The organism is Pseudoduganella sp. R-34, assembly GCF_049904655.1.
Taxonomy (GTDB): domain Bacteria; phylum Pseudomonadota; class Gammaproteobacteria; order Burkholderiales; family Burkholderiaceae_D; genus Rugamonas.
On sequence record NZ_CP184572.1, the window covers coordinates 6,162,141 to 6,218,614 of the forward strand.

The following is a 56,474-nucleotide window of genomic DNA, read 5'->3' on the forward strand; positions in this document are numbered from 1 at the left end:
TGGCGGCTCCTTGAATGGTTGATGGCGCCACTCTAAGTTGTATATACAAGCCAGTCAACTGATTTTTAGCGGCTTGCAGAGTCAATAGTTAGTAAGTACACTACTTTTCTTTCACGTTTACAATTCTCGCCCGGCGCCATGCTTCTCGACCACCCCGACTTCCCTTTGATCGACCTGGCGGGTGAAGCTGCGGCGCAGGCCTACCAGCTGATCCTGGCCGGCCAGCCCGTGCCCTTCACGCTATACCAGCGCGACCACGTTGGCCAGGCGCGCAGCACGCAGCCGCGCGGGGCGCTGGCCGAAGTGCGCGCCCAGCTGCACGGCGCCGGCGCCACCAGCCAGGTGCTGCTGTTCGAGATGAATGCGCGCTTCGACGATTGCCCGTCCGAGCGCGCCCTGTTCGTGGAATTCGGCGCCGCCAGCGGGCTGCTGCACGGCCTGGTGCTGGCCCTGCCCTATACCACCAACCCCCAGCGGCGCTGCATTCCGGGCATGATCCAGCTGCAGCGCTGCCCGCCAGGCCTGCGTCAACTGGCCGACGACCTGCTGCCGCGCTTTACGCGCGCCCTGCGCAAGAGCCCCCACGGCCGCGCATGGGAGCAGGCGCGCGAATACGACCGTCTGGCAGCGCCGTCGCTGGAAGCGTTCGAAGCGACCCGGCGCGCGGTCGATGCCCTCTGCCCTGCGCTGCGCGCCGACGACCCGGCCGCCGACAGCAATGCGCTGGCCAGCCGCCACCTCGACGCGCTGGTGGAACGCTACCCCTTCGAACACGGCATTGCCTATCGCAAGGCGCTGTACCAGCTCGGGCTGGACCTGTCGGCCGCCAGCCTGCTGCGCATCGACAACCTGCTGGAGCAACTGCAGCCCAGGCTGGAGGTCAGCGAAGCGCAATTCCTGGCGCATCCGGCCAACCGCAATTTTCTGCATGTGCTGGCGTTCTACATCGGCACCGTGGTGGCGCAGGAGTCGGGCGCGCGCATCGATTGGTTCACGGCGCGGCAGTTGCAGCAGGCCCACGCGATCGCGGTCGACGCCGTCGGCCAGCCGCGCCTGGCGCTGGCCGGACTGCTCAACAAGAGCGAGGTCTACTTCCCGCTGCACATGCTGCTGGACCGCCTGTTCGGGCCATGCAGCGGGGCCCAGTTCCGCGCCACGGTCAAAGAGCTGGGGCGCATGGCCGCCGCCTCGCGCGCGCCGCGCCTGCAGGACGATATGGAGCATGTGCAGCGCCGCATCGACCTGGCGCGCAGCAGCGATCCCGACTACCTGGTGCCGGAGCGCCCGTCCTGGGTCGACGGCGACAGCATCGAGCTGTGGTTCCAGAACGTCGGCGCCCTGTTCCTCGGCGGCCGCCTGGTATGGGGCCAGATCACCCAGGCCAACAGCCTGATGTGGCGGGAAGGCGACGCCAACTGCCCGGGCGAGGTGCTGTACGACCTGCGCGGCATCCCGACCGGCGCAGAGCTGGGGCCGATTGCCAGCACTATTTACGACTACAAGGGCACGCGCCCGCTGGACCACCGGCTGGCCTTCCTGTCCGACCACCTGATGCACGAGAGGACGCGCAGCTTCGGCCTGCCGCTGCCCTTGCGCCTGTCAAGCTCGGACTTGCGCCTGACCACCATCTTTTTCGACCGCAAGCACCTGCCTGGCGGCTACCTGCAAAGCGGCCTGGTGCCGCTGCTGATCCACGACGCTTATCCCGGCATCGTGACCGTGCTGCCGGAGCGTTTCTGGACGGTCGAAGTCCAAGCCCATGCCCGCCGCAATGGCTGGCCGGTATAAGGCAAGCTCACCATGACCATCTGGCACACCCTCGGCATTGCGCCGACCAGCGACACGCGCGCCATCAAGCTGGCTTACGCGGCCCGCCTCAAGCAGATCGACCCGGAGCAAGACCTGGCCGGCTTCCAGTCCTTGCGCGAAGCGTACGAGCAGGCGCTGGCCACGCCGCAGGAGCAGGCGCCGGCGGCCGGCGATTTTCCGGCACTGCTGGCATTCGATAGCATCGGCGCGGCCCCAGTGCCACTGGTGCCGCCCCTGCCGCCGCCGCGGCCGCGGCGCCAGCCGCCGGCAGCGGCCCGCCCGCCGTTCTCCAGCCTGCCGGCCCTGCCCGAACTGCCGCTGGACGCGCCGCTGGCGCAGCCGCTGGTGCTCGACCTGGAGCCCGAGAGCGAGGCCGCGCTGGCGCAGCAGCACAGCCAGCGCTGGCTGCCCGGCCCGCGTCCCCAATCGTATGCCACCGCGCGCCCGCAACTGCGCCCCGGCCCCCAGCCGCCGGCGCCGGAGGCGGCAGCGGCCATGCTGTGCCAGGCGCTGGAGCACTTGCCGGCGGAGCAGCGCGGGGCCGAACTGGCGCGCCGCTACCGGCAGCCGGGCTGGGGCAACGGCGCCTTCCGCGCGGGTCTGGAAACGGCCATCGTGCGCGCGCTGGAAGAAGATTTCGAACAGCGCTGGCAGCTGGTGCCGGCCTTCTCCGGCGCCCTGGCCTGGACTTCGCGCGGGGGCGAGGACTTGCCGGACCAGGCGGCCATCCAGCGCCTGCTCAATCGCTACGTCGCGCGCAAATGGCGGCGCCAGTTCGACCAGTGGTCGCAGGAAGACCCGATGGTGCGGGCCTTGCTGCTGGTGTCCGGTCCGGTCGACGAGGCGCGCTTCACCACGTTTGCCCGCCACCGCAGCCACGTGGAGGGCATGCAGGAAGTATTGCGGCACCTGGCGAAAACCCCGTTCCTGGCCGACTACGAATTCAACGCCGCTGCCGTCCGGTGGTGGACGGACTACTGCCGCAATGCGCCGCCCGCAGCCGCGCCCGCAACAGCCAAGGCCAGGCCGGCCGCCGCGCGCGATGCCTGGCAGCCGCGCCAACGCTGGTACACCGGCCTGTCGTTCAACAAGGTGCTGCTGGTATTGCTTGTGCTGCTGTTCTGGATCGCCAGGCTCGCCGACTACGTCCGCACGAGCTGAGCGCGGCCGGCGCGCTTACTTGCGGAACACCTGCTTGCCGCCGACCCAGGTTTGCAGCACGCCGATCTTGCCGATTTCTTCGGCCGGCACCTGGAACAGGTCGCGGTCGGTGACGATGAAGTCGGCCCACTTGCCTCGCTCCAGCGAACCGACCGACTGCTCCTGGTGCGCCGCCCAGGCCGCGTCCAGCGTGAAGCAGCGCAAGGCTTCGGTCAGCGTCATGGCTTGCTCCTTGTGCCAGCCGCCGTTCGGCATGCCTTGCATGTCCTGGCGCGTGACGGCAGCGTGGATGCCTTGCAGCGGATTGGGCGACTCGATCGGGAAATCGGAACCGCAGGCAATGCGGCTGCCCTGCTTGAGGAAGGTGCGCCAGGCATAGGCGCCCTTGATGCGCTCAGGGCCGACGCGCTGCTCCGCCATGTTCTGGTCGGAGGTGGCATGGGTCGGCTGCATCGACGGCACGATGGCCAGCTGCTTGAAGCGCGGGATGTCGGCCGGCTGCACCACCTGCGCGTGCTCGATGCGGTGCCGTTTGGCCGCCAGCGGGTACTGCTTGCCCAGTTGCGCGAAGCTGTCGAGGATCTGCTTGTTGCCAGCGTCGCCGATGGCGTGCACATTGACCTGGTAGCCGGCCTTCATGGCCTTTTCCATCTTGGCGCGGATGGCGGCGTCGCTGTTGAACAGCAGGCCGCGCGTGTAAGGTGCGTCGCTGTAGGGGTGGACCAGGGCTGCGCCGCGGCTGCCCAGCGCACCGTCCGAATACAGCTTGACGGCTGCCAGCGCGTAATGGCCGTCGGCGTATGAAGGCAGCGGGCCGTTCTTCGACAATTGCTCGAAGTCGGGGCCCACGTCGCCGATCATGGCGTACACGCGGGTGGTCAGCTTGCCCTGGTCGGCGTACTCGCGGAACAGGCGGTCGGCGCCCGCGTCGATGCCGGCATCGTGCACGCTGGTCAGGCCGACGCTGGAGAGGATGCCCAGCGCGCCATCGAGCATGGCGCGCGCTTCGGCCTCGCTTGGTTTCGGCAGCACCTTGTAGACGAATTCCATCGCCGTGTCGACCAGGATGCCGGTGGCGTTGCCGCTGGCATCGCGTTCGATCTTGCCGCCTTCGGGATCTTTCGTGTCTTTCGTAATGCCGGCCGCTTCCAGCGCTTTGCTGTTGACCCACATGGCGTGGCCGTCGACGCGCTCCATGGCGGCCGGGCGGTCGCTCACCACGGCATCGAGTTCGGCCACGTTCGGGAAACGGCCCAGTTTCCAGGTTTCCTGGTTCCAGCCCTTGCCGATCACCCATTTGCGCTGCGGGTTGGCTTGCGCGAACGTGGCGACCGAGGCTTGCGCCGCCTGCAGCGAGGCCGGGCTGTACAAGTCGACGCTGGTGGCGACTTCACCCAGGCCGAAAACGTGGCCATGGGCGTCGATCAGGCCTGGCAGCACGGTCTTTCCCTGCACGTCGATGCGCTTGAAACCCTTGGCCCGCGCTGCTACTTCGCGCGCGCTGCCGACTGCCACCAGCTTGCCGCTGTCGTCGAAGGCCAGCGCCTGGAACCGCAGCAGCTTGCCTTTTGCGTTGAGCGTGTAGCCGTTGGCATTCTCGATCATGGTGCCGGCGTTGGCGCTTGTGGCGGCGGCCAGCGCGGCGGTCAGCAGGGTGCGGCGGAAGTGCATGGGCATGTCCTTTCGAATTTGAAAGCAAGATTTTTTCCGTAGCAGAGTGTACCCGCAGACTCGCTTGCATTAAAGAGCAAGATTCGGGATGTGGCGGGAGCTGGCTGCTGGTCCAATGTGGCTTTTCCTGTTGGAGTTCCGCCATGCTGACGCTTTACGATTACCTGCCTTCACAAAACGCTTACAAAGTCCGCTTGCTGCTGTCGCATCTTGGCTTGCCTTACCGTACCGAGATGGTCAGCATCTTTGAAGGAGCCGGGCAGGATCCTTCCTACCTTGCAGTTAATCCGACCGGTGCGGTGCCGGCTTTGCGCCTCGATGATGGACGGGTGCTAGCGGAGTCGAATGCCATCCTCACCTATCTGGCTTCCGGCACGCGTTACCTGCCTGCCGATGCTTTTACGGCGGCCAAGGTGCAGCAGTGGATGTCGTTTGAACAGGACTACGTGCTGAGTATCGCTTCCCTGCGCCATTGGACCATGACGGGCAAGCTGGCGCGCCGGCCTGCCGCGCTGGTCGAGATGCGGCGAGCGGGTGGCTTGCGCGCACTGCAAATCCTTGAGCGCGAGCTGGCGCTGCGGCCTTTCATCACTGGCGACACCTATACCATTGCGGATATTTCGCTGTTTGCCTATACCCACCGGGCCGAAGAAGCGGGCCTGCCTTTGCGTCAGTTTCCCCATGTTTGCGCCTGGATAGAGCGCGTGCGGGCGCAGCCGGGTTTCCTCGACGAGCATTACCCGTATTCGATCGATCCGCATTCCTCTGGCGAACTGCCTTGAGCGCATTCGGAAAGGGTTTTCGATGCAGGGGTCAAAACAAATTGTCTGAAACCGTGTCTGAAACTGTCTGAAACCGTTCTGAAATTGTCTGAAATGCCTAATCGTCAGGCAGGATGTCAGTCCGCCGTTCCAACTTGCCTTGGCGGCGGCTGGCTGCCTTCTCGATCAAGGCGAGGGCATTGCGCAGGCTTTGCGCCATGACGGCTGGGGCGGCAACCGCATCGTGAGGCCGGAATGCCGCGACCGGTTCCGGGCCGGGCCCCGCAGTTGCTCACTACGAATAAAGGCCGCATTTTTCCAGTAGCGCTGGCCCGGCAAACGCAACCATAGGTCGCGCCAGGCGTTGCGGGCCGTGCCCGCCACTTCGGCTGCAAATTGGTTCGGACTCATGGACCTGCCATCGCATAACACCGCATCGCCGACAACCTTGGCAAATGCATAGTGACCACGGTATTGCATTTTCAGTTCCGTGCCTTCAGGCAGAAACAGCTGCTTCCATTGGAAACCTGGCGCTGGGCCATCGCCAGCGCTCGTTTCGCCGCGAGCGACCGCAAGCCAGGAAGCCAGAGCGCCCTCGACTACTCCGGCCGGATCGCGCTCGTCACCGAACTCCTGGAGATAGTTCGCCAGTTCGAGGAACAGTTCACTCGAGATTTGAACAGAAACAAGTTTACGGCCCATGATGTCCCCCCGCTTATTCAAGTACGTCTTTGACAAGCGAGAGAAACCCAAGTTCAGACAATTTCAGAACGGTTTCAGACAGTTTCAGACACGGTTTCAGACAATTTGTTTTAGCCCCCAAATCGCGAATCCGTTCCGGATGTCCTCACTCAGCATCATGGAAAATGATCCCGAGCGTATGGCGATGGCCGCTGCGCAGGCGGCTGATGCCATGGCGCATGTTGACGCGATAGATGCCGCGCGCGCCCGCCACCGGCCGATGAAAGACCGGAAAGATCACGCAATCGCCCTGCTGCAAGGGCACCACCTCCACGCGCGACTGCATGCGCGGGCGCTGTTCGGTGAGCACGAACTCACCGCCCTGAAAATCCCGGCCCGGCTGCGACAGCAGGAAGGCCGCCTGAAGCGGAAACACATGCTCGCCATACAAATCCTGGTGCAGGCAGTTGTAATCGCCCGCACCGTACTGCAGCAGCAAGGGCGTCGGCCGGCGCTGCCCCGCCGCATGGCAGCGCGCGACGAAGTCCGCATGTTCAGCAGGAAAGCGCGGTTCCAGCCCCATCGCCGCATACCAGCGATTGGCGATGGATGCCAGCGGCGGATACATGGACGAGCGCAACTCGGCGACCAGATCAGGCAAGGGATAACGGAAATACTGGTATTCCCCCTTGCCAAACCCATGCCGCTGCATGACGACCCGGCTGCGATAGAGCTCCGGCCGGCAATAGCCCGCCACCAGCCCCGCACACTCGCCAGGCGACAAGACACCCCGCACCAGCGCACAGCCGAATTCATCCAGGTCGCCGGCAATACGCGGCCAATCGAAAGCCGCGCTCGCCCCGGCCGCCGCAGCCAGCGGCGGCGCAAACAGGTCGCCCATCATGCCGCAGCCTCGGTGGCCGCCTCCGCCTCGCGTTCCAGCAAGGCCGCCTTGCGCTCCACGCCCCAGCGATAGCCCGAGATCGAACCATCGTTGCGCACCACCCGGTGGCAGGGAATCGCCACCGCAATCGCGTTGGCCGCGCAAGCGCCCGCCACCGCCCGCGCCCCGTTCGGCGCGCCCACGCGCTCGGCCAGTTCGGCATAGCTGACCGTCGCGCCGGCCGGAATTTCGCGCAAGGCTTGCCAGACGCGCTGCTGGAAGGCCGTGCCACGCACATCAAGCGGCAGGTCGAGCCCGATCTGCGGCGCCTCGACGAAGGCAATCACACGCGCCACCACCTGCTCGTAATCTGCCTCCGCGCCGCGCAACTCGGCCTGCGGGAAGCGGTCCTGCAGGTCGTGCGCCAGCGCCTGCGGATCGTCGCCCAGCAGGATGCAGCAGATGCCCCGTTCGGTGCTGGCCACCAGGATCGCCCCCAGCGAGCACTGGGCGATGGCAAAGCGGATCACCGCCCCGCGCCCGCCCGCGCGCCAGGCCGACGGCGTCATGCCCAGCGCACCTGGCGTAGCGGCGTAGAAGCGCCCGCTGGAATTGAAGCCGGCGGCGTAGATGGCATCGGTCACGGAAGCCTGGTCGGCCAGCCCCTGCTGCATGCGCCGCGCGCGCGCCGCCACGGCATAGGCTTTCGGCGTCAGTCCGGTCTGGGCCTTGAACACGCGGTGGAAGTGGAAGCGGCTCATGCCGCCGGCAGCAGCCAGCGCGCCAAGGTCGGGCGCCACTTCCGACGCATCGATCAGGCGGCACACCTCGGCCACCATGGCCGCGTGGCGCTCGGCCAGCGGCGGCTGGTCCGGCTTGCAGCGCTTGCAGGGGCGGAAACCGGCCGCCTCGGCCGCCGCGATGGAGGCATGGAAGGCCACGTTCTCGCGCAGGGCCGGCCGGGCGCCGCAGGAAGGGTGGCAGAACACGCCGGTGGTGCGCACGGAATAGTAGAACTGGCCGTCGGCCGCGCTGTCGCGCGCCTGCACGGCGGCCCAGCGCTCCTTGTCGGTCAGGAAACGGGAAATCGGCTTCATCGGGTTCATCGCAAGCTCCAGTCGGTAGTATGCCACCATGCTAGGCAGCCGTCCGGCCGGCGGCACTCCGCCGCTTGCTATTGAATTCCCGAATGCTACAATCGGCGCACTCATCCGGAGGACGGCTTGGAAGAACACCAACAACACGACACCCCCATCTTTCAACGCATCAAGGACTTCCTGCTGGCGCAAATTGCCGCCGGCGCCTGGAAGGAAGGCGCCGTCATCCCTTCCGAGCAAGCCCTGGTCAAGCAGTTCGGCGTCTCGCGCATGACCGTCAACCGCGCCGTGCGCGAACTGACCGCGGAAGGCGTGCTGACCCGGCGCCAGGGCGCCGGCACCTATGTCGCGCCGCAAAAAGTCCAGGCCACCCTGCTGGAAATCAAGAGCATTGCCGACGAGGTCAGGGCGCGCGGCCACGCCCACCGCAGCGCCTTGCAGCTGCTCGAGCGAGGCAAGGCCGGCGACTTGCTGGGCAAGGCCTTCGACTTGCCGCCGGGCCAAGAGCTGTATCATTCCGTCATCGTGCACTTTGAAAACGGCGTGCCGATCCAGGTGGAAGACCGCTGGGTCAACCCGCTTTGCGCCCCCGACTACATGACGCAGGACTTCAGCCACACCACGCCCAATGAATACCTGATGCGGGCGGCGCCGCTGCAGGCGGCCACTTACAGCATAGAAGCGCTGGTGCCGCCGCGCGAAATCGCCGAGATGCTGGCGATGGATGGGCGCCAGCCCTGCCTGGTGCTCAAGCGCCAGACCCAGTCGGCCGGCCGCGTGGCCTCGCTGGCCACCATGTGGCATCCTGGCCATCGCTACCAATTTGGCGGCAGCGTCCCCGCCTGAGCAATGCTATAGTTGTCCGCACGCCAGCGCCCCCGCGCTGGCCAGAAAGGGAAGCCTTGTCGCCATCGAGCCAGAAAGCCGCCCCGCCTGTCCTTGCCCGCGTGCGCGCCCGCGCGCGCCGCCGCTGCGCGCGCGCCATCGCCGCCCCGCTGTGCGCCGGGCTGCTGGCGCTGGCCGCCCTGCCGCTGGCGCCGGCCGCCAGCGCCGCCGAGGCCGTCACCGTCCAGCTCAAATGGCGCCACCAGTTCGCCTTTGCCGGCTATTACGCGGCCCAGGCCAAGGGCTATTACCGCGACGCCGGGCTGGACGTGACCTTGCGCGAAGCCCAGCCCGGGCAAGACCCGCTGCAAAGCGTGCTCGACGGCGGCGCCCAGTATGGCGTGGGCAATGCCTCGCTGCTGCTGCGGCGCGCCGCCGGCGCCCCGGTGGTGCTGCTGGCCTCTGTGTTCCAGCATTCGGCCACGGTGCTGGCCGTGCGCCTGGACCAGCAGGGCCGGCGCCGCCCCTGGCCCGGCAGCCGCGTCGCGCTCGGCCCCGACACCGAGGAATTGCGGGTCTACCTGCAGCACGCGCAGGTGCCGCTGGCCCAGCTCACCATCGTGCCCGGCAGCCACGGCACGCAAGACTTGCTGGAGGGCCGGGTCGACGCCATTTCCGCCTACCTGAGCTCGGCGCCCTACGCGCTCGAGCGCGCCGGCCTGCGCTATGAGATCCTGCACCCGCGCAGCGCCGGCATCGACTTCTACGGCGACAACCTGTACACCACCGAGAGCGAGCTGCGCGAACACCCGGCACGCGCGCGCGCCCTGCGCGAAGCGACGCTGAAAGGCTGGCGCTATGCGCTCGAGCACCCGAACGAGATTGTCGACCTGATCCGCGCCCGCTATCCCGAGCGCAAGGCGCGCGAAGAGCTGCTGTGGGAAGCGGCCCAGCTGGCGCCGCTGCTGGAACAGCACCTGATCGAACTGGGCTACAGCAACCCGCTGCGCTGGCAGGGCATTGCCGCCAGCTACGCCGGCGCCGGCCTGCTGCCGGCCGACTTCAAGCTGGACGGCTTCCTCTACCACGAGGCCCCCGCCACCCCGGCCTGGCACTACGCGCTGGGAGTGGCGCTGGCCCTCTTGGCCGGGGCCGCCCTGTGGCGCCTGCTGCGCGTGTCGCGCGCCCTGCGCGGCGCCGAAGTGCGGGTCGGCGACGCCGAGCGCATTGCCAGCTTTGCGCTGGAAGGCGCCGGCGAAGGTTCCTGGGACTGGCAGCCGCAGCGCCCGGCGCTGCACCTGTCGCCGCGCTACTGCGAAATCCTCGGCTATGCGCCGGGCGCGCTGCGCCCGGCCAATGTCGCGCAGTGGCTGCAGCTGGTGCACCCCGACGACCGCGCCCGCATCGCCGGCGAGATTGGCGCGCTGGACCAGCCGGACGTCGGGCGCACCCCGTTCACCATGGAATTTCGCATGGCCTGCCGCGACGGCAGCTACACCTGGGTGCTGGCGCGCGGCATGGTGCTGACGCGCGACGCCACCGGCCGGCCCTTGCGCATGTCCGGCACCCTGGGCGACATTTCCGACCGCAGCGCGGCCGAACTGGCGCGCATGGCCGCCATGCTGGACGCCCTGCCCGGCGCCCTGCTGGTGGCCGACCGCGGCGGGCGGGTGCGCCAGGCCAACGAGGCGGCCGATGCGGTGTTTGCCGCCGACGCCGGCACGCTGGCCGGCGCCAGCATGGAACTGCTGATCCCGGACGTGATGCGCGACACCCCGGGCCGCCCGCGCGAACTGTTTGCCCGCCCGCGCATGCCGGGCCGGGTGCTGACCGCGCGCCGCCTGGACGGCAGCCACTTCCCGGCCATGGTGCACCTGGCGCCGATCCAGCTGGCCGGCCAGGGCCTGGTGGTGGTGTCGCTGCGCGACATGACCCAGCGCCAGCGCGCCGAGGAAGCGCTGCAGGCCTCGTCCGAGCGCTACCGCCTGATCGTGCAGACCGCAGCCGAAGGCATCTGGATGTGCGACGCGGCCGACCAGACCAGCTTCGTCAATCCCACCATGGCGCGCATGCTGGGCTACGAAGTCGAGCACATGCTGGGGCGCCCGATGGCCGACTTCATGGACCCCGACTGCCCGGCCCTGCAGGCGCAGCGCCAGCCAGGCGGCGCCGCCGCCACGCCGGCAGAACCGGCCGAAGGGCGCTTCTACCGCCAGGACGGCTCTTCGCTGTGGGCCCTGCTTTCGACCACCACCGTCAACGCCGACAACGGCAGCTACGCCGGCACGCTGACCATGGTCACCGACATCAGCGACCGGCGCCTGGCGGAGCTGGCGCTGCGCCACTCCAACCAGCGCCTGGCCTCGGTGTTCAACGCCGTCACCAACGGCCTGCTGGTGTTCGACGCGGCCGGCAATATCGTCGAATGCAATGCCGCCGCCAGCCGCATGCTGGGGCGCGCGGCCGCGCGCGGCGCCGGCCAGTGGGACGGCGTGCACGAGGACGGCCGCCGCTTTTCCGCCCCCGAGCACCCGGTGGCGCAGGCGCTCTCCAGCGGCCAGCCGGTGCGCGACGTGGTGATGGGGGTGCCGGCCGCCGCCGGCAGCGACACCTGCTGGCTGTCGGTCAACGTCGAGCCGCTGCGCGACGAGCACGGCCCGGGCAGCATGCTGGTGGCCAGCCTGACCGACATCACCTACAGGAAGCGCAGCGAGGACGCGCTGCGCCAGGGCGAGCAGCGGCTGCAGGAAATCATCCAGATGATGCCGATCGGCCTGTTCATCAAGGACAAGGACAGCCGCATGCTGCTGATGAACCGCGCCTGCGAGCAGCAGTTCGGCTACACCTTCGACGAATTGAACAACGGCGACTACAGCGTGTTCCACGCGCCGGAAGAAGCGGCCGCCTTCCGCGCGCGCGACCTGGAAGCGTTTGCCGGGCGCGCCCTGATCGACTTCGAGGAAAACATCTGGAACCCGGCCCTGGGCCAGACGCGCCAGCTGCGCACCTTCAAGAAGCCGGTGTACGACGCCCACGGCGCGCCGGCCTACCTGATCTGCATGTCGATCGACATCTCGGACAGCAAGGCCAACGAGCGCGCCCTGCGCGAACTCAACGAGCACCTGGAAGAGCGGGTGGCGCAGCGCACCGCGCAGCTGGACGAAGCGCGCCAGCAGGCCGAGGAAGCGTCGGCCGCGAAAGGCCAGTTCCTGGCCAAGATGAGCCACGAGATCCGCACCCCGATGAACGGCGTGATCGGCATGGCCTACCTGGCGCTGAAGACCGAACTGGAGCCGCGCCAGCGCGACTACCTGGAAAAGATCCGCTTCGCCGGCGAGCACCTGCTGCGCATCATCGACGACATCCTCGACATCTCCAAGATCGAAGCAGGCAAGCTGGAAATCGAAGACGTCGACTTCTCGCTCGAGCACGTGATCCAGACCCTGACCACGGTGGTGGCGCCGAAGGCGGCCAGCCGCGGCCTGCGCCTGGCGTTTGACATCGACCCGGCGCTGCCGCCGGTGCTGCGTGGCGACCCGCTGCGCCTGGGCCAGGTCCTGATCAACTACGTCAACAACGCCATCAAGTTTTCCGAGCAGGGCAGCATCGAAGTCAGCGTCAAGCAGCTCTTGGCCGACGACATGGCCTGCCTGCTGCGCTTCGAGGTGCGCGACCACGGCATCGGCCTGTCGGACGCCGAGCAGGGCAAGCTGTTCCAGGCCTTCCAGCAAGCCGACAGCGCCATCACGCGCGAATACGGCGGCACCGGCCTGGGGCTGGCCATCTGCAAGCAGCTGGCGCAGCTGATGGGCGGCGAAGTGGGCGTGCACAGCGCGCCCGGCGCCGGCGCCACCTTCTGGTTCACCGCCCGCCTGGGCGTCTCGCCGCGCGGCCTGCCGGACGTGATCAACGAAGTCAACGCCGCCGCCGCCGCCCTGCTCGACAGCGCGCGCAGCACGGCCGCCATGCAGGCGCTGAAGGACGCGCGCATCCTGCTGGTCGAGGACAACACCTTCAACCAGCAGATCGCGCTCGAGATGCTGGAAGAAGCCGGCTCCTCGGTGTGCCTGGCCAACAACGGCGCCGAAGCGCTCGACCTCTTGCACCAGGCCGCCTTCGACTGCGTGCTGATGGACGTGCAGATGCCGCTGATGGACGGGCTGGAAGCGACGCGCCGCATCCGCGCCGACCCGGCCCTGGCCGCCACCCGCGTGCTGGCCATGACCGCCACCGCCACCAAGGACGACCGCGAACGCTGCCTGCAGGCCGGCATGGACGACTTCATTGCCAAGCCGATCCAGCCGGCCCTGATGTACCAGAAGATCGCCAGCTGGCTGCCCGAGCGCGACGCCGGCGCCGCCGCCAGCGAGGCCGCCCTGCCGCGCGGCGCCGGGCGCGCCGCCTTCCGTCCCACGCTGGCTGGCGACCCAGCCATCATCGACCTGTCGGTGCTGGCCCAGCTCCTGGGCTACCAGCCGCACAAGATCCGCAAGTTCGCCTTCAAGTTCCTGCAGACCACCGAAGCCGGCTTTACCGAAATGGAAAACGCGCTGGCCGCCGGCGAGCTGCAGAAAGTGCGCGAGCTGGGCCACCGCATCAAGAGCAGCGCGCGCGCCGTGGGCGCGCTTGGCATGGCCGAGCTGTGCCTGCAGCTGGAACAGCTGGCGCCCGAAGCCGAAGCGGGCACCGCGCGCGCCGTGCTGGACCGCCTGTGGCCGCTGCTGCATGCGGTGAGCGAGCACATCATGACCAACACCACCTTTGCCGACGATGACTGAGACCCCCACCACGCCGCTGCGCATCCTGCTGGTCGACGACGACCCCTTCATGCTGAGCATGTTGTCCGACATGCTCGAAGAGCTCGGCCAGCTCAATGTACGCAGTGAAAGCGACGCCCGCCAGGCCCTGCTGGTGCTGCCGCAATACCGCCCCGACCTCCTGGTGTGCGACCTGTCGATGCCCGAGATGGACGGCATAGAATTCCTGCGCAAGGCCGCCGACAGCCACTTCGGCGGCGCGGTCGCCCTCTTGTCCGGGATGGACGCCGGCATCCGCCAGGCCGCCGAAACGCTGGCGCGCGCCCACGGCCTGGCCCTGCTCGGCACGCTGGCCAAGCCCGCCACCCCCGCCGCCCTGGCCGAGCTCTTGGCCCAGGCCGCCACCCGCCGTGCAGGATGAAAGTCGGGGTCAGGTCTGGCAATCCGCCATTTTGGCGGATTGCCAGACCTGACCCCGACTTTCGCCTTTCAAGCAGCGTACACAGGCTGGAAAAATCGGTTATTATTTGGGCCATTCCCGCCCTGATTCCCGCTTGACTTCCCAGTATTGAATTAGCGCAGTTCGTCGCCAGATGGGCGATAACAGCAAGGGATATTCCCGGGCGAACCAACAACCAAGGAAAAACATGAGCGACCTGATCAAACACATTACCGATGCCTCCTTCGACACCGACGTGCTGAAGGCCGACCGCCCTGTGCTGGTGGACTTCTGGGCCGAATGGTGCGGCCCTTGCAAGAGCATCGCGCCGATCCTGGAAGAAGTGGCCAAGGAATACGACGGCAAGCTGACCATCGCCAAGCTGGACGTGGACAGCAACCAGGCCGTGCCGGGCAAGTTCGGCATCCGCGGCATCCCGACCCTGATCCTGTTCAAGAATGGCGTGCCAGCCGCGCAGAAAGTCGGCGCCATGGCAAAAGGTCAACTGACCTCTTTCATCGACAGCAATATTTGATGTAATATAGGCGGTGCTGCGCCCGCAGCCCGCCTGATTGGCAGGGAAAGCGCCCAAAAACCTTTCCCTTTAATTAAAAGAACCCACGTAGTTCCCTCCCCTACCCTTACTTTCCCGTCACGGGACACTCAAACAGCTATGCACCTTTCTGAACTTAAGGCTATGCACGTTTCAGCTTTGCTGGAAATGGCAATCAGCCTCGATATCGACAATGCGGCCCGCCTGCGCAAGCAGGAACTGATGTTCGCGATCCTGAAAAAACGCGCCAAGGCCGGCGAACAGATTTTCGGCGACGGCGCCCTGGAAGTCCTGCCTGACGGCTTTGGCTTCCTGCGCTCGCCGGACGCCTCCTACATGGCGTCGACCGACGATATTTACATTTCCCCGTCCCAGATCCGCCGCTTCAACTTGCACACCGGCGATTCGATCGAGGGTGAGGTGCGTACCCCGAAGGATGGCGAGCGTTACTTCGCCCTGGTGAAGGTGGACAAGGTCAACGGCGAATCGCCGGAAGCGTCCAAGCACCGCATCCTGTTTGAGAACCTGACCCCGCTGCACCCGAACGTGCCGCTGCGCCTCGAGCGCGACATGACCGGCACCGAGAACATCACCGGCCGTATCATCGACCTGGTGGCGCCGATCGGCAAAGGCCAGCGCGGCCTCTTGGTGGCTTCGCCAAAATCCGGTAAATCGGTGATGCTGCAGCATATCGCGCACGCCATCACCACCAACCACCCGGACGTGACCCTGATCGTGCTGCTGATCGACGAACGTCCTGAAGAGGTTACCGAGATGCAGCGCTCGGTGCGCGGCGAAGTGGTGGCTTCCACCTTCGACGAACCGGCCACCCGCCACGTGCAGGTTGCCGAGATGGTGCTGGAAAAAGCCAAGCGCCTGGTGGAAATGAAGAAGGACGTGGTGATCCTGCTGGACTCGATCACCCGCCTGGCGCGCGCCTACAACACCGTGATCCCGGCGTCGGGCAAGGTGCTGACCGGTGGTGTGGATGCCAATGCGCTGCAGCGTCCGAAGCGCTTCTTCGGCGCCGCCCGTAATGTGGAAGAAGGCGGCTCGCTGACCATCGTCGCCACCGCGCTGATCGAAACCGGTTCGCGCATGGACGATGTGATCTACGAAGAATTCAAGGGCACCGGCAATATGGAGGTGCACCTGGAGCGCCGCCTGGCCGAGAAGCGCGTCTACCCGGCCATCAACCTGAACAAGTCGGGCACCCGCCGCGAAGAGCTGCTGATCAAGGCCGACCAGCTGCAGAAGATCTGGATCCTGCGCAAGCTGTTGTACTCGATGGACGAGATCGAGGCGATGGAGTTCATCCTCGACAAGATGCGCGCCACCAAGAACAATGGCGAGTTCTTCGAGATGATGCGGCGCGGCGGCTAATCCGCCAAAACCGGTAAACCGGGGTCTGACCCGCAGGGTCAGACCCCGTACGGTCTCACGGCCGGGGGCAACCCTAATCCCCGGCTTTTGCACACCTGGGGTCCGACCCTTGGGTCGTACCCCGCCTTACCGGGTTTGATGTATAATCGCGAGTTCCGTTAAACCCTGGCAAGTGATCGGCAATCGGGTCGAGAGGCAGTAAGGACCGACGAAGTGCTGTTTGGCTACCAACATTGAGAGAAAAGCATGAAAGCTGATACCCATCCAGATTACCGCGAAGTCCTGTTCCACGACGTGTCCTGCGACTTCAAGTTCATCACCCGCTCGACCATCCAGACCCGCGACACCGCGACCCACGAAGGTAAAGAGTACCCACTGGTGAAGATCGAGGTTTCCTCCGAATCGCACCCATTCTTCACCGGCCAGCACAAGATCGTCGACACCGCCGGTCGCGTGGAAAAGTTCCGCCAGAAGTTCGGCAAAGTCGGTTCCAAGACCGCAGTTGCAAACGGCTAATCCCCGTCGCAGCGAAAAAAAGGCAGCCGCGGCTGCCTTTTTTCTTTTTACCCGTCATACTCCAGCTTTCCAAAGAATAAGCCCTGACCGATGAAGCCAGTCCGTCTTCCCGCCGCCGCCACCCGCACCCTGCCCCGCTGGGCGTTTTTCGCCCTGGGCTTGCTGTACATCCTGCCGGGCCTGATCGGGCGTGAACCATGGAAGAACGATGACGCGGCCAGCTTCGGCGTGATGTGGACCATGGCGCATGGCGCCTGGCAAGACTGGCTGTGGCCGAACATCGCCGGCCTGTCGGTGACCGATGAAGGGCCGCTGGCGTTCTGGCTCGGGGCGCTGGGCATCAAGCTGTTCGGCTGGGCCATCGGCGACGTGCTGGGCGCGCGCGTGGCCACCCTGGGCGTGTTTTTGCTGGGCGTGATGGCGGTCTGGTATGCCACCTTCAACCTGGGCCGGCGCCCGGAAGCGCAGCCGCTGCGCCTGGCCTTCGGCGGCCAGCCGGAGCCGGACGATTTCGGCCGCACCCTGGCCGATGCCGCCGTGCTGATCTACCTCGGCTGCCTGGGCTTGCTGGTGCACAGCCACGAGACCACGGCCGAACCGCTGCAGGTCTCGCTGCTGGCGCTCACCCTGTACCGCAGCGTGCGCTACATGGAACTGCCTTCGCTGCGCAATGCCGCCCTGGCTGGCCTGGCGCTGGGCCTGCTGACCCTGACGCGCGGCTGGGTGGTGCCGGCCGCCCTGGTGGTCGCCCTGTTTGCCTGCACCCGCTTCCTGGCCATGCCGGCCGCCCGTTCGCTGCGCGACCTGGCCTTTGCCGTGGCGGTGGCTGCCGGCGTGACCGCCGTGTGGGCCGTGCCCGCCCTGCTTGCCCGTCCTTACGGCCAGGCGCCGCTGGCTGCCTGGATGGCCTGGAACGAGGCCCAGTTGACGGTGGGCGGGTTCGAAGGCTTGCGCACCTTCTTGCGCGTCGGGGTCTGGTTCTTCTGGCCGGCCTGGCCGTTTGCCGCCTGGGCCGTGTGGGCCTGGCGGCGCCAGAGCAACCTGCTGCACATCGTGGTGCCGACCACCTTCGTCACGGTAGCCACCCTGCTGGTGCTGATCAACCCGGCTCCCGAACAGGGCCACCTGCTGATGCTGCTGCCGCCCTTGGCCATCATGGCCGCCTTCGGCCTGCTGACCATGAAGCGCGGCGCCATCAACGCCATCGACTGGTTCAGCGTGATGGTGCTGACCCTGTGCGCTGCCGTGCTGTGGATTTTCTATTACGCCCAGCTGACCGGCTGGCCGGCCAAGCCGGCGCATAATGTGCTCAAGCTCTTGCCGGGCTTCACGCCGGAAGTGAGCTGGCTGTCGCTGCTGGTCGGCCTGTGCGCCAGCGCCGGCTGGTTCGTGCTGGTGCACTGGCGCCTGTCGCGCCGCCCGGCCGTGCTGTGGCGGGCCGTGGTGCTGTCGTCCGGCGGCCTGATCCTGATCTGGATCCTGCTGATGACGCTATTCCTGCCGCATGTGAACTACAGCAAGAGCTACGCCAGCGTGGCGCGCGAAGCGGCGGCAGTCCTGCCGCCCGGCACCGATTGCGTGCAGAGCAACGTCACCCCGGCCCAGCGCGCCTCCTTCGCCTTCTTCGGCAAGATGCCGTTCAACGGCGTCGAACAGCGCCGCTGCGAAGTCATGTTGTTGCAAGATAGCATCAAATCTCGTGCCTACCAGCAACAGCCGGGCGCCGAGTGGGAACAGCTCTGGGAAGGGCGCCGCGCCTCGGACCGCAGCGAGCGTTTCCGCCTGTTCAAGCGCCGCACGGTGCACGCCAACTGATTGTCCGCCGGCCCGCCTCCCTGCTATCCTGTGGTTGAGGATAGCAAAGAGGTAGGCATGGTATCAGGGCTGGCGATTCTGACAATGTTGATGGGAACTGCCGCGGCGCTGGCAGCCCCGCCCCTCGTGATCACCGCCGAGCATTCGCCGCCGGCCAGCATGAAGGTCGGCGACCAAGTGGTCGGGCGCGAGGGCGAAAAAATCCGCGAAATGCTGGCCCGCAGCGGCTATGCCTACACCATCGACGTGCTGCCGTGGAAGCGCGCCTTCACCATGGCGCAGCGCGATCCCTACACCTGCGTGTATTCCACTTCGCGCACCCCGGAACGCGAAAAACAGTTCAAATGGGTCGGCCCCACCGATGAAGCGGAATGGGTGCTGATGGGGCGCGCCGGCCGCAAATACGATGTGCACAGCCTGGACGATGCGCGCAAGCTGCGCATCGGCACCTATCACGGCGACGCGCGCGACGAATTCCTGCGCGCCCGCGGCTTCGAAGTCGATGGCGCGCCGGACAACGCTTCCAACCCGAAGAAGCTCATGCTCGACCGCATCGACCTGTGGGCGGTCGGCGTGCGCAACAACGACCTCAGCGCCCTGGCGCAGTTTGCCGCGCCGGAAGCGCTGGTGCCGGTCCTGACTTTCCATCACGTGAAGGTCTACCTGGCTTGCAACCCGAGCGTGCCGGACGCCATGATTGGCCGCATGAATGCAGCGCTGGATGCCATGCGCAAGGACGGCACGTTTGCAAGATTGGAAAAGAAATACGATCAGTGGCAAGCCGGCAAATAACTTGTCGATTATTACTGTTGCGCAACTAAAGTTTTTTTGAGGCGTGGCGAACGCGTGCTTGGATTACGCGCTATAGTCACCATATGTGGAATGTTGCCGTACGGCATTCCTGACAACACTGGGGCCAGCCGAGGCATACGCCGCCGGCCATAGGCCCACCACAAAACCTTGCGTTTGAATGGCCTATGTTCAATATCTACAAGCTCCAACTCGCCCTCAAGAACCCCCTGGTGCGCATCACCCTGGTGCTGCTGGCTACCGCCGCCCTCGCCTTTGCGCTGCTGCGCGGCGACGTGGCGCAGGATGCCGCGCCGGTGCTGCGCTCGCAGAACATCGGTGAAATCACGGCCCTGGTGGCCCAGCGCGACAAGCTGGACTACCTGCTGATCGCCCGCCCGCTGGCCGATTCGCCGCGCTATGTCTACAAGTTCAAGGGCGACGCCACCCTGCACGTGGTGGTGGTGCCCAGCACCTCGCACCAGAGCCTGGAGCGCGAAGTCCTGCTGCGCAATAACATCCCTTACGCCATTGCGAAAGAAGACTACCTGGCCGCCCACAAGGGTGTGCTGCTGGACGACGGCGGCCAGTGGGCCAGCGTGCAAGCTTTCCTCAAGCGCCATGCTTTCGACATCTTCGTGGTGGGCCTGGTGCTGTTCGTGCTGAAGTGGGGCGTGCCGGGCATGGGCATGAACGCGTCGGTGATCACGCCCGACCAGCTCAAGGGGTCGATGGACGACCTGATCGGCATGGAAGACATCAAGCAGGAAGTGCTGCACCTGGAAGACATGATCCGCAACCGCGAAGTCTACAAGCAGCACAATATCGACAAGCCCTTCAACGTGATGCTGACCGGCCCGGCCGGCACCGGCAAGACCAAGCTGGCCGGCTACCTGGCCAAGCGCCTGGGCTATCCGCTGATCCAGGCTTCCGGTTCGGCGCTGGAATCGGGCTACGTCGGCGGCGGCTCGAAAGCCCTGAATGCGCTGTACAAGAAGGCTTGCGCGCGCGGCAACTGCATCATCTTCCTGGACGAGGCGCAGGCGCTGTTCATGCCGCGCGGCCGCGGCGAGAAGAAATGGGAAGACGATACCGCGAATACCCTGCTGGGCTTGCTGGACGGCGTGAAGAGCGAACAGGGCCAGGGCGTGATCTGGATCGTGGCGTCCAACTTCGACGATGCCTCGACCGCGATGGATGAAGCCATGCTGCGCCGCTTCAGCGTGAAGATCAACTTCCGCCTGCCGAACAAGGGCGAGCGCCGCGCGCTGCTGGAATCGTTCCTGAAGCGCAAGCAAGATGGCCTGGTGGACTGGAACGCCATGGACCTGGACCAGGTGGCGGAAATCACCGCCAACCTCAGCCCGGCCCTGCTGGAAACCGTGGTCGACCGCGCCTCCATGATCTCGATCCAGGAAAAATGCGTGATCAATACCGACCTGATGTTCCGCGCCTTCGAACGCGCCACCATCGGCCTGACCGACCGCGCCACCACGGCCGAGAAGACCCGCCAGCGCGAGCGCATCGCCCTGCACGAGCTGGGCCACTTCTTCATGCAGATCGACCCTTACCTGCGCGCCGGCATGCCGCTGGCCGAGGTGAAGGAAAAATCGCACCTGCTGAAGATTTCCACCGAAGCGGTGTCGAAGATGAACGCGCTGGGCTATGTGCTGTCGGCCGGCGACGACATGTCGCTGCGCACGCTGGAAGAGATGGAGCGCGACGTCATGCAGCTGTACGGCGGCGTGGCGGCGGAAGAATTGTTCTACGGCGCGCGCGGCATTTCCGTGGGCAGCCAGAACGATATCGAGAAGGCCACCAAGATGCTCAACATGATGGTCAACCGCCTGTCGATGTATTCGCGCTCCAAGCTCGATTACAGCCAGTTGCGCGGCGAGACCGGCGACGAGCACACCCTGGTGCAGGTGGAAGCCAAGGCGGACGAGTTGTACAGCACCACACTGGCCGCCATGCGCGACTATCGCGCGGTGATGGAATCCATCAAGGATGACCTGATGGAGCGCTATGTGCTGTCGAAGGATGCCATCTTCGCGCTGCTGGAGGAGCGCCTCGATCCGGCGCCCCTGCAGCAGGCAGCGTAAGCCGCGTCAGCGCGAAGCGATGACTGTGATATTGCGTTCGCCCGGGGCGGCAGCCAGCGACAGTTTCTCGAAGTTGCGGATGGCGACATCCGCGCCGTCGCTGCTGAATTCGACGCGCGTCCCGGCAGCGGTCACCAGCGCACCCGGCGCGACCGCGAACATCTCGGTCTTCGGCTGATCGTCCCCCGCCAGGGCGGAAGCGCTGCACAACAAGGCGAGCGACCGACATCGGCAGGCGCGCGTCCCGTGGAATAGAACGCATGCTGCGCGGACGAACTGCAATCATGGCCTGGAGGACTTGCCGTCAGTGCGGCATGGCAGTCCGGGGCGCGCCCTAGCCCGAATCTGGGAGGACGCCCGGGGCCGTGGCGGGTGGGGTGCACCCGCGTCGGCAGTCCAAACCTGGTGCCCTGCGCTGCGGCCGGTAGGCTGGGCGCCGTGGGAGCAAGCTTGCGGCGGCCCCTGTGGCGACCGCCCTGTCTCTTCGACTTGGTCCATCCTACGCCCCGCTGTTTCCCTTGGAAAGCTGGCCGGGCGCTCATTTTTTTCAATTTGGACACCGCAGCCCATAGCTTAAATATTTGCTGCAGGGTTGCCGCGCGGTGGCAAATCGGTAATAATGCGTGTCGCGTTAAGTGGCCCGAGTGGTGAAATTGGTAGACGCAGCGGACTCAAAATCCGCCGCCGCAAGGCGTGCCGGTTCGATTCCGGCCTCGGGCACCATCTCTTCTTACTAACGCCTGCTTCCCTATGCGCTTCGGCGCACGCCGTGGCATCCGCAAGGCTTCCCGGATTCCCGCTGTTCCCTCCCTTTTTTGCTGCAGCACCAGGCGCGCCAGCCAGGCCATCGCCGGGCGGCGGCACCATATCGCGCAAGCGGGACGTATTGCGGCCCGGGCCGGGACCGGCCCAGGGTACTGCCGCGTATCGGCGTTCAGGCGTAGCCGTAGCCACGCGCCATGGCGGCGGCGGCAATCGGCAGCAGGGCGAAGAGATGGATCTCGGTCATCAGGGTTTTGCGGACCGCACGGATTTCCACCTCTTCCGGTGCGAAGCCGGCGTCGGCCGACTGCGCCTTGCGCCAGCGCAGGAAGGCACGGGTCGGCTTGATCGACAGCAGGCCGATGACGGCAAACAGCACCACTTTGGTCCAGAACACGTGGTTGTGGAGGTAGAACGCAGCCCCCTTGGCGCCGAAGAACACGCGCGCAAAGCCGATCGCCACCAGCGACAGCGACATGACGCCGAGCGCGATGTCGTACTTGGCCGCCAGCTGCACGGCCGGCGGCTGCATGCCCGGCCGCACCAGCACCAGCTGGGCCGTGATGGCCGCGGCGATGCCGAAGGCCAGCAGGTGGTGCACTACCGCGAGCAGCAGGTCGACCATCATGGCCGGCCTCCTTAAGCGCGTTCCGACACCGCGTCGACCACGCACAGCGCCGTCATGTTGACGATGCGGCGCACGGTGGCGGACGGGGTCAGGATGTGCACCGGTGCGGCGCAGCCGAGCAGGATCGGGCCGATCGCGATGCCGTTGCCGGCGGTCTTGACCAGGTTATAGGCGATGTTGGCGGCGTCGATGTTCGGCATCACCAGCAGGTTGGCGTCCTGCTTCAGGGTGGTGTTGGGCAAGAGCTTGTGGCGCAGCTTGGAATCGAGCGCGGTGTCGCCGTGCATTTCGCCGTCCACTTCCAGGTCCGGCGCGCGCTGGCGCACCAGGTCCAGCGCGGCGCGCATCTTCTGCGCCGATTCGCTGTTGGAGGAGCCGAAGTTCGAATGCGACAGCAGCGCCGCGCGCGGCACCAGGCCGAAGCGCTTCATCTCTTCCGAGGCCATGATGGTGATGGCGGCCAGTTCGTTGGCGTTCGGGTTTTCGTTGACGTGGGTGTCCACCAGCGCCAGCTGGCGGTCCTGCAGCACCAGGATATTCATCGCCGCGTAGACGCAGGCGCCCGGGCGGCGGCCCAGCACCTGGTCGATGTAGTGCAGGTGCAGCTGGGTGGTGCCGAAGGTGCCGCAGATCATGCCGTCGGCATCGCCCTTCTTGATCATCATGGCGCCGATCAGCGAATGGCGGCGGCGCATTTCCAGCTTGGCGTATTCCTGCGTCACGCCCTTGCGCGCGGTCAGCTCGTAATAAGCCTTCCAGTAGTCGCGGTAACGCTCGTCGAAGTCCGGATTGATCACGTCGTAGTCGACGCCCTGCTTCAGGCGCAGGCCGAATTTCTGCACGCGCGCATCGAGCACGGCGGGACGGCCGACCAGGATCGGGCGCGCCAGTTTCTCGTCGACCACCACCTGCACCGCGCGCAGGATGCGCTCTTCCTCGCCTTCGGCGTAGACGATGCGCTTCATGTCGGCCGGGGTCTGCTTGGCCACCGCGAACACCGGCTTCATGAAGGTGCCGGAACGGTAGACGAACTGCTGCAGGCTGTCGGCGTAGGCTTCCAGGTCCTTGATCGGACGGGTGGCCACGCCGGAATCGGCCGCCGCCTTGGCCACGGCCGGGGCGATCTTGGTCAGCAGGCGCGGGTCGAACGGCATCGGGATCAGGTATTCCGGGCCGAAGGCCAGGTTGGCGATGCCGTAGGTGGTGGCGACGATGTCCGACTGCTCGGCGTGGGCCAGGTCGGCAATCGCGTGCACCACGGCGATCTCCATTTCGCGGGTGATGGTGCTGGCGCCGCTGTCAAGCGCGCCGCGGAAGATGTAAGGGAAGCACAGCACGTTGTTGACCTGGTTCGGGTAGTCCGAACGGCCGGTGCAGATGATGGCGTCGCCGCGCACCGCCTTCACGTCCTCTGGCAGGATTTCCGGATTCGGGTTGGCCAGGGCCAGGATCAGCGGATTCGGCGCCATCTGCTTGACCATGTCCTGCTTCAGCACGCCGCCGGCGGACAGGCCGAGGAAGATGTCGGCGCCTTCGATGCAGTCGGCCAGGGTGCGGTGCGGGGTGTCGCGTGCGAAGCGCTCCTTGTCCGGGTCCATCAGCTCGGTGCGGCCCTTGTAGACCACGCCGGCCAGGTCGGTGACCAGGATGTTTTCGATCGGGAAGCCGAGGTCGACGATCAGGTCCAGGCAGGCCAGGGCCGCCGCGCCGGCGCCGGACACCACCAGCTTGACGTTCCTGATGTCCTTGCCGATGTATTTCAGGCCGTTCAGGATGGCTGCGCCGACGATGATGGCGGTGCCGTGCTGGTCGTCATGGAAGACCGGGATCTTCATCTTCTCGCGCAGCTTGCGCTCGATGTAGAAGCACTCCGGCGCCTTGATGTCTTCCAGGTTGATGCCGCCGAAGGTCGGTTCCAGCGAGGCGATGATGTCGACCAGCTTGTCCGGGTCGGACTCGTTGATTTCGATGTCGAACACGTCGATGCCGGCGAACTTCTTGAACAGCACGCCCTTGCCTTCCATCACCGGCTTGGACGCCAGCGGGCCGATATTGCCCAGGCCCAGCACGGCGGTGCCGTTGGAAATGACGGCCACCAGGTTGCCGCGCGCGGTGTATTTATAGGAGTTGGCCGGGTCGATGACGATTTCTTCGCATGGCGCAGCCACGCCCGGCGAATAGGCCAGCGCCAGGTCGCGCTGGTTGGTCAGTTGCTTGGTGGGGGAGACGCTGATTTTGCCTGGCTTGGGGCACTCGTGGTATTCGAGTGCGGCGGCGCGCAGTTGTTGGCGAAGTTCTTCTTTTTTGTCAGATCCCGAATCCATGCTGTACTGCCCCTTCTATCCTATGTCCGAAAGCTTCCGATTCTAGCAGATAGAGGGATTGCTCTAACGTAGGTATTTTTACCAATCCCGAATTTTCATCGGTTTCCATTGCCTTCCGATTAAGAATCGTCTTGCGGCCCGGGATTTTTCTCCCAATCAAGCTAATAAACTGTCGCCCCGGCGACAATGCTGACTTGCGGCACGAGACCTTAAAATCTAGTTGCGCCAAATCGCATTTGCTTGCAATTTTCGGCGAAAGCAACTTTACATATAGCATTTTCCTGCATAGACTGGATTTACTGGCACTTTACGGAAGGAAAATACCATGCGTGATGCAATCTGGCATTCCTGGTCCCGTCTGTCCGGCGTCCTGTTCCCTGCGACTGCCGTCGCCCTCTTCTTCACCCCGCAAGATTCCAGTTATGTTGCCTTGCTTGCCATGGCGGCACTGGCTTCGGGCGGCACCTGGATTTACCTGCGCGACAAGCCAAACTAAGGACGAAGCCACGCTACCCCGCTAGAATGGCGGGATGCTTTCCGAATTCGACCTGATCAAACAATACTTCGCCCGTCCCTTGCCCGGACGCGCTGCCCTTGGCATCGGCGACGATTGCGCCTTGCTGGCGCCGTCGGCGGGGATGCAGACGGCCATTTCTTCCGACATGCTGGTCGAGGGCCGGCATTTCTTTGCCGGCGAAGATGCACAGCGCCTTGGCCACAAGAGCCTGGCTGTCAACCTGTCCGACCTGGCCGCGATGGGCGCCCGTCCGGTGGCGTTTACCCTGGCCCTGGCCCTGCCGGCCGCCGAACGCGCCTGGCTGGAAGGTTTCTCGCGCGGCCTGTTCGCGCTGGCCGACCTGCACGGCTGTGAACTGATCGGCGGCGACACCACCAAGGGGCCGCTGAATATCTGCATCACCGTGTTTGGCGAAGTGGCGCCGGGACGCGCCCTGCGCCGCAGCGCCGCCCGTCCCGGCGACGATATCTGGGTGTCCGGCACCCTGGGCGATGCGCGCCTGGCCCTGGCCGGCTACCTGGGCGAACTGGCGCTGCCGGCCGAGCAGCTGGCCGCGGCCGGCACGCGCATGCATACGCCGACGCCGCGCGTGGCCCTGGGCGCGCTGCTGGCCGAACGCAGCCTGGCCCATGCCGCCATCGATATCTCGGACGGGCTGGTGGGCGACCTTGGCCATATCCTCGAGAAGTCGCGGGTGGGCGCCACCCTGAATGCCGACGCGCTGCCGGCCGGCCCGGTGCTGGCGACCCAGCCGCAGGCGCTGCGCCGCGCCTTTACCGCAGCCGGTGGCGACGACTACGAGATCTGCTTCACCGCGCCCGCATCGCGGCGCGAGGCGATCCTCGCCGCCGCCGCAGAATGCGGCACCCCGGTCACCCGCATCGGCCGCATCGAGGACGCTGCCGGCCTGCGCTGGACCGATGCATCCGGCGCCCCGTTGGCACTCGAGCTGTCCAGCTTCGACCACTTCTCCACCTGAACAATGACCTTCCGCGAACATTGCCAACGCCTCGATACCGAAGCGCTGCTGGGGCACCTGCGCCTTGACCTGCGCGACGACGCCAAAGCTGTCGTGATGCAGCTTCTGGCCGCGCGCGGCGTCACGCCCGCCACGATCGAACAGGTACTGGCCGACCAGGCGGCCCGTGATGCCGACGCCTTCGCAGAGTCCGAACGCATGGCCAGCTTGGGCGAGCGCATGCTGGCCTTCGGCATCGACTTCGCGGCCTGGCTGCTGGCGGCCGCCTGCCTGCTGGGGACACGCGACGGGGAAACTGCCGCCCTCCCGGCAAGCAGTTTTGAAGTCCTCAGCTGGACCTATTTGCTGCTGCGCGATGCCGGCCCGGGCCTCAGCCCAGGCAAGCGCCTGCTGGGGCTGCGGGTCGTCCGCGCGTCGGACGAAGGCCCGATATCGTTGCCCAGCTCAATACTGCGCAACGCCACGCATCTGATCTTCATTCTCGATGCCCTGTTTATCCTGGGCGAGCGCCGCAGGCGGCTCGGCGATAAGCTGGCCCGGACTATCGTGCTGCGGGCGGCGGCAATTGGCGCAGGTATTCCCCCGGCGGCTTGCCCACCAGCGCAGCAAAATCCTTGATGAAGTGGGCCTGGTCGTAATAGCCCAGGCTGAGCGCGAGCTGGGCCAGCGCCGGGGCGGTGCCGGCCTGCAGCCGGGCCACGGCTTCGTGCATGCGATAGCGCTTGATCACCCATTTCGGACCGACGCCAACGTATTGCTGGAACAGGCGCTGCAGGGCGCGCTTGTTGATGCCCGCCTGTTCGGCCAACGCGTCCACCGTCAGCAGCGCAGGATTGCCTGCCACGGCAGCCACCAGCGCTGCCGCGCGGCCTGCGTCTTCATCCGCCCGGGGCAGGCGTGCCAGGAGAAAAGCTTCCGCCAGGGCAGCCATCGCAGAGGGCGCCGCATCGGCGGACGTTGCGCAGGCGCGCAGCTGCTGCGTCAGCTGTTCGCCGCCGGCGCCGAACAGCTGCGCCAGCGCGACACGCCGGTCGGACAGTTCCGCGACTGCGCGGCCAAAGAAGGGACGAAAACCGCCCGGCCTGAACTTGATGCCGAACGCGAAGCCCTGTCCCGCAAGCAGCTTGGTGTAGCGCGCCGTATGCACGCCGTACACGCCGTCCGTATCATTCTCGATCACCAGGTGCACATTGGGATGCGGCAGCGTTTCCTGCTGCTGCGGTGGATGGCCCTGCATGTCCCAGCCGACGAACCAGTAATGCTCGACCCATTCCGCCAGCGCGGCGCTGGGCGCCATGCGTTCATGGCAGAATGAGCCCACCTTGATATGCGGCACCAGGATGCCGCGCGGCTCAGTTTCGATTTGTCGCGTTTTTCCAATCATCAGGCGATGGAGACTACCATAATGGCGGCCATGAAAACACTGATCCCCCTACTATTCGCATTCGCCGCCGCTGCGGCCAATGCAGGAGACAAGCCCATGCAAATCGAAGGCACGTTCGACGTCAAACTCACGCCGCAGCCGGCGGTGGAAGGCCAGCCCTGGGGCCGGCAAGCCATTGCCAAGACATTCCACGGTCCGCTCGATGGCACCAGCAAGGGCGAGATGCTGGCCGTCATGACTGCCGTGAAAGGCTCGGCCGGCTATGTCGCGCTGGAACAGGTCAGCGCCACGCTGGAGGGCCGCAAAGGCAGCTTCTTCCTGCAGCACTCCGGCCTGATGAACAAGGGCACGCCGACGCTGAACGTCAGCGTCGTCCCCGACTCCGCCACCGGCGAACTGGCCGGCCTGCAAGGCACGATGACCATCGATGTGACCGGCGGCCAGCACCGCTACACTTTCAGCTACCAGCTGCCACCGCGCTGACCGGCCTGTCGCCTCTCCCTGTGCGCAAAGCTGGCAGGTGTCTCAAGCAATGGCAGCAACATGATGTCATGAAGTGGTCACAAGCAGCGACTATTATCCTGCCTGTCTCCACATTCATACCACTCCCGTGAATGTTTTCAGCCGCCCCCATCGTGGGCGGCTTTTTTTTATCCGGTGAGGGCGGTATGGTCTTCGCCCGGTTCCCCGGCGCGGCGGCCGCTGCCGTGCATCAGCCAGTAGTGGTGGAAGGCCAGGCGGATATTGTCGCGCAGCTGGGTGTCGTCCCACGGCTTGGTGTAGAAGCGGTAGATCGCGCCGCGGTTGATCGAGTCGAGCACCGCTTCCAGCCCGGTGTAGCCGGACAGGATGATGCGGATCGTATCCGGGTACATCTCCTTGACCTTGGCCAGGAATTCGGTGCCGCTCAGGATCGGCATGCGCTGGTCGCACACGATCACCTGCACCGGATACAGCGCCAGCAGGTCGAAGCCTTCGGCCGGCGACTCCGCCGTCAGGATGCGGTAGCCGTCGCGGCGGAACAGGCGGTGCAGCGAGGACAGCACGTTGACGTCGTCATCCACCAGCAGCAGGGTTTGCGGCGGCTCGGCCGCCACGTTCGGGTCGGGCGGCAGGCTCTTGCCCGATTCGGCCAGCGCGCCCATCTCCGGCGCGGCCAACGGACGGCTGAAGAAGTAGCCCTGGATTTCGTCGCAGCGGTTGCGGCGCAGGTATTCCAGCTGCGGCCGCGTCTCCACGCCTTCCGCAATCACGCGCAGCTTGAGGCTGTGCGCCATGCTGATGATGGCCAGCGCAATCGCAGCATCGTTGGGATTGGTCGTGATATCGCGCACGAAGGCGATGTCGATCTTCAGCTTGTCGATCGGGAAGCGCTGCAGGTAGGCCAGCGAGGAATAGCCGGTGCCGAAATCGTCGATCGCCACCTTGATGCCCAGTTGCTTGAGCGCCGTCAGCACCTGGATGGTGCGCTCGGCATTGGACATCAAGGCCGTTTCGGTCAATTCCAGCTCCAGCAGTTCGGGCGGCACATTGTGCCGTTCCAGCGCCTGCCGCACGTCGTTTTCCAGGTCGCCCTCGACGAACTGGCGGCTGGCCACGTTCACGGCCACGTGCACGCCGCCAACCGGCGTGCGCAGCCAGGTCGCGATCTGGCGGCAGGCGGCATCGATGATCCAGCTGCCGACGCGCACGATCAGGCCCGTCTCTTCCAGTACGCCGACGAATTCCGCCGGATAGACCAGGCCATAGCCCGGCCGGTTCCAGCGCAGCAGAGCCTCCGCGCCGCTGATGCGGCCCGCGGTCAGGTTGACCTTGGGCTGGTAGTGCAGCTCCAGTTCGTTGTTGTCCAGTGCGCGCCGCAGCGCCATCTCCAGGTCGAGGCGCGCCAGCACCTGCACGTTCATGCCGGCGGTGAAAAAGCGGTAGCCGTCGCCGCCGGCCTCCTTGGCGCGCTCCATGGCGGTGTTGGCATACTTGACCAGCGTCTCCGGATCGTTGGCGTCGTCCGGGTACATGGCGATGCCGATGGAGGCGGTCAGCGTGGCCTGGTGATCGTCCAGCTCGAAGGGCGAGCGCAGGGCATCGCGCACTTCGTTTGCCACCAGGACCGCGTCCTGCTGGTCGCGCGTCATGGTCAGGATCAGCGCGAACTCGTCGCCGCCCAGGCGGCCCACCGTATCGCGCAAGCGCACGCATTGCACCAGGCGGTTGGAAAATTCGTGCAGCAACTGGTCGCCCATGGCGGCGCCCATCGAGTCGTTGACCTTGCGGAAGCGGTCCAGGCCGATGAACAGCACCACGATGCGCCATTCCTTGTCCTGCGCCAGCTCGATCGATTCGCCGAGGGTCTGGAAGAACAGGGTGCGGTTGGGCAGGCCGGTCAGACGATCGTAATGCGCCATGTGGCGCAGGCGCTCTTCGGCCAGGCGCCGTTCGGTGATGTCGCGCGCCACGCAGATCAGGGTGCGGTGTGCCGACTCTCCTTCGCTTTGCAGCAGCCAGTAGACTTCCACGGGCACCGTGGCGCCATCGCCGCGCTGCAGTTCGATTTCCATCAACTCCGGCGCGCGGTGCGGCGCCGCCTTCGCCTGGCCGGCGCGCTCGGCCTGCGCCGACAGCGTATCGCGGCCGCCAAGCCCAAGCCGGGCCGGCTCCAGCGACAGCAGTTGCGCGCGCGGGTGGCCCAGCATGCGGCAGGCGCCTTCGTTGACGTCCACCAGCGCCAGTGTATTGGTGTCGATCAGGAAGATGGCGTCGGCGGTGGCGTCCATGGCGCTGCGAAAGCGCTGCAGGTCGGCGGTGCGGGCGCGCACGGTCTGCTCCAGCACCTCGTTGTAGTCGCGCGCCTGCTGGTGCAGCAGCCGCACTTCCAGCATATTGTTGATGCGCGTGAGCACCTCGACCGGGTCGAAAGGCTTGCTGACGAAGTCGCGCGCGCCGGCATCGAGCGCCGGCAGCTTCTGGTCCGGCTGCGCCGTCACCACCAGCACCGGCAGGTATTCCGGCTCCAGCGGCTTGAGCGCCTCCATCACGTCGAAGCCGCTCATGCCGGGCATGTGCAGGTCGAGGATGATCAGGTCGTAGCGGTGCTCTTCGTGCCAAGGCGCCACCATGCGCGGGTCGGTGGTGGAGCTGACGTTCACGTAGCCGCTGGTCTGCAGCAGGTATTCCAGCAACTGCACATTGACCGGCTGGTCGTCCACTATCAGGACTTTGGCGTTCAGGATATCGTCGCGGCTGATCACTTGGACGTACTCCCTTCTTCCTCCCTGCGTGCCAGGAAGGCCATGGTGCTGTTGATCGCTTCCGTGAACTCGTCGATGTTGATCGGCTTGATCAGGTAGCGGAAGAAGCCTGCCGCCAGGCCTTTTTCCACGTCGCGCGGCATGGCATTGGCGGTCAGGGCGATGACGGGGATGTGCGCGGTGCGGGGATCGCTGGCCAGCAGCTTGACGGCGTCGATGCCGTTCAGGCCCGGCAGGTTGATGTCCATCAGGATGATGTCCGGCTGGTGGGCGCGCGCCAGCTCGATGCCAAGGTGGCCGTCCGGCGCGGAAATCAGTTTCAGGTCGGGGCGGAAGCTGATGATCTCTTCCACCAGCTTGAGGTTGGCCGGGTTGTCTTCCACATACAGGATCATGGCCGGCTCGCCTTCCGCGTGGCGCTGTTGCTGGGGCGGCCGCTCGGCATTGGGGTCGATGCGCGACGGCGTCGGCTCGGTCGATTCCAGCTCGATCCAGAACATGCTGCCCACGCCCTGGCTGCTGGTCACGCCGATGGTTCCGCCCATCAGCTCCACCAGGCGCTTGGTCACCACCAGGCCGATGCCGGTGCCCTCCTCCGCCCCGCTTTCCTGGCCCAGGCGGTTGAAGGGCTGGAACAGCTGCTTGACCTGCTCCGGCCTGAGCCCCATCCCGGTATCCTGCACCGAGACCCGCAGCAGGCTGGTGCCGCTCGGGCTGCAGTCGACCACCACGGCGCCGCCATCGCGGTTGTACTTGATCGCGTTGGACAACAGGTTGAGCACGATCTGCTTCAGGCGGGTGCGGTCGGCCGTGACATGGGAGGTGCAGCCGTCCGGGAACAGCAGGCGGATGCCGCGCGCGCTTGCCAGCGGCGCCACCATGCCTTCGCACTCGTGCAGGATTTCGTTGAGCGCCACCGGTTCCAGCGACAGCGCCACGGCGCCCGACTCGATCTTGGCCAGGTCGAGGATCTCATTGATCAGGGTCAGCAGGTGGCGTCCGGATTTCAGGATGTGGTTGGCAAATTCGCGTTTCTGCACCAGCGTGGAAGGCAGTTTTTCCGAGGTCAGGATTTGCGCGAAGCCGAGGATGGCGTTCAGCGGCGTGCGCAGTTCATGGCTCATGGAGGAGAGGAAGGCCGACTTGGCCTGGTTGGCGCTCTTTGCCTCCTGCATTGCCATGGCCAGCTCGCTGTTGGCCTGCTCCAGCTGCAGGGTGCGTTCGTGCACGCGCTGCTCCAGTTCCTCGTTCAGGCGCATGACTTCCTGCTGCGCCTTGCTGCGCTGTTCCGCCTCGCGCGCGATTTCGCTGTTCGAGGTTTCCAGCTCGCGCGTGCGGCTTTCGATCTCGCCCAGCATCTTGTTGAAGGCATCGGCCAGCTCGGCCACCTCGTCGTTGCTGGTACCCGGCGCACGGCGCGAATAGTCGCCGGTCGCCATCACCTCGCGCGCGACGTCGGCAATCGCCAGCACCGGCTGCGTGACGACCTTGTTCAGGGGCCGCATCAGCAGGTAGGCAATGCCCATCGCCAGGAAGGTGGCGACGATGGCAATCATCATGTAGTCGCCGAAGCGCCCCAGGAGTTCATAGTCCGACTGCAGGTAGACGGTGCCCAGCAATTCGCCGTTGTCGCGGATGCGGCGGAACAGCATCATCTTGCCGTCCTCGAAAGCCACGCCCTCGGCCTGCGGCGCAGCCGGCACGCTGATATCGATGCCCGGCGCCACATAGGTAGCGAACAGCTGGCCGCGCGCGTTGTAGATGGCGCCGGCATTGACCTTGGGCCGCAGGCGCAGCAGGGCCAGGTTCTCCTTGGCCAGCCGCGGATCGTCGAACGTCAGCGCCGGCGCGCTCATATGCCCAAGCAGCTCGGCCTGGGTCGTCATGTCGGAACTGAGGGACTGGTGGTAGGCGCGCAAGTCGTACGCGATGATGGTGCCGAGCGACACCAGCAGGGCCGCCAGCGTGACCAGCATCACCACGCCAAGCAGCTTTTGCGGCAGGGAGCGGCGGCGCGTCATCATCCCGCCACCTGCTGCACGCGAAGGGCGGCCGACAGCATGCGCGCGCTGATCTTCAGGCGCGCTACGGCCGCGTGTTTCAGGGAGACTTCAAAACGCAGCCTTTCGTCGGCGATGACGAAATTGATCATGCTGCCCATGCCGAAAGTCTCGTCGCCATCGGTGACGGTCAGCACCGGCTGGCCGCGGCTGGCGGCCAGCAGCTCCTGCGCCAGCGCCCTCTCCTGCGCCGGGATGAACAGGATGTGGACGCCGGCCAGGCTGTCGCCGCGCTTGATGCGCCTGACCTGCAGCGGCCGGCCGTTGGCCGTATGGCCGGCAACCGTCTGTTCCAGTTGCTCGGCCAGCGGGTCGGCGCCGGCAACGCCGATCACGATTGGCGCATCCGGGCGCGCAAAGCTGCCCTCGGGCCATTCAACGAAGCCGGCAAACTTGTACAGGTAGGCAGCCTTGACCTGGCGCTCCAGGCTGGAGCCGGATTGGGCATGGGCGCACAGGGGCAGCAGCGCAGCCAATAGCAGCGCAACCCAGAAAACGGGACATCTTCCTTGGAGAGTCCTCACCACCGTGCCTCGCGAACAGGGGATTTGGGGCATTCTATCGCTGAGTACCCGACAGCGGCGCAATTATTGGTTTATCGCACCACAAAAGCCTTCCCCGGCTTGCAAGTTAGTCGTGACGCCACATTATTGCGGTGCAGCGTGGTCAATCTGCACAGCAGCGCGCTAGAATGGGTTCAAACGCTTTTGTTTGCTAAAGGAGCCACAAGTGAGTACAGACATCAACGAACTGGCCGCCCAGGTGGGTAAGGCCTTGCAAGACAAAGGCTTGCTGTTGGCAACCGCGGAATCGTGCACCGGTGGCGGCATTTCCACGGCAATCACGGACATTGCCGGCTCCACCGGCTGGTTCGATTGCGGCTTTGTCTGCTATTCGAACGCCTCCAAGACCGAAATGCTGGAAGTACCGGCCGCCATGATGGCGCAATTCGGTTCCGTCAGCGAAGAAGTGGCAGCCGCCATGGCGCAAGGTGCGCTGGGCTCCAGCAATGCGCATGTGGCGGTATCGGTCACCGGCATTGCCGGCCCCACCGGCGCGGTGCCGGGCAAGCCGGTCGGCACGGTCTGTTTTGGCTGGGCCAACGCCGATACCGTGCACACCGAACGGCTGGTGTTCTCCGGCGACCGCCAGGCGGTGCGCGCGCAGACCATCGAGCATTCGCTGAAAGGCCTGCTGCGCTTTATTAACTAGTTGAGCAAGCGGCTGCGGCGCTCCGCTGCAGCCGGTTCGAACAGGGTCAGGCCGGCGATGGCGCGGCTGATCGCCACGTACAGGTAGCGCCGTTCCTCGGCGTATTCATCGCCATTGCGGGTGGCGCGCGGGAACTGGCCTTCTTCCACATACGGCAGCAGCACCTGCTGCCACTCCCTACCCTTTGCCGACTGCACGGTTGCCAGCGCCAGGGCCTTGCTCGCGCCGCCGCGTGCCGTAGGCTTGCCGCGCGTTGCCACCTGGCGGCGGCGCAGTTCTTCGAGGAAGGCCGGCGCCTTGGCATCGCCCTGGCGCTGGGCAAAATCAAGGAAGGCGCGCAGGGTGCGCAGCACGGAGTCGGCGTGGGCGCGCTTGACGAAAGTGCGGCGGGTGGCGGCCGGCAGGTCGAGGCCGGTGCTGGCCAGTTCCAGCAATTGCGCCGCGCTGGCCGTCGGGGCCTGCGCCTTCAACTGCTCCAGCACGGCGGCCAGGCGCTGCTTCCAGCGCCGCGTGGCGCCGCTGTCGTAAGGCTGTTCGGCGCACAGCAGGCCGCTGAACATGAATTCCAGGGTTTCCGGGTCGCGTACCACGGCGTGCTTCTGCTGCTGGTAGGCGTCGCCAGAGCCGTACATGGCGTGGCTGGCCTCGTAGTCGCGGCGATCGCCCGACACGGCGAAATAGGTTTGCAGGCCGTCGACCATCAGCTCGCAGCTTTCCTTGTCCGCCTTCAGCGTGCTGTAGTCGCCGCTGGCCACGTGCAGCAGGGCGCGCAGGGCCATGATTTCCGGGCGCTTGAGGTAGGAGGCAAAGCCGTCGCAGTTGTAGGGCAGGCCGGCATCCAGCAAGGCGTTTTCGATTTCCACGCTCTGGTCCACTTCACGCAGGATGATGGCCAGGTCGGGGCCGAGCGCCAGCTCTTTCGCCTTGGCGACAACTGCCCGGGCGCAGGCTTGCGGATCGGCGTGGTCATATTCGATGTGGCGCACTTCCGAGTAGGTGTCCGGGTGCGATTCAAAGCCGCACTTCGGCAAGGCGCGCTCCAGCAGTTTTTTCAGCGACACGCCGCAGCGGCGCGACTGCGACAGCGGCAGGCGTTCCGCGTCCGGGAAAGCCAGCTCGAAGCCGCCGCCCGAGAAGCGCGGATCGGCGCCGCGTTCGGCGTTGATCACCTGGTGGCGGTCGCCCACCACCACCAGCCGCGCATTGCGGCGGAACAGTTGCAGCAACTCGAACTCGGCGGCATTCACGTCGTGCCATTCGTCGACCAGCAGCAAGTCGGCCTGCGGCATGTCGTGCACGGCTTCGGGGAAGCGGCGCAGGATGGACACCAGGTCGGTCGCGTAATCGACCGGCGCCTGCCACAGGATATGCCCGGCCTGCGGCTGGCGGCGGCGCTCGAACTCGTGGAATATCTCCACAATCTCGCGGTCTTCCAGCTGGAACTCATTGCACAGTTCGTCGAAAGTGAAGTCGTCGAAGACCTCATCCTCGAAGCGCAAGGTGGCCAGGGTCGCCTTCATCTGCGCCAGCAATTGCAGCATCATTTCCACGCGCTGGGTGCTGCGCTCGAAATCGAAATCGAATTCCGTATAGCGGCCCTCGTGGCGCTGCCAGACCGTGTTGGCGGCTGCCACCAGCATGGGGCGCATCTGCTCCAAGCTGGACCAGCGCTCGGGCAGGTCCAGCCAGTTGCCGTGCTCCGCGATGCGCGTGAGCTGCGAGCGCGCCAGCGCTTCCACCGTCAGCACCTGCACCTTGCGCTGCGGGCATTCCAGCGCCAGCTTCTCGTAAAAGCGCTGGCGCGCCCCTTCCGAGAAACACAGGCCCAACACGACGCCCGGTTCCTGTGCCGCCAGCATGGACAGCGTGGTAGTCTTGCCTGTCCCGGCGCGCGCCTCGATCATCAAGGTCTGGGCGCGGGACTTCAGGATCGCTTCCTGCTCGCTGGATGGTGAAACTCGCATGCCTGTTCAAATGACGCCAATGAAAACACGCATTCTACCTTGGCTGGCCGTCGCAGCCGCCTTATCCGTCCCGGCCGCCGGGCATGCCGCGCGCCCCCTGACGGTGTACGCCGCCGGCGACATCGCCGACTGCCGCTACAACCGCGCCGCCGACTCCGGCGCCGCCGGAACCGCCGCCATCATCGCCAGGGGCGACCCCGAGGCCCTGATCCTCACCCTGGGCGACCACACCTACCCGAATGGCGCCCCGGCCGAATTCAGCGACTGCTACGCCCCTACCTGGGGACAGTTCAAGGCGCGCACCCGGCCTACTCCGGGCAACCACGAATACACCAGCGGCAAGGCAGCAGGCTATTTCGACTACTTCGGCGAACTGGCCGGTCCTGTCGGACGCGGTTATTACAGTTTCGACAAGGGCGGCTGGCACTTCATTTCCCTGAACAGCGACCTGAAAACCGCCGAGCACCAGCGCCAGCTCCTGTGGCTCAAAGACGACCTGGCAGCCAGCAAGGCGCGTTGCGCCCTCGCCTACTGGCACGCGCCCATGTATAGTTCTGGCGGGCACACCCCGACCAGGAAGATGCAGGACGTCTGGCGCGCCCTGCATGCGGCAGGCGTCGAACTGGTGCTGTCCGGGCATGACCACGACTACGAGCGCCTGGCGCCGATGGATGCAGACGCGCAGCCCGATCCGGCACGCGGCGTGCGCCAGTTCGTGGTCGGCACCGGCGGCGCCATGCTGACGCCCTTCCTCTGGCTCAATGAGCAGAGCGAAGCGCGCTCCAACTGGCGCACCGGCGTGCTGAAACTGGTATTGAAGGAAAACAGCTACGAATGGGAGTTCCTGCCGGTCCAGCCGAAGACGGCGCCGGAACGCCCGCAGCAGGAAGCCCGTGACAGCGGCACGGCCAACTGCCACTGATAACAGGAGCATCAATGCAAAACACGGTTCACTTCGTCCTGCAGGGCAAGGGCGGTATCGGCAAGACGTATGTATCGACCATCCTCGCGCAATGGCTGAAAGCCAAGAGCGAAGGCCCGCTGCGCTGCTACGACACCGACCAGGAAAACACCACCTTCTCGCGCTACAAGGCGCTGGACGTGAAGCACGTTCCGGTGATGACTGAATCGCGCACCATCGACCCCAAGCGCTTCGACGCCCTGATGATCGACATCCTGGAAGAAGACGGCAATTGCGTGGTCGACAACGGCGCCAACACCTTCTCGCCGCTGATGGCCTACCTGATCGAGAACGACTGCTTCAACTTGCTGGAAGAATCCGGCCGCAAGGTGTACATCCACACCATCGTTGGCGGCGGCGACACGCTGCACGATACCGCGATGGGCTTCGTCACCACGGCCAAGTCGACCCAGGTGCCGCTGGTGCTGTGGGAGAACGAGCATTTCGGCCTGCTGCAATCGGCATCCGGCAAATCCTTCCTCGAATCGCAGACCTACGCCGACAACTCGCAGCGCGTGCGCGGCCGCATTGTGCTGAGCGCGCGCAATGCGGACACCTTCGGCGCCGACGTGAAGAAGATGAACACCGGCCGCCTGACGGTGGACGAAGTGAAGGCCAGCGACAAATTCAATGTGATGGAAAAGCAGCGCATCAAGGTCGTGTTCCGCGACCTGTTCGAACAACTCGACCTAGTGAACTGGTAAATGGCCCTCGACCCGCAGAAACTACGCCTGCACGTGTTCGAAAAGACCGGCATCAAGGTAGATGTCGACGACCCTATCTTTGCCCTGGTGGCCTTGAACGAAGCGGTACTGGAAGAAGCGGTCGAGCGCCACCTGGCGCGCCTGGACGGCGCGCATGCCCCAGCGGCAATGCCAGGCGCCGCCTACGTCCCGCCCCCTGGCGCCCGCCCCATCCCCACCTCGCACGAGCCCTTCTCGCGCCGCGAACTGCGCCTGCTGGCAGCCGCCGCAGGGGTAGCAGTCCTGACCGCCGCCCTGGTGTTGATCGGCCAGGCCATGTTCAGCAAACCGGCCGGCATCCCGCCCGCCAAGCTCGAGCGCGCCCTGCAAACCCTCGACGCCAAGACCCGCACCGCCTTCGAAGCAGAACTAGCCAAATAAAAGTCGGGGTCAGGTCTGGCAATCCGCCACCAATTTCGCTATGCGAAATTGGTGGCGGATTGCCAGACCTGACCCCGACTTTCATGCTAACATGTGAATACCTATTCATTTGTTTGCTATGGCTATCTATTCTGACAACGATGCTTCCGTCGCGGAGCTGGCGGACCTGTTCCATTTGCTGGGGGATTCGACCCGGCTGCGCATTGTGCTGGCTTGCCTGGAGCAGCCGATCGCAGTCAGCGATATCGCGGGTTCGCTGCAACTGAGCTCTTCGCTGGTCAGCCACCACCTGCGCCTGCTGCGCGCCGCGCGTATCGTCAAGTCTGAGCGCCAGGGCAAACAAGTCTTCTATTCCACCGCTGATGCCCATATCAGCGGCGTCCTGCGCGATATGCTGGAACATATCGCCGAACCATCCAACGGTAACGAACAATGAGCGCCCATCATCATCACGGACATGGCCACGACCACGGCCATCATCACCACCATCACGGCGAAGCAGGCCACGGCCGCGCTTTTGCCATTGCGATCGCGCTCAACGCGGCCTTTGTCGCCATCGAATTCTTCTATGGTTTCCTGGCCAATTCGACGGCGCTGATGGCCGACGCGGGCCATAACCTGTCGGACGTATTGAGCCTGATCCTTGCCTGGGGCGCGGCCATCCTGGCCAAGCGCGAGCCGTCCGGCCGCTATACCTATGGCCTGCGCAGCAGCTCCATCCTGGCTGCGCTGTTCAACGGCATGCTGCTGATGGCGGCCACCGGCGCGATCGCCTGGGGGGCTTTCCAGCGCTTGATGGAGCCTACGCCTGTGGCGGGGTTGACCGTGTCCGTGGTGGCCGGCATCGGTATTGCCGTCAACGGCATTTCGGCCTGGCTGTTCATGAAAGGCAGCAAGGACGACCTGAATATCCGCGGCGCCTACCTGCACCTGGCGGCCGATGCCGCCATCTCGCTGGGCGTGCTGATTGCGGGCCTGGTGGTCATGTACACCGGCTGGGCGTGGATCGACCCTGCCGTGTCGCTGGTGATCGTGGTGCTGATCATGAAGAGCACCTGGTCGTTGCTGCGCGAGGCGCTGGACATGACGCTGGGCGCAGTGCCCGGCAACATGGATGCCGGCGAAGTGGAGAAATTCCTGCTGGCCAGCCCTGGCGTGACCGGCGTGCACGACCTGCATATCTGGTCGATGAGCACCACCGATGTGGCGCTGACTTGCCACCTTGTCATGCCGGGCGGCTACCCGGGCGATATGGCCATCGACGACATTGCGCGCCAGTTGAAGGAGCAATTCGGCATCCACCATACGACATTGCAAACCGAGCAAGGTACCACCCAGCATGAGTGCTGCCTGCAAGGCCAGGGGCATGCGCTTGAGGACAAGCATGACCACGACCATGACCACGATCACCAGCACGATCACGATCACCACCATGGTCATGCGCATTAAGCCAAGAAGTCATACACAGCCTCTCCACGCCGTCCAAGTCCTGGGACCGTAAAATTGCCAGCTGGCATCATTAGTATGCCGGCAGGCTTATAAATCAAGCACTTACCGGAATCCGTCCAACGGGCACACAGCTTGCTGTTGTCCCGGGACCCCGCCACACACGCGGGGACCTACACAACGGAGACCGGAATGCAAAAGAAGCGCCCCCTTACCCTCTACATCCTGTTCGCGATGCTGCTTGGCATCGCCGTCGGCTACGCCTGTCACACGGTATTCCCTGACAAGAAACTCACCGCCGACATTTCGGCCCACATCTCGCTGGTGACCGACATCTTCCTGCGCCTGATCAAGATGATCATTGCGCTGCTGGTGTTCTCGACCCTGACCGTCGGCATCGCCAACCTGAGCGACGGCAAGGCCGCCGGCCGCATCGGCGCCAAGGCTTTCGCCTGGTTCATCGTCGCTTCGCTGGTCTCCCTGGCGCTCGGCATGCTGCTGTCGAATGTGATGCAGCTCGGGACCAACCTGGGCCTGCCGCTGCCCGCCATCGACGCGAGCACGGGCCTGAAAACCTCGGCCTTCACGCTGAAGGATTTCATCACCCACGTGGTGCCGAAGTCGCCGATCGAGGCCATGGCCAATAACGAGATCCTGCAAGTGCTGGTGTTCTCGATCTTTTTCGGCTCCGCGCTGGGCGCGCTGGGCGAATCCGGCAAGCGCCTGCTGGACGTGGTCGACGAGTTGGCACAGGTGATGTTGCGCATTACCGGCACCATCATGGGCCTGGCCCCGCTGGCGGTGTTTGCCGCCATGGCTTCGGTGGTCACCACCAATGGCCTCGGCATCCTTGCCACCTTCGCCAAGTTCATGGGCGGCTTCTACTTCGGCCTGTTCTGCCTGTGGGCACTGCTGATCGGCGCCGGCTTCGCCGTGCTGGGCCCGCGCGTCCTGCGTTTGGTCGGCCTGATCCGCGAACCGTTCCTGCTGGCCTTCTCCACCGCCAGCTCGGAAGCGGCCTATCCCAAACTGCTGGTCGCGCTGGACAAGTTCGGCGTGCAGCGCCGCATCTCCAGCTTCGTGCTGCCAATGGGTTATTCCTTCAACCTGGACGGCTCGATGATGTACTGCACCTTCGCCGTGCTGTTCATCGCCCAGGCTTATGGCATCGACCTGTCGCTGGGCACCCAGATCATCATGCTGCTGCTGTTGATGCTGACCTCGAAAGGCATGGCCGGCGTGCCGCGTGCTTCGCTGGTGGTGATCGCCGCCACCCTGACCCAATTCCACATCCCTGAAGCCGGCCTGCTGCTGTTGATGGGCGTGGACCAGTTCCTCGACATGGGCCGCTCGGCCACCAACGCCGTCGGCAACGCCATCGCCACCGCCGTCGTGGCGAAGTGGGAAGGCGCGCTCGGCGAAGAAGAACAAGCGGACGAACACAGCTACATTCGCGCCGCATAAGAACAACAACCTCAGGAGAACACCAATGAAATACACTGCCACCACCCTGCTGGCCCTGGCCTGCTGCAGCGCGCACGCGCAATCTTCCGTCCAAGTCTATGGCGTTGCCGATGCCGGCATCGTGCTCGAACGCGGCGGCGCCGCCGGCAATACCTCCAATGTGAGCAGCGGCATCGCCTCCGGCTCGCGCATTGGATTCAAGGGCACCGAAGACCTGGGCAATGGCCTGTCGGCCGGCTTCGTCATCGAGAGCGGCTTCGCCATGGATACCGGCGCTTCCGGCCAGGGCGGCCTGACTTTCGGCCGCCAGTCCTACGTCTCGCTGGCCAGCCCGCTGGGCACCATCAGCGCCGGCCGCCAGTACTCGCCGTACTACAAGGCCTTGCGCGACATCGCCGATCCTTTCGCAGACGGCCTGGCCGGCCAAGCTGCCAACCTGATGGTACCGAACCGCCGCATGGACAACTCGCTGCGCTACGCCTCGCCCAAGCTGGCCGGCTTCTCGACCGAGCTGGCTTACAGCGCGGGCGAAGTGGCCGACGACAATACCCGCAAGCGCGCGCTGAGCGGCGCCCTGAATTACGACGAAGGCCCGCTGGCGCTGTCGCTGTCGCACTTCCGCCGCGAGAGCGCCAGCGCCGGCCTGCATGCCTATAACACCCTGCTGGCGGCGCGCTATAAGGTCGGCAACTACCAGCTGCACGCGGGCTATGCCTTCAACCGGGGCATGGGCACCGTGGGCGGCGGCGGCAGCAGCACGCTGTCGAACGGCACCAGCAGCCCAACGGGCACCGTGACCAGCGCCACCAGCGTCATCACCGCCGGCACCATCGGCGTTCCCGGCGCATCCAGCCGCGACGTGGTGCTGGGCCTGTGCGCCACCTTCGGCCCGCACAGCTTTGCCGGCTCGGTCGTGCAGCACATGGACCGCAGCGCGGCCAACCAGGATGCGCGCCAATACGGCATCGCCTACCTGTACGGCCTGTCCAAGCGTACCGACCTGTACGCCGCCTACGGCCGCATCAATGGCCACAACGGCGCCCCTTTCACCGTCGGCAACGCCACCGACGACGGCAAGGGCCAGCGCGCCTTTAACCTGGGGTTGCGCCATCAACTGTAACTGAGGTTTGCTATAGTTGGCTGTAATGCCAGTCCAGCCCAACATCACCGCAATGCCCCAGGCGCAACCGCGTCCGACGCAACACGTCCGTACTTTGCTGGGCCTGGTGCTGCTGGCAGGCCTGGCCCTGCCCTACCTGGCCTACTGGTGGGCCGACAGCGCAACGACCGAGCGCCTGCGTGAAGCGGGCGCGCAAAGGCTGGAGGTGTATGCCACCAGCCTGGAAAACCTGCTCGACAAGTACGACCTGATCCCGCGCATGCTGGAGCTGGACAAGGACGTGGTCCAGCTGCTGGAACATCCCGGCGACGAGGATGTGCGCAACAGTGTCAACGAATACCTGGAAGGCTTGAACAAGAAGGCCGAGTCCAGCAATATCTACATCGTCAACCTGCAGGGCCGCACCCAGGCCGCCAGCAACTGGCGCCAGAAGGACAGCTTCATCGGCGACGACGTCAATTTCCGGCCCTACATCCGCAATGCCCTGCGCGGCCGCCCTGGCGGCTTCTACGGCGTCGGCACCACCAGCCTGGAGCCGGGCTATTTCTACGCCCACGGCATCTACAAGGACGGCCGCATGCTGGGCGTGGCGGCCATCAAGGTCAGCATCGAGAACCAGCAGCGCAGCTGGACGCAGGGCAGCGACAAGGTGGCCCTGGTGGACCCGAATGGCGTAATCTTCCTCAGCTCGGACCCGGAGTGGAAGTTCAAGGCGCTACGGCCCCTGTCGGCAAACGTACGCGCCGAACTCGAACAGACGCGCCAGTATTTCGCGCAAGCGCTGCCGCCGCTGACGCTGAAGCACGACGAAGCGCTGGCCAATGGCGACCGCCTGCTCATGATCCGCAACAGCAATGCACCGGGTGCAGCGTCGACGCCCCTGATGCTGGCGCAGACACGCTCCCTGGCGCCGCGCGACTGGACCTTCATCTACATGTCCGACCTGAACGCGGCGCGCGGCAATGCCAGCCTCGCCTTCCTGTTCGCGCTGCTGGCCTATGGCTTCCTCATCCTGCTGTTCCTGTACTGGCGCCAGCGCCTGCGCGCCAAGGAAGAGCTGGAACGCATGGTGGCCGAGCGTACCGCCAGCCTGGCGCGCATGACGCAGGACTTGAGCAAGGAAGTCGATGTGCGGCGCCAGGCCGAGCAGCAGCTGCAGATCACGCAGAATGAGCTGTTCCAGGCCGGCAAGCTGGCGGTGCTGGGGCAGATGTCGGCCAGCATCACGCACGAGCTGAACCAGCCGCTGACGGCGCTGCGCACCATGTCCGACAACGCCGTGCTGCTGTTTGAGCGCGGCCGCATGGACGATGTGCGCAACAACCTGAAAACCATTTCGCAGGTGGTGGCGCGCATGGGCACCATAACGGGCAAGCTGAAGGGCTTCGCCCGCAAGTCGAATGCGGAACTGGGCCCGGTGTCGATCCATACCTCGATTTCGAACGCCCTGGTGCTGGTGGAGCGCCGCATCCAGCTCGACAAGGTCACCTTCCAGCTGCGCATCGACAAGGCCGATATCTATGCGCTGTGCGACAGCAACCGGCTGGAACAGGTGCTGCTCAACCTGATGACCAATGCCCTGGATTCGATGGCCGGCTGCGCGGTGCGCGAGCTGGTGCTGGAGGTGAGCAGCAAGCCAGGCCGGGTCCTGATCCGCGTGGCCGACAGCGGCCCGGGTCTCAGCGACGAAGCGCGCGAGCGGCTGTTCGAGCCGTTCTACACCTCCAAGCCGCAAGGCGAAGGCTTGGGTCTGGGGCTGGCGATTTCAGAACAAATCATCCGCGATTTCGGCGGAAGCTTAAGAGCGGAACAGGCCAGTACCGGCGCCTGCTTCGTGATCGAATTAAAAGAAGCGCAGGAGACGTAATGAACAACATACAAGTGCTACTGGTCGAAGATGACCCGACCGTACGCGCTGGCAGTGAACAGGCGCTGGAGCTGGCCGATTTCTCGGTGAGCAGCTTCGAAAGCGCCGAACCGGCAGCCCAGCTGCTGCAGGCGAACAGCCCTGTGGTGCTGGTGAGCGATGTACGCCTGCCCGGCATGAGCGGGCTGGAATTGCTGGAAGCGGCGCGTGCCATCGACCCCGAACTGCCGGTCATCCTGGTCACCGGCCATGGCGACATTGCGATGGCGGTGCAGGCCATGCACGACGGCGCCTACGACTTCCTGGAGAAGCCCTACTCTTCGGAGCAACTGGCTGACGTGGTGCGACGTGCCGTCGACATGCGGCGCCTGCAGCTGGAAGTGCGCGCGCTGCGCCAGAAGCTCGAGCACAGCGAAGGCATCGAGGCCTGCCTGCTGGGCAATACACCCGCCATGCAAGCCTTGCGCCAGGTGATCCTGGACGTCGCCGGACAGCCGGCCGATGTGCTGATCTATGGTGAAACCGGCACCGGCAAGGAACTGGTGGCACGTTGCCTGCACCAGTTCAGCGAGCGCGGCAGGCATCACTACGTGCCGGTCAACTGCGGCGCCATCCCGGAGACGATTTTCGAGAGCGAACTGTTCGGCCACGAGCAAGGCGCCTTCACCGGCGCTGCCAAGCGCCAGGTCGGCAAGATCGAGCACGCCGATCACGGCACGCTGTTCCTGGACGAAATTGAAAGCCTGCCGCTGGCGATGCAGGTCAAGCTGCTGCGTGTGCTGCAGGAGCGCTCGATCCAGCGCCTGGGTTCGAACGCCCCGGTAGCGCTGGACATCCGTGTCATTGCTGCGTCAAAAGAAGACCTGAAGGAGTTTTCCGACCAGGGCAAGTTCCGCAGCGACCTGTATTACCGCCTGAACCTGATCGTGCTGCACATCCCGCCGCTGCGCGAGCGCCGCGAAGACATTCCGCTGTTGTTCGAGCATTTCATGATGGATGCGGCAGCACGCTACAAGCGTCCCTGCCCGGTCGTACCGCCCGCGCAGATGCAGCAGCTGATGGCGCAGGACTGGCCCGGCAATGTGCGCGAGCTGCGCAATGCGGCCGATCGTTTCGTGCTGGGGTTGTCGGCCTCGACGGAGAGCGCAGCGCCTGCTTCGCTGGCGGACCAGGTCGGCGCTTTCGAGCGCATGCTGATCGAGCAGGCGCTGCGCGCGGCCGGCGGCAACGTCGCCACCGCCTGTACCGCGCTGAGCCTGCCGAAGCAGACCATGTACCACAAGATGCAGAAGTACGGCCTGGCGGCCGAGGACTACCGCTGAGTTATTTGACGTCCACCAGCTCGACGTCGAAGATCAGGGCCGAGTTGGCAGGAATGCCCGGCATGGAGCGCGAGCCATAAGCCAGTTCCGCCGGGATGATCAGGGTGCGCTTGCCGCCCACCTTCATGCCGACGATGCCCTGGTCCCAGCCCTTGATCACTTTGCCGGTGCCCAGCTTGAAGTCCAGCGGCTCGCCGCGCGGGATCGAGCTGTCGAACTGGCGGCCGCGCTGGTTCTTGGCCAGCGGACGATACAGCCAGCCGGTGTAGTGCATGAAAACGGTGTTGCCGACATTGGCTTCGGCGCCCTTGCCGATCTTGTGATCGGTGACGATCAGTTGCTCTGCGGCTGGACCTGGCTGGGCCGAACCCGGCACGACCGGTCCTGGCTGGGCCGGCGCCGCGGCTTCGGCTTGCGCCGCTGGTGCGGCCGTCGCGGTTGGCTGCGCCGGGGCAGGTTCTTGGGTAGGCTGCTGTGCCTGCGCCAGGCCGGCGGCGCACAGGAATGCGAACAGGATCGAAGTGCGTTTCATGTATATTCGTTAAGTGGTTTTAAAGCGGCTGCCATGATAGCAAAACAAGCTGTGCACAAACTGTTTTTTGCGCTCTGGCCGGACGAGGATGTTCGCCAGGACTTGGTGCGCCTGCAGCAGCCGATGCGTGGGCGACTGGTTCCGTCCGAAAAACTGCACCTGACCATGGCATTTCTTGGCCAGCAACCGGCCGAAGCCTTGCCTGTCTTGCTCGACATCCTGCATGCAACGCATGTGCCGCCGTTGCAGTTGACCGTTGATTGTTATGGCTACTTCAAGCGGCCGCAAATTGCCTGGGCGGGGATGAGTGCTGTGCCTGCCGGGCTGCTGGCCGCACAAGGGGAACTGATGTCGAGGCTGGAGGCGGCGGGGTTCAGCGCCGCGACGCATGGGGAATTCAAGCCGCATATCACGCTGGCGCGCGAGGCGAAGCAGGCGCCAGCGGATTTCAGCGGGGTGCCGGTGGTGTGGAATGTGCAGGGGCTTGCGCTGGTGGAGTCGATGCCGGATGGGCGGTATTTGCCGTTCGCCCAAAACCGGTAAAACGGTGTCTGACCCGCAGGGTCAGACACCGGGCTGCTGCGGCCGCGAGTCAGGTGTCTGACCCTGCGGGTCAGACACCGGTTTACCGGTTTCAGCCTGCTCAGCCAGTTTGCGCAGCAAATGCCCCGCCGCCACCATCCCAAACGTCGCGGTCACAACCATCGCCGAGCCAAAGCCAGCGCAATTAATGCCCGTCAGTCCCGGCTTCGCCGCCTTCTCATCGCCATCGACAGTGCAAGCCTCCCCCGTCTCAGGAAACTTCAAAGGCTCCATCGAAAACACCGCATCCACCCCCAGCTTGTTCTTCGAGTTCGGCGGATAGTTGTACTGGCTGCGCAAACGCCGCCGCACCTTCTTCAGCAAGGGCTCCTGCTCAGTCTTGGACAAATCGCGCACCTCGATCCGGGTCGGATCGGTCTGTCCTCCCGCACTGCCGATCACGATCAGCGGAATCTGCTTGCTGCGGCAATAGTGAATCAGCGCCGTTTTCGATTTGGCTGAATCAATTGCATCCACGACATAGTCGAATTGCTGCGCCCCCACCATCTCATCCAGGTTATCCGGCGTGATGAAATCCTCCACCTGCACCACTTCGCAGAATGGATTGATCTGGGCAATGCGCTCCGCCAGCGCGGTAATCTTGGCCATCCCGATCGTGCCGGACAAGGCCTGGATCTGGCGATTGATATTCGACTCGGCCACATTGTCGAGGTCAATCAGGGTCAGCTTGCCAATGGCAGAGCGCGCCAGCGCCTCCACAATCCACGAGCCCACGCCGCCCACGCCAATGACGCAGACATGTGCGCCACGGAAACGTGCGAGCGCTTTTTCGCCATACAAGCGGGCGATGCCGCCAAAACGGCGGTCAAAATCGATATCTTCCAGAACTGGATCAACTATTTGCGGGGAATTCATCCCGTCATTTTACCGGACCCGGGCTACAATGTTTTCTCTTGCCAAGTTCACCAGACCTGCACCATGAGTAACTCCTTGATCGATACCGCCCCCGGCTATGACCAGCCGATCGCTGTCCTGAAACACTGCCACGACAAGATCCGCAAGCAATTGCAAACCTTGCAAAACCTGCTGAGCCACCTGCCGCAGCACGGCGCCGATGCCGCCGCCCAGCAGGCCGCCCAGGCCGTGCAAAAGTACTTCAACAAGGCTGCCCACCTGCACCACGCCGACGAGGAAAACGACCTCTTTCCCCTGTTGACGGCAGCGGCGCAAGGCGAGGATTCGGCCCTGCTGGCCGAGCTGGGCCCGCAGATCCTCGCTCAGCACAAGCAGATGGACCAGGACTGGGCTATACTCGATTCGCAACTTGATAAGATTGCCAACGGTTCCAGCGCAGCCTTGAATGCCGCCGACGTAGAACGCTTCGTGCAAGCCTATACCTCGCATATGGAAACCGAAGAGGCGCACATCGCGCCCATGGCCAAACGGATACTCAGTCCCGCCCAGATGACCATCCTGGGCGAGGCCATGCAGCAGCGCCGCGGCATCCTGCCGGCGGCCATCGCCGGCGGAATCGCCCTGGCGGACCTGCGCATGGATTATGGCCGCGCCAGCCTGTCGGAAGCCGACACCCTGGCCGACCCGATTGCGCAGTTTGCCAAGTGGTTCAATGAAGCCATGAAGGCGCAGGTGAACGAGCCCAACGCCATGAGCGTGGCCACGGTCGGCAAGAATGGCCGCCCGAGTTCGCGCATCGTGCTGATCAAGCAATACGATGAGCGCGGCTTCACCTGGTACACCAATTACCAGAGCCAGAAAGGCCAGCAGCTCGCGGAGAATCCGCACGCGGCAATCCTGTTCTTCTGGCCCGAGCTTGAACGCCAGGTCAGGATCGAAGGCCGGGTCGAGAAAACCTCCGCCGAAGAGAGCGACAAGTACTTTTACAGCCGCCCGGTGAAGAGCCAGCTGGGGGCCATTGCTTCCCAGCAGAGCCGGCCGATCGCCAGCCGCGAAGCAATGGAAGAGAGTTATGCCGCCGTCGAGGCGGCCAGCGGCGGGCAGCCGCAACGGCCCGAGCACTGGGGCGGTTATCGCCTGGTCCCGGACCGCGTCGAATTCTGGCAAGGGCGCGCCTCGCGCTTCCACGACAGGATAGTCTATGACTTGCAGGACGGTAGCTGGAAAAAGGAACGCATCCAGCCCTGATCCGTCCTTTCACAGGGAAGGGGCAGGCGCATGTTTGTACAAAACCGCATCAACAGCTGGATCAGCAGCATTGCCCCGCAAGTCGCCCTGCCCCTGAGGATCGAGCTGTGGAATGGCCGCAGCTTCGACTTCTCGCAAGAAGCGCCGCGCGTGACGATCCGCGTCCCCAGCCCAGCCGCGGCGCGCTACCTGCTCAAGCCTTCGCTCTCCAGCCTGGGCACCGCCTATGTCGAAGGCGCCATCGAAGTGACCGGACGCGCCGTCGACATGATCAAGGTGGTCAACGCCCTCGCCCGCAGCTCGCTGAATGACAGCAGCAGCCTGGCCCGCATCGCGCGCAGCTTCCACCACAACCGCAAAGGCGATGCGGAAGCGATCCGCTACCACTACGACGTCTCCAACGAGTTCTACCAGCAGTTCCTCGATCCGAACATGGTGTATTCCTGCGCCTACTTCGAAAATGGCGACGAGGACCTGGCTACCGCGCAGATCAAGAAGATCGACCATATCCTGGCCAAGATCCGGCTGCAGCCGGGACAGACGCTGCTTGATATCGGCTGCGGCTGGGGCGCACTGGTGATCCGCGCCGCCCAGAAGTACGGCGCGCGCTGCACCGGTATCACGCTGAGCGAAAACCAGCATGCGCTGGCGCAGGAGCGTGTGCGCGCCGCCGGGCTGTCGGACCTGGTCGAGATTCGCTTGCAGGACTACCGCGACGTGCAAGGCAGCTTCGACCGCATCACCAGCGTCGGCATGTTCGAGCACGTGGGCATCAAGCACCTTGTGGAATACTTCGGGATTATCAACAGGCTGCTGGCCGACGATGGGCTAGTGATGAACCACGGGATTACGTCGACCGATCCGGATAACGGCGAGACGCCGTATGGCGGAGGCGAGTTCATCGAGAAGTATGTCTTCCCGCACGGCGAGCTGGCCCACATCGGTCAAGTACTGAAAGCCATGCAGCAAGGCCAGCTCGAGGCCTACGACGTGGAAAACCTGCGCCGCCACTACGCCCGCACCTGCGCCATCTGGACCGAGAATTTCGAGGACCACGAAGAGAAGGTGCGCGAGCTGGCAGGCGACAAGCGCTTCCGCATCTGGCACGTCTACCTCGCCGGCTGCGCCTATGCCTTCGACCAGGACTGGATCAGTCTTTACCAGATCGTGTGCGGCAAGGCGGGGCGGCATCCTTCTTCGCTTCCCTGGTCGCGGCGCTACATCTACGACGACCACTGATCCCGGCTGGCCGGTTGCACTCGGTTGGCTGGCCAGGTTCCCCTGTAACTCGTTCAATTCCTGCTCTTTGGCCTTTCCGCGATAAACTACCGCCGTTTGTGCAAACTAATCGCAGCATTTTCACAAGTGTACCGGCACAAGAAGTTGCGTCTTACGCTATTAGACGTCATGATTGTAATTTTGAACATGCCAGTATGACGTCTTATGCACGTTGTTAGGTTTATCTGTACGCGCTCATGGCAAGGCACTGGAAAGAAAAACCAGATCCGAGCAAGCACCGCGACTTTATGCGGGATTCACTTCGACGCTTACGGCGCGCCTGCATTAACGCGTTAAGCCGGCACTAAACTTTATGGACATCCAAGAAGAACTTCGCAAGTCGGTAGCGTTGGCAGTTCGTCGATCAGCCGCGACGCTAAAGACAGATGGCCCGCTATTTGGATTCGCACTTGCGACCGATGACGATGTAAGAACTCTTTACCATGTCGCGTGTACCGTCGACTGGGTTCGGGAAAATGAGCTGTCCTACCCTGACATTGGTTTCATCTTTGTCGAGTGGCCTGATTCCGCGCACGATGATCTTTTCTCTCCCATAAGTTCACGCTTGGCTACCCTATCCAATCAAACATCCATCGAACATGCCGCTTGGTCTTCCGCTAGAGATCAAAGATTCAATGCATTGGTACTGGCCCTGAAGGACTGTCGGGACGCAGGAATATTTGATGAGGAAACACTACTGGTTGTGGGCAGCACCGATCCAAGCGAACACCTTCAGGCTCTTGAGATGCAGGCAGCAAAGTTACTCAATAGATCCAAAATCATTAGCGAGTATGCGAGAGCAATTGGGTCGCCCATGGGGTCAACTTAACAATGCATTCAAGCCGACGCCCTGCCTCCACGCTGCGCGCTTCGGCTGCCAGTTACTAGCGAGATACGCAATCACTTATGGATACTCCTTACATTTGCCCCCGCTGTCGCTCGAACCAGTTTGGAGCATTCGTGCAAGGTGGCAGCTATTTCACTCGTTGTTTGAATTGCGGTGATGGTGGGCCAGTGACTAGTTGGCTCGCGTTGTCCGCTCGGCTTACCAGTGAAATACGCGCCGTAGTGGTGGATGAAAATCTCAACGAAATTGAGGTGTTGGGCCAAGCTGCGGGACCGCAAATCAGTAAGGTAATTTCGGAAGCTGCCTACCAAGGGAAGCTGGTCCGTCTAATGAAACCGATGTGACGCAAGTGCCCGCCCCACCCGGCCCAACTGAAGATCCTTGGCGTCACGCCGCAACCTTCCGATCACAGCCTCAACATTCCATTGCCATGACAGCGTGCTAGAATTTTCCGCCAAATCGCAGCATAAGGCCTTGTTTCGGGAGAGTGATCGTGTTGTTGGAAATTGCCTTTGGTGACGCCTATGGCGCAGGTTTCGAATTCTGCAGCCGCGAGAAGATTGAGCGCCACAATAATCTGGCTTCCTATGTGTCCCACGAGTGCGGGATGGCGCCTGGCCGTTATACCGACGATACGCAAATGAGCATGGCAGTTGCGGAAGTCCTGCTGGCATCCACTGACTGGACCAGCGATGCTTTCGCCGACGCGTTTGTTCGCTGTTATAAGCGCGATCCCAGAATGGGTTACGCCAAAGGCCTGCAAAGCTTGCTGGACGACTGTGGCAGCGGCATCGAATTGCGGAAAAAGATCCATCCAAATAGTGCCCGCAATGGCGCTGCAATGCGTTCGGTCCCATTGGGGCTTATCCCAGACAAGCATCTGCTATTGGCGACAGCTCGCGAACAAGCTGTGGTCACTCACGATACGCCAGACGGTATTCTGTCATCACAAGTTGTGGCATTGATGGCGCATCATCTGGTGCATGGACGCGCCACCCTCGAGGACTTGCCACGCATGATCCGAACCGATACTGGGTTCGAGTTGAGAACAGATTGGGCCGGCAACGTCGAATGCGACGCCATCCAGACAGTGCATGCTATGAGTACCGCATTGCTCAGGAACAGGCGCATGTCCGACTTGATGCGCGACTGCGTGAATTTTGGTGGCGACGTCGATAGCGTGGCAGCCATTGCCATGGGGTTGGCATCGCTGACTGAGGAATATACGCCTGATGTTCCATCGCAATTGCGACTTGGCTTGGAATCCGGGAAGTATGGTTCAAATTTTTTGGCACAGCTGGATACGACTTTGGCTGCCCATTTCTCGCGATGAACTCCACCGCTCACCACATATCGCCACACGTCCAAGCCTTAAGCGCCGAACATGCGGCGCAATATCGCGCGCTTGTGTTGCACGGCTATGAGCAAGAGCCGGATGCTTTCACGGCTACGCCGGAAGAACGCGCTGGCTTGCCCTTGTCCTGGTGGGAGCAGCGCATCGGCGGCCCCGGCCAGGACATCATTGCTTTTGGCGCGTTCAACGATGCACAACTGATCGGCGTGGTGGCTGTGGAATTCTCAGTCCGGCCGAAGACCCGCCACAAGGCTCACTTGATTGGCATGTACGTGGAAAAGGTATGGCGCGGCAAGGGCCTCGGCCGCCAATTGGTGGATATCGCGCTCAACCAGGCCAGGCAGCGGCCTGGCGTGGCAGTCGTGACGCTGACCGCCACCGAGGGCAACGCCCCCGCCATCGCCCTCTATGAGGCAGCAGGCTTCCGCAGCTTCGGGATCGAGCCGATGGCAATACGAACCGCGATGGGATTTCGGGCAAAAGTTCACATGTGGCTCGCGCTATAGCGTTTACACTATCGGTTTCATGTAAACAATCAATTAGATCAATCAATACTCTTGCTTTAGCCTAAGGTTTCCCTGACAACAACAAGGAGAAACCGTGATGAGCAATCGCAAACTCGCCGTGCTGGCCATGCTGGCAGGCCTTCTTCCACTCTTCGAACCGCAGCTCGCCTACGCCGCCGACAAGGTAGCCGGCGGGCAGAACTGGTGGCCCGAGAAACTGGACCTCCAACCGCTACGCCAGCATTCCCCCGAATCCAATCCCTACGGCGCAAACTTCAACTACGCCAAAGAATTCCAGAGCCTCGACCTGAAGGCAGTCAAAAAAGACATCAACGCAGCCCTGACCAATTCCCAGCCCTGGTGGCCGGCAGACTACGGCAACTACGGTCCATTCTTCATCCGCATGGCATGGCACAGCGCCGGCACCTATCGCGTAGGCGATGGCCGCGGCGGTGCGGCCAGCGGCCAGCAGCGCTTCGAACCGCTGAATAGCTGGCCCGACAACGTCAGCCTGGACAAGGCGCGCCGCTTGCTGTGGCCAGTCAAACAGAAATACGGCCGCAAGATTTCCTGGGCCGACCTGATGGTCCTGGCCGGCAATGTGGCGATGGAAAACATGGGCTTCAAGACCATCGGTTTTGCCGGTGGGCGCACCGATGCCTGGGAAGCCGACAAGGTATTCTGGGGCGCCGAAAACAAATGGCTGGGCGCCGACCGCTTCAGCGGCAAGCGTGAGCTGAAAGGCGCGCTGGCCGCCACCCAGATGGGCCTGATCTACGTGAATCCTGAAGGCCCCGAAGGCAAGCCTGATCCGATCGCCGCCGCAGCCGATATTCGCCAGGCTTTCGGCCGCATGGCCATGGACGACGAGGAGATCGTCGCCCTGATCGCCGGCGGCCACACCTTCGGCAAGGCGCATGGCGCGCACAAGCCCGAAGAATGCGTGGGCGCAGATCCTGCTGGCGCCGCGCTGGAGCAGCAAGGGTTAGGCTGGCAGAACAAATGCGGCAAGGGTAATGCCGAGGATTCGGTGACCAGCGGACTGGAAGGCTCCTGGACCTCGAACCCTATTGCATTCACCACGCAATACCTGGACAACCTGTTTGCCTTCGACTGGGTGCAAAGCAAGAGCCCCGCCGGCGCCACGCAGTGGGTGCCAAGCACGCCGGATGCAGCGAACCTGACGCCGGATGCACACATCGCCGGCAAGCGCCACGCCCCGATCATGTTCACCACCGACTTGTCGCTGAAGGAAGACCCCGAGTTCCGCAAGATCGCCAAACGCTTCCAGCAAGATCCGAAGCTGTTTGCCGACGCCTTCGCCCGGGCATGGTTCAAGCTGACCCACCGCGACATGGGCCCAAGCGCCCGCTACATTGGCGCCGACGTACCGAAGCAGGCTTTCCTGTGGCAAGACCCGATTCCCGCGCCAAGCTATGCCGCCATCGGCAGCCAGGATGCGGCACAGCTGAAGGAGAAAATCCTGTCGTCCGGCCTGAGCACGCAGGATCTGGTCAAGACGGCGTGGGCCGCCGCTGCCAGCTACCGCGGCAGCGACAAGCGGGGCGGCATCAACGGCGCCCGCATCCGTCTCGCGCCGCAGAAGGATTGGGCGGTGAACGAACCTGAGCAACTGGCCAAGGTGCTGGCCAAGCTTGAAACCATCCAGGCCGATTTCAACAAGGCCCAGAAAGGCGGCAAGAAAGTCTCGCTGGCCGACCTGATTGTCCTCGGTGGCAATGCGGCAATCGAGAAGGCAGCGAAAGCGGGCGGCCATGCCGTGCAAGTCCCGTTCAAGCCGGGCCGCGCCGACGTGACCCAGGCGCAGACCGATGTCAAATCCTTCGCCGTGCTGGAGCCGAAAGCCGATGGCTTCCGCAACTACTATGACAGCGAGAGCAAGCTGTCGCCCGCAGAAGCACTGGTAGAAAAAGCCAACCTGCTCAACCTGACGGTGCCTGAAATGACGGTGCTGATAGGCGGCCTGCGCGCCCTCGATGCAAACTATGGCCACTCGGCCAATGGAGTGCTGACCAGCAAGCCGGGTACCCTGAACAACGACTTCTTCGTCAACCTGCTGGCCATGGACACCAAATGGAACAAGGCGCCCGGCGTGGACGGCCTGTACGAGGGCCGCGACCGCAGTAGCGGTGAACTGAAATGGAAGGCGACACCGGTGGACCTGGTGTTCGGTTCGAATTCGGAACTGCGCGCTGTGGCCGAAGTCTATGCTGCAAACGATAGTCGTGAAAAATTCGTCAGGGACTTCGTGGCCGCCTGGAACAAGGTCATGAACCTGGACCGCTTCGATTAAAGACCGCAGCCCTGTGGGGAGTGATTGAACAGAGCTCCCCGCAGGCATCCTCCGCCTGCTTACTGGCCTGCCGAACAGCACGCCGGAAACGCCGAGGTGACCAGTGCATAAGCGGCATGCTACCATTTGCAAAAAAGTTAATTTGAGCGTGAATCAATGTTCTGGAACCGCAACAAGAAACCCACAGCCACTCCCGCCGAACCCAGGGAGCATCACTACGTCTTTGCCCACATCCTGGTGAGAGAAGTTTGCTCACAAGATCCGTTGCGCTTTTTTGCTTTGGTCGCTTCGCCCGAGCAGGAACATTTCGTCGGATGGCTGTGGGAAATGACTGCGAAGCAGGTTGGCAGGCCAATCACCGACTTCGACGCGCGTCAGTTGGTAGTAAGCACCTTCCGGATTCAGGATTCGCCAACCGTTCTGCTGAAGATGCCGGCTCCAATAGCGGCGGCAGAGGCCCACATGGTTGCAGTTGTCCTCACCGACTTCCCCAAAGACGAGGCGTCGGAAAGCAAAGGAGGCTTCCGCTATTTCACCCTTGAGCACGGCGTGAACCTGGACGACTCGACCAGGACCGTCTTCTGCGAATGGGATAATGAAGGCCACAAGAACTTTGGCGATGGACCTTCGCCAACCGTTGAAGCCTTCGCAGCTGCTATTGAAGCGAGACTTTGATCCTTGAGCAAGCGCTGGATAGGCTTCGGCTCTAGCGGAATGTACCGCGCAATTGAACTTCAACACGGGACGGAGCCCTCAGCCAATCTCGATGCCTACTGCGCGCTGAAGCCGTGATGAGCAACGCGTTATCTGAAAGATCAACATGAAGATGTATATTCTTGTTCGAGACGACATTCCGCTTGGCTTTGCCATGGTGGCAGTTGCGCACGCATCACTCGCGGGCTATCTGAAGTTTCAAGACTCTCCCGAAGTGAAGGAGTGGCTTTCTGGTCCGTTCTTCAAGGCCGTCTGCAAAGCCAATCCAAAGGAGTTCGAGAACGGCAAGCTCGTTCCGGACCACGTTGTCCTCACCGAATCTGCCCTTGGCAACCAGGAAGTCGCCATCGTTTTCAAGCCGCGCTCTGAATGGCCAAAGATGTTCAAGTTCCTGCGACTCTACCGTGCTTGACCCCTGCAGACCAAACGACGAGGCACGCACAATCGCCGTGCCACCACTGGAAAGCCCGACTTGAGAGAAGTAAAGCGAGGGCAGTTGTTGCTGCTGACGATATTTCTAATGTTGAACGGCCTCGACATCGTGCTGCTGCTTGGCCAGCTTTTTCACGGCAACGTTCAGCGCGCGTTACCTGTTTCGATCC

Annotated in this window: 51 protein-coding genes and 1 tRNA gene (2 of these 52 cut by a window edge); 37 read left to right on the forward strand and 15 right to left on the reverse strand. The window is 64.2% G+C overall.

Annotated elements, in window-relative coordinates; translation table 11 throughout:
• On the reverse strand, position 1 holds a 1-nt sliver of the coding sequence (hutU, locus tag ACN9MW_RS28375; protein WP_426165208.1) for a urocanate hydratase. The gene continues 1,703 nt to the left of window position 1, outside the view; just 1 of its 1,704 coding nucleotides falls inside the window; its start codon straddles the left edge of the window (only 1 of its three bases is visible, at position 1); the stop codon falls past the left edge of the window.
• A 137-nt stretch (positions 2-138) separates the two neighbouring features.
• Here hutU and ACN9MW_RS28380 point away from each other — a divergent pair, with 137 nt between their 5' ends.
• Together ACN9MW_RS28380 and ACN9MW_RS28385 are read left to right on the forward strand one after the other, a co-directional pair.
• Positions 139-1,788: a hypothetical protein gene (locus ACN9MW_RS28380; RefSeq protein ID WP_426165210.1), complete on the forward strand. Its 1,650-nt coding sequence runs from the start codon at positions 139-141 to the stop codon at positions 1,786-1,788.
• Positions 1,789-1,800: 12 nt separating this feature from the next.
• Positions 1,801-2,970 carry a hypothetical protein gene (locus ACN9MW_RS28385; RefSeq protein ID WP_426165212.1) on the forward strand — a complete coding sequence of 390 codons (1,170 nt, stop codon included), beginning with the start codon at positions 1,801-1,803 and terminating at the stop codon, positions 2,968-2,970.
• Between the two features lie 15 nt (positions 2,971-2,985).
• On the opposite strand, the gene ACN9MW_RS28390 is transcribed toward ACN9MW_RS28385, so the two are convergent.
• Positions 2,986-4,647, reverse strand: a complete 1,662-nt coding sequence (locus ACN9MW_RS28390; RefSeq protein WP_426165214.1) for an amidohydrolase — start codon at positions 4,645-4,647, stop codon at positions 2,986-2,988.
• Positions 4,648-4,784: 137 nt separating this feature from the next.
• On the opposite strand from ACN9MW_RS28390, the gene ACN9MW_RS28395 reads away from it, so the two are divergent.
• Positions 4,785-5,423 carry a glutathione S-transferase family protein gene (locus ACN9MW_RS28395; RefSeq protein WP_426165216.1) on the forward strand — a complete coding sequence of 213 codons (639 nt, stop codon included), beginning with the start codon at positions 4,785-4,787 and terminating at the stop codon, positions 5,421-5,423.
• Between the two features lie 165 nt (positions 5,424-5,588).
• Here ACN9MW_RS28395 and ACN9MW_RS28400 read toward each other — a convergent pair whose 3' ends face one another.
• From ACN9MW_RS28400 to ada, 3 genes are all read right to left on the reverse strand, one after another.
• A complete protein-coding gene (locus ACN9MW_RS28400) occupies positions 5,589-6,104 on the reverse strand; it encodes a hypothetical protein (protein ID WP_426165218.1) in 516 nt (171 codons plus the stop codon).
• Positions 6,105-6,249: 145 nt separating this feature from the next.
• Complete coding sequence (locus ACN9MW_RS28405) at positions 6,250-6,987, reverse strand: 2OG-Fe(II) oxygenase (protein WP_426165220.1); 738 nt, start codon at positions 6,985-6,987, stop codon at positions 6,250-6,252.
• Positions 6,984-8,072 (reverse strand): bifunctional DNA-binding transcriptional regulator/O6-methylguanine-DNA methyltransferase Ada, encoded by a 1,089-nt coding sequence (ada, locus tag ACN9MW_RS28410; protein WP_426165222.1) that lies wholly within the window; start codon positions 8,070-8,072, stop codon positions 6,984-6,986. Before ada ends, ACN9MW_RS28405 begins: the two co-directional genes overlap by 4 nt.
• 117 nt (positions 8,073-8,189) lie before the next feature.
• Between ada and hutC the strand changes: the two genes are divergently transcribed.
• From hutC to ACN9MW_RS28455, 9 genes are all read left to right on the forward strand, one after another.
• Positions 8,190-8,909 carry a histidine utilization repressor gene (gene hutC, locus ACN9MW_RS28415; protein ID WP_426165224.1) on the forward strand — a complete coding sequence of 240 codons (720 nt, stop codon included), beginning with the start codon at positions 8,190-8,192 and terminating at the stop codon, positions 8,907-8,909.
• A 56-nt stretch (positions 8,910-8,965) separates the two neighbouring features.
• Entirely contained in the window at positions 8,966-13,666 is a 4,701-nt protein-coding gene (locus ACN9MW_RS28420) for a PAS domain S-box protein (protein ID WP_426165226.1), read from the forward strand.
• Complete coding sequence (locus ACN9MW_RS28425; RefSeq protein WP_426165228.1) at positions 13,659-14,066, forward strand: response regulator; 408 nt, start codon at positions 13,659-13,661, stop codon at positions 14,064-14,066. Before ACN9MW_RS28420 ends, ACN9MW_RS28425 begins: the two co-directional genes overlap by 8 nt.
• Before the next feature lie 226 nt (positions 14,067-14,292).
• The gene (gene trxA / locus ACN9MW_RS28430) at positions 14,293-14,619 is read left to right on the forward strand and encodes a thioredoxin TrxA (RefSeq protein WP_426165230.1); all 327 of its coding nucleotides are present in this window, start codon (positions 14,293-14,295) and stop codon (positions 14,617-14,619) included.
• Between the two features lie 138 nt (positions 14,620-14,757).
• Positions 14,758-16,020 carry a transcription termination factor Rho gene (gene rho / locus ACN9MW_RS28435; protein ID WP_130310289.1) on the forward strand — a complete coding sequence of 421 codons (1,263 nt, stop codon included), beginning with the start codon at positions 14,758-14,760 and terminating at the stop codon, positions 16,018-16,020.
• A gap of 246 nt (positions 16,021-16,266) precedes the next feature.
• The gene (locus tag ACN9MW_RS28440; RefSeq protein ID WP_130310288.1) at positions 16,267-16,536 is read left to right on the forward strand and encodes a type B 50S ribosomal protein L31; all 270 of its coding nucleotides are present in this window, start codon (positions 16,267-16,269) and stop codon (positions 16,534-16,536) included.
• A 90-nt stretch (positions 16,537-16,626) separates the two neighbouring features.
• A complete protein-coding gene (locus ACN9MW_RS28445) occupies positions 16,627-18,351 on the forward strand; it encodes an ArnT family glycosyltransferase (RefSeq protein WP_426165233.1) in 1,725 nt (574 codons plus the stop codon).
• An 84-nt stretch (positions 18,352-18,435) separates the two neighbouring features.
• A complete protein-coding gene (locus tag ACN9MW_RS28450; protein ID WP_426165235.1) occupies positions 18,436-19,143 on the forward strand; it encodes a substrate-binding periplasmic protein in 708 nt (235 codons plus the stop codon).
• Positions 19,144-19,328: 185 nt separating this feature from the next.
• Entirely contained in the window at positions 19,329-21,242 is a 1,914-nt protein-coding gene (locus ACN9MW_RS28455; protein WP_426165237.1) for an AAA family ATPase, read from the forward strand.
• Positions 21,243-21,248: 6 nt separating this feature from the next.
• Here the strand turns inward: ACN9MW_RS28455 and ACN9MW_RS28460 are convergent, their stop codons facing one another.
• Positions 21,249-21,404, reverse strand: coding sequence for a hypothetical protein (locus ACN9MW_RS28460; RefSeq protein WP_426165239.1), 156 nt, complete (start codon positions 21,402-21,404; stop codon positions 21,249-21,251).
• A gap of 476 nt (positions 21,405-21,880) precedes the next feature.
• Here ACN9MW_RS28460 and ACN9MW_RS28465 point away from each other — a divergent pair.
• Positions 21,881-21,965 (forward strand) — tRNA-Leu (locus tag ACN9MW_RS28465).
• A gap of 211 nt (positions 21,966-22,176) precedes the next feature.
• Here ACN9MW_RS28465 and ACN9MW_RS28470 read toward each other — a convergent pair.
• Together ACN9MW_RS28470 and ACN9MW_RS28475 are read right to left on the reverse strand one after the other, a co-directional pair.
• Positions 22,177-22,632: a DUF2214 family protein gene (locus ACN9MW_RS28470; RefSeq protein WP_426165241.1), complete on the reverse strand. Its 456-nt coding sequence runs from the start codon at positions 22,630-22,632 to the stop codon at positions 22,177-22,179.
• 11 nt (positions 22,633-22,643) lie between these two features.
• Entirely contained in the window at positions 22,644-24,956 is a 2,313-nt protein-coding gene (locus ACN9MW_RS28475; RefSeq protein WP_426165243.1) for an NADP-dependent malic enzyme, read from the reverse strand.
• A 325-nt stretch (positions 24,957-25,281) separates the two neighbouring features.
• Between ACN9MW_RS28475 and ACN9MW_RS28480 the strand changes: the two genes are divergently transcribed.
• The 3 genes from ACN9MW_RS28480 to ACN9MW_RS28490 are packed head-to-tail and all read left to right on the forward strand — an operon-like array spanning position 25,282 to position 27,070.
• A complete protein-coding gene (locus ACN9MW_RS28480; RefSeq protein ID WP_426165245.1) occupies positions 25,282-25,452 on the forward strand; it encodes a hypothetical protein in 171 nt (56 codons plus the stop codon).
• Positions 25,453-25,486: 34 nt separating this feature from the next.
• Entirely contained in the window at positions 25,487-26,452 is a 966-nt protein-coding gene (gene thiL, locus ACN9MW_RS28485) for a thiamine-phosphate kinase (protein WP_426165247.1), read from the forward strand.
• A gap of 3 nt (positions 26,453-26,455) precedes the next feature.
• The gene (locus ACN9MW_RS28490; RefSeq protein WP_426165249.1) at positions 26,456-27,070 is read left to right on the forward strand and encodes an RDD family protein; all 615 of its coding nucleotides are present in this window, start codon (positions 26,456-26,458) and stop codon (positions 27,068-27,070) included.
• Here the strand turns inward: ACN9MW_RS28490 and ACN9MW_RS28495 are convergent.
• Positions 26,994-27,836, reverse strand: a complete 843-nt coding sequence (locus ACN9MW_RS28495; RefSeq protein ID WP_426165251.1) for an AraC family transcriptional regulator — start codon at positions 27,834-27,836, stop codon at positions 26,994-26,996. The genes ACN9MW_RS28490 and ACN9MW_RS28495 overlap by 77 nt on opposite strands.
• Positions 27,837-27,932: 96 nt before the next feature.
• Here ACN9MW_RS28495 and ACN9MW_RS28500 point away from each other — a divergent pair, with 96 nt between their 5' ends.
• Positions 27,933-28,319, forward strand: a complete 387-nt coding sequence (locus ACN9MW_RS28500) for a DUF3224 domain-containing protein (protein ID WP_426165253.1) — start codon at positions 27,933-27,935, stop codon at positions 28,317-28,319.
• A 167-nt stretch (positions 28,320-28,486) separates the two neighbouring features.
• Here ACN9MW_RS28500 and ACN9MW_RS28505 read toward each other — a convergent pair whose 3' ends face one another.
• Genes ACN9MW_RS28505 through ACN9MW_RS28515 form a run of 3 tightly spaced genes read right to left on the reverse strand, consistent with a single transcriptional unit; the run spans position 28,487 to position 33,617 of the window.
• Positions 28,487-31,081, reverse strand: a complete 2,595-nt coding sequence (locus tag ACN9MW_RS28505) for an EAL domain-containing protein (protein ID WP_426165255.1) — start codon at positions 31,079-31,081, stop codon at positions 28,487-28,489.
• Positions 31,078-33,105, reverse strand: a complete 2,028-nt coding sequence (locus ACN9MW_RS28510) for an ATP-binding protein (protein ID WP_426165257.1) — start codon at positions 33,103-33,105, stop codon at positions 31,078-31,080. Before ACN9MW_RS28510 ends, ACN9MW_RS28505 begins: the two co-directional genes overlap by 4 nt.
• Positions 33,102-33,617 (reverse strand): YfiR family protein, encoded by a 516-nt coding sequence (locus ACN9MW_RS28515; RefSeq protein WP_426165259.1) that lies wholly within the window; start codon positions 33,615-33,617, stop codon positions 33,102-33,104. The genes ACN9MW_RS28510 and ACN9MW_RS28515 overlap by 4 nt, the downstream gene beginning before the upstream one ends.
• A gap of 253 nt (positions 33,618-33,870) precedes the next feature.
• Here ACN9MW_RS28515 and ACN9MW_RS28520 point away from each other — a divergent pair, with 253 nt between their 5' ends.
• Positions 33,871-34,353 carry a CinA family protein gene (locus tag ACN9MW_RS28520; protein ID WP_426165261.1) on the forward strand — a complete coding sequence of 161 codons (483 nt, stop codon included), beginning with the start codon at positions 33,871-33,873 and terminating at the stop codon, positions 34,351-34,353.
• On the opposite strand, the gene ACN9MW_RS28525 is transcribed toward ACN9MW_RS28520, so the two are convergent.
• Positions 34,350-36,317, reverse strand: coding sequence for a 3'-5' exonuclease (locus ACN9MW_RS28525; protein WP_426165263.1), 1,968 nt, complete (start codon positions 36,315-36,317; stop codon positions 34,350-34,352). The two genes, ACN9MW_RS28520 and ACN9MW_RS28525, sit on opposite strands and share 4 nt — an antisense overlap.
• Positions 36,318-36,336: 19 nt before the next feature.
• On the opposite strand from ACN9MW_RS28525, the gene ACN9MW_RS28530 reads away from it, so the two are divergent.
• The 9 genes from ACN9MW_RS28530 to ACN9MW_RS28570 all read left to right on the forward strand — a co-directional run bounded on the left by ACN9MW_RS28530 (position 36,337) and on the right by ACN9MW_RS28570 (position 45,621).
• On the forward strand, positions 36,337-37,239 hold the full coding sequence (locus ACN9MW_RS28530; protein ID WP_426165265.1) for a metallophosphoesterase family protein: 903 nt from the start codon (positions 36,337-36,339) through the stop codon (positions 37,237-37,239).
• Positions 37,240-37,253: 14 nt separating this feature from the next.
• On the forward strand, positions 37,254-37,982 hold the full coding sequence (locus ACN9MW_RS28535; RefSeq protein WP_426165267.1) for a hypothetical protein: 729 nt from the start codon (positions 37,254-37,256) through the stop codon (positions 37,980-37,982).
• Positions 37,983-38,402, forward strand: a complete 420-nt coding sequence (locus ACN9MW_RS28540) for a hypothetical protein (RefSeq protein WP_426165269.1) — start codon at positions 37,983-37,985, stop codon at positions 38,400-38,402.
• A 118-nt stretch (positions 38,403-38,520) separates the two neighbouring features.
• Positions 38,521-38,838: an ArsR/SmtB family transcription factor gene (locus ACN9MW_RS28545; protein ID WP_057261009.1), complete on the forward strand. Its 318-nt coding sequence runs from the start codon at positions 38,521-38,523 to the stop codon at positions 38,836-38,838.
• The gene (locus tag ACN9MW_RS28550; RefSeq protein ID WP_426165271.1) at positions 38,835-39,851 is read left to right on the forward strand and encodes a cation diffusion facilitator family transporter; all 1,017 of its coding nucleotides are present in this window, start codon (positions 38,835-38,837) and stop codon (positions 39,849-39,851) included. The genes ACN9MW_RS28545 and ACN9MW_RS28550 overlap by 4 nt, the downstream gene beginning before the upstream one ends.
• A gap of 189 nt (positions 39,852-40,040) precedes the next feature.
• Positions 40,041-41,312, forward strand: a complete 1,272-nt coding sequence (locus ACN9MW_RS28555; protein WP_426165273.1) for a dicarboxylate/amino acid:cation symporter — start codon at positions 40,041-40,043, stop codon at positions 41,310-41,312.
• Between the two features lie 25 nt (positions 41,313-41,337).
• Positions 41,338-42,432 (forward strand): porin, encoded by a 1,095-nt coding sequence (locus ACN9MW_RS28560; RefSeq protein ID WP_426165275.1) that lies wholly within the window; start codon positions 41,338-41,340, stop codon positions 42,430-42,432.
• Between the two features lie 25 nt (positions 42,433-42,457).
• Entirely contained in the window at positions 42,458-44,299 is a 1,842-nt protein-coding gene (locus tag ACN9MW_RS28565) for a sensor histidine kinase (protein WP_426165277.1), read from the forward strand.
• Entirely contained in the window at positions 44,299-45,621 is a 1,323-nt protein-coding gene (locus ACN9MW_RS28570) for a sigma-54-dependent transcriptional regulator (protein WP_426165279.1), read from the forward strand. The genes ACN9MW_RS28565 and ACN9MW_RS28570 overlap by 1 nt, the downstream gene beginning before the upstream one ends.
• A 1-nt stretch (position 45,622) precedes the next feature.
• On the opposite strand, the gene ACN9MW_RS28575 is transcribed toward ACN9MW_RS28570, so the two are convergent.
• The gene (locus tag ACN9MW_RS28575) at positions 45,623-46,153 is read right to left on the reverse strand and encodes an FKBP-type peptidyl-prolyl cis-trans isomerase (RefSeq protein WP_426165281.1); all 531 of its coding nucleotides are present in this window, start codon (positions 46,151-46,153) and stop codon (positions 45,623-45,625) included.
• Positions 46,154-46,186: 33 nt separating this feature from the next.
• On the opposite strand from ACN9MW_RS28575, the gene thpR reads away from it, so the two are divergent.
• Positions 46,187-46,696, forward strand: a complete 510-nt coding sequence (gene thpR, locus ACN9MW_RS28580) for an RNA 2',3'-cyclic phosphodiesterase (RefSeq protein WP_426165283.1) — start codon at positions 46,187-46,189, stop codon at positions 46,694-46,696.
• Between the two features lie 21 nt (positions 46,697-46,717).
• On the opposite strand, the gene tcdA is transcribed toward thpR, so the two are convergent.
• Positions 46,718-47,611 (reverse strand): tRNA cyclic N6-threonylcarbamoyladenosine(37) synthase TcdA, encoded by an 894-nt coding sequence (gene tcdA / locus ACN9MW_RS28585; protein WP_426165285.1) that lies wholly within the window; start codon positions 47,609-47,611, stop codon positions 46,718-46,720.
• Between the two features lie 63 nt (positions 47,612-47,674).
• Between tcdA and pdxH the strand changes: the two genes are divergently transcribed.
• From pdxH to ACN9MW_RS28630, 9 genes are all read left to right on the forward strand, one after another.
• Positions 47,675-48,859, forward strand: coding sequence for a pyridoxamine 5'-phosphate oxidase (gene pdxH, locus ACN9MW_RS28590; RefSeq protein WP_426165287.1), 1,185 nt, complete (start codon positions 47,675-47,677; stop codon positions 48,857-48,859).
• Positions 48,860-48,889: 30 nt separating this feature from the next.
• Entirely contained in the window at positions 48,890-50,098 is a 1,209-nt protein-coding gene (locus ACN9MW_RS28595) for a class I SAM-dependent methyltransferase (protein WP_426165289.1), read from the forward strand.
• Positions 50,099-50,450: 352 nt separating this feature from the next.
• Positions 50,451-50,966, forward strand: coding sequence for a DUF4303 domain-containing protein (locus ACN9MW_RS28600; RefSeq protein ID WP_426165291.1), 516 nt, complete (start codon positions 50,451-50,453; stop codon positions 50,964-50,966).
• A gap of 511 nt (positions 50,967-51,477) precedes the next feature.
• Positions 51,478-52,317: an ADP-ribosylglycohydrolase family protein gene (locus ACN9MW_RS28605; RefSeq protein ID WP_426165293.1), complete on the forward strand. Its 840-nt coding sequence runs from the start codon at positions 51,478-51,480 to the stop codon at positions 52,315-52,317.
• Positions 52,314-52,844: a GNAT family N-acetyltransferase gene (locus ACN9MW_RS28610; RefSeq protein ID WP_426165295.1), complete on the forward strand. Its 531-nt coding sequence runs from the start codon at positions 52,314-52,316 to the stop codon at positions 52,842-52,844. The genes ACN9MW_RS28605 and ACN9MW_RS28610 overlap by 4 nt, the downstream gene beginning before the upstream one ends.
• Positions 52,845-52,941: 97 nt before the next feature.
• Positions 52,942-55,158: a catalase/peroxidase HPI gene (gene katG, locus ACN9MW_RS28615; protein ID WP_426165297.1), complete on the forward strand. Its 2,217-nt coding sequence runs from the start codon at positions 52,942-52,944 to the stop codon at positions 55,156-55,158.
• Positions 55,159-55,314: 156 nt separating this feature from the next.
• On the forward strand, positions 55,315-55,833 hold the full coding sequence (locus ACN9MW_RS28620) for a hypothetical protein (RefSeq protein ID WP_426165299.1): 519 nt from the start codon (positions 55,315-55,317) through the stop codon (positions 55,831-55,833).
• 145 nt (positions 55,834-55,978) lie between these two features.
• Positions 55,979-56,284, forward strand: a complete 306-nt coding sequence (locus ACN9MW_RS28625) for a hypothetical protein (protein ID WP_426165301.1) — start codon at positions 55,979-55,981, stop codon at positions 56,282-56,284.
• 108 nt (positions 56,285-56,392) lie between these two features.
• A protein-coding gene (locus ACN9MW_RS28630) for a hypothetical protein (protein WP_426165303.1) crosses the window boundary here: on the forward strand, positions 56,393-56,474 show its 5' end (the start). It continues 290 nt past the right edge of the window; only the first 82 of its 372 coding nucleotides appear in the window; it begins with the start codon at positions 56,393-56,395; its stop codon lies off the right edge, out of view.

What these genes read in the sequence shown, in the direction of transcription:
- ACN9MW_RS28380 (WP_426165210.1), top strand. Translation starts at nt 139, where the DNA reads ATGCTTCTCGACCACCCCGACTTCCCTTTGATCGACCTGGCGGGTGAA.
- ACN9MW_RS28455 (WP_426165237.1), top strand. Translation starts at nt 19,329, where the DNA reads ATGTTCAATATCTACAAGCTCCAACTCGCCCTCAAGAACCCCCTGGTG.
- ACN9MW_RS28450 (WP_426165235.1), top strand. Translation starts at nt 18,436, where the DNA reads ATGTTGATGGGAACTGCCGCGGCGCTGGCAGCCCCGCCCCTCGTGATC.
- ACN9MW_RS28620 (WP_426165299.1), top strand. Translation starts at nt 55,315, where the DNA reads ATGTTCTGGAACCGCAACAAGAAACCCACAGCCACTCCCGCCGAACCC.
- katG (WP_426165297.1), top strand. Translation starts at nt 52,942, where the DNA reads ATGAGCAATCGCAAACTCGCCGTGCTGGCCATGCTGGCAGGCCTTCTT.
- ACN9MW_RS28560 (WP_426165275.1), top strand. Translation starts at nt 41,338, where the DNA reads ATGAAATACACTGCCACCACCCTGCTGGCCCTGGCCTGCTGCAGCGCG.
- ACN9MW_RS28445 (WP_426165233.1), top strand. Translation starts at nt 16,627, where the DNA reads ATGAAGCCAGTCCGTCTTCCCGCCGCCGCCACCCGCACCCTGCCCCGC.
- thpR (WP_426165283.1), top strand. Translation starts at nt 46,187, where the DNA reads ATGATAGCAAAACAAGCTGTGCACAAACTGTTTTTTGCGCTCTGGCCG.
- ACN9MW_RS28395 (WP_426165216.1), top strand. Translation starts at nt 4,785, where the DNA reads ATGCTGACGCTTTACGATTACCTGCCTTCACAAAACGCTTACAAAGTC.
- thiL (WP_426165247.1), top strand. Translation starts at nt 25,487, where the DNA reads ATGCTTTCCGAATTCGACCTGATCAAACAATACTTCGCCCGTCCCTTG.
- ACN9MW_RS28475 (WP_426165243.1), bottom strand. Translation starts at nt 24,956, where the DNA reads ATGGATTCGGGATCTGACAAAAAAGAAGAACTTCGCCAACAACTGCGC.
- ACN9MW_RS28510 (WP_426165257.1), bottom strand. Translation starts at nt 33,105, where the DNA reads ATGATGACGCGCCGCCGCTCCCTGCCGCAAAAGCTGCTTGGCGTGGTG.
- ACN9MW_RS28565 (WP_426165277.1), top strand. Translation starts at nt 42,458, where the DNA reads ATGCCAGTCCAGCCCAACATCACCGCAATGCCCCAGGCGCAACCGCGT.
- ACN9MW_RS28555 (WP_426165273.1), top strand. Translation starts at nt 40,041, where the DNA reads ATGCAAAAGAAGCGCCCCCTTACCCTCTACATCCTGTTCGCGATGCTG.
- ACN9MW_RS28575 (WP_426165281.1), bottom strand. Translation starts at nt 46,153, where the DNA reads ATGAAACGCACTTCGATCCTGTTCGCATTCCTGTGCGCCGCCGGCCTG.
- ACN9MW_RS28540 (WP_426165269.1), top strand. Translation starts at nt 37,983, where the DNA reads ATGGCCCTCGACCCGCAGAAACTACGCCTGCACGTGTTCGAAAAGACC.
- ACN9MW_RS28595 (WP_426165289.1), top strand. Translation starts at nt 48,890, where the DNA reads ATGTTTGTACAAAACCGCATCAACAGCTGGATCAGCAGCATTGCCCCG.
- ACN9MW_RS28460 (WP_426165239.1), bottom strand. Translation starts at nt 21,404, where the DNA reads ATGTTCGCGGTCGCGCCGGGTGCGCTGGTGACCGCTGCCGGGACGCGC.
- ada (WP_426165222.1), bottom strand. Translation starts at nt 8,072, where the DNA reads ATGAACCCGATGAAGCCGATTTCCCGTTTCCTGACCGACAAGGAGCGC.
- ACN9MW_RS28530 (WP_426165265.1), top strand. Translation starts at nt 36,337, where the DNA reads ATGAAAACACGCATTCTACCTTGGCTGGCCGTCGCAGCCGCCTTATCC.
- ACN9MW_RS28400 (WP_426165218.1), bottom strand. Translation starts at nt 6,104, where the DNA reads ATGGGCCGTAAACTTGTTTCTGTTCAAATCTCGAGTGAACTGTTCCTC.
- tcdA (WP_426165285.1), bottom strand. Translation starts at nt 47,611, where the DNA reads ATGAATTCCCCGCAAATAGTTGATCCAGTTCTGGAAGATATCGATTTT.
- trxA (WP_426165230.1), top strand. Translation starts at nt 14,293, where the DNA reads ATGAGCGACCTGATCAAACACATTACCGATGCCTCCTTCGACACCGAC.
- ACN9MW_RS28405 (WP_426165220.1), bottom strand. Translation starts at nt 6,987, where the DNA reads ATGATGGGCGACCTGTTTGCGCCGCCGCTGGCTGCGGCGGCCGGGGCG.
- ACN9MW_RS28610 (WP_426165295.1), top strand. Translation starts at nt 52,314, where the DNA reads ATGAACTCCACCGCTCACCACATATCGCCACACGTCCAAGCCTTAAGC.
- ACN9MW_RS28600 (WP_426165291.1), top strand. Translation starts at nt 50,451, where the DNA reads ATGGACATCCAAGAAGAACTTCGCAAGTCGGTAGCGTTGGCAGTTCGT.
- ACN9MW_RS28535 (WP_426165267.1), top strand. Translation starts at nt 37,254, where the DNA reads ATGCAAAACACGGTTCACTTCGTCCTGCAGGGCAAGGGCGGTATCGGC.
- ACN9MW_RS28525 (WP_426165263.1), bottom strand. Translation starts at nt 36,317, where the DNA reads ATGCGAGTTTCACCATCCAGCGAGCAGGAAGCGATCCTGAAGTCCCGC.
- ACN9MW_RS28390 (WP_426165214.1), bottom strand. Translation starts at nt 4,647, where the DNA reads ATGCCCATGCACTTCCGCCGCACCCTGCTGACCGCCGCGCTGGCCGCC.
- ACN9MW_RS28570 (WP_426165279.1), top strand. Translation starts at nt 44,299, where the DNA reads ATGAACAACATACAAGTGCTACTGGTCGAAGATGACCCGACCGTACGC.
- pdxH (WP_426165287.1), top strand. Translation starts at nt 47,675, where the DNA reads ATGAGTAACTCCTTGATCGATACCGCCCCCGGCTATGACCAGCCGATC.
- ACN9MW_RS28440 (WP_130310288.1), top strand. Translation starts at nt 16,267, where the DNA reads ATGAAAGCTGATACCCATCCAGATTACCGCGAAGTCCTGTTCCACGAC.
- ACN9MW_RS28625 (WP_426165301.1), top strand. Translation starts at nt 55,979, where the DNA reads ATGAAGATGTATATTCTTGTTCGAGACGACATTCCGCTTGGCTTTGCC.
- ACN9MW_RS28490 (WP_426165249.1), top strand. Translation starts at nt 26,456, where the DNA reads ATGACCTTCCGCGAACATTGCCAACGCCTCGATACCGAAGCGCTGCTG.
- ACN9MW_RS28480 (WP_426165245.1), top strand. Translation starts at nt 25,282, where the DNA reads ATGCGTGATGCAATCTGGCATTCCTGGTCCCGTCTGTCCGGCGTCCTG.
- ACN9MW_RS28425 (WP_426165228.1), top strand. Translation starts at nt 13,659, where the DNA reads ATGACTGAGACCCCCACCACGCCGCTGCGCATCCTGCTGGTCGACGAC.
- rho (WP_130310289.1), top strand. Translation starts at nt 14,758, where the DNA reads ATGCACCTTTCTGAACTTAAGGCTATGCACGTTTCAGCTTTGCTGGAA.
- ACN9MW_RS28495 (WP_426165251.1), bottom strand. Translation starts at nt 27,836, where the DNA reads ATGATTGGAAAAACGCGACAAATCGAAACTGAGCCGCGCGGCATCCTG.
- ACN9MW_RS28470 (WP_426165241.1), bottom strand. Translation starts at nt 22,632, where the DNA reads ATGATGGTCGACCTGCTGCTCGCGGTAGTGCACCACCTGCTGGCCTTC.
- ACN9MW_RS28550 (WP_426165271.1), top strand. Translation starts at nt 38,835, where the DNA reads ATGAGCGCCCATCATCATCACGGACATGGCCACGACCACGGCCATCAT.
- ACN9MW_RS28385 (WP_426165212.1), top strand. Translation starts at nt 1,801, where the DNA reads ATGACCATCTGGCACACCCTCGGCATTGCGCCGACCAGCGACACGCGC.
- ACN9MW_RS28500 (WP_426165253.1), top strand. Translation starts at nt 27,933, where the DNA reads ATGCAAATCGAAGGCACGTTCGACGTCAAACTCACGCCGCAGCCGGCG.
- ACN9MW_RS28545 (WP_057261009.1), top strand. Translation starts at nt 38,521, where the DNA reads ATGGCTATCTATTCTGACAACGATGCTTCCGTCGCGGAGCTGGCGGAC.